Here is a 54912-nt window from a genome sequence, read left to right as displayed (position 1 = left end):
GCACAGCCGCCGCCGCTCGTCATCGCGGAGATCGTTGAGCGTCGTTCCGAACTCTGCCAGTCTCCGCTGGAACGTGCGCTCCGACAAGCCGAAGTAGGCTGCGATCAGATCAAGCGAGAGCGTCGCCTCGGCGATCCGTCGCCGGATGTAGCGGCGTACCTGCTCGACAAACTCCTCCTCGGTCACCTCATCCGCCTGCAGGGTCCGGATCTGGATATTCATCAGCTTGAAGAGGGTAGGGTCGCCACGGGGGTTGCGACGGTCGAGAAGGCTGGCCGGCACGTGCAAGCTGTTGACGGGCATGCCAAACGACAGATGGCGGGTCATGTACTGTCGAAAGAAGGCCGGATGACGCGGTCTCTGCCGTTGCAGCCCAACGCCAACGCGGTCGATATCCTTACCGACCAGACAGCCCAGATGGCGTAGATGCAGGCCGACGATCAGATCGACATACTGATCCCGTTTCGAAACCAATGGGGAGAAATTCCAGGAAAGGACCGAGCCGTTGTCTGACTTCTGGAGACTGCAGTCTCTAACCTGCGACGCAAATGCCAGATGATCGACGAGAAAATCCAGGAAATCGCGAACGGTGGGCGCGGTCATCATGCCGTAGCCGAACGGACCGCTCGAGCCGAGCGTAAAACCGGCGGCACATTTCAGTCCGAAGGCTTCGTCGTCAGCCATCAATGCGCAGGCTTCCAACAAACGGCACATGCGGTCGAGGCTGATCCGCGCTGTCAGGCTTTGCAGGTCGTCCGGATCAATATCGAGGGCATGGCAAATCGGTACAATGTCGAAGCCATAGCTCTGCGCGTGAAGAGCTATTGCAGAGCCCACACCGGCGACAGTGGTCAGTTCATCGTTGACCGTTTGCTTAGACATTGAGCTTCTGGCGTTGGATGTTAAATATCAGTCGCCAGAAGATAAGCCCTTCCACGTCGCCCTGTCGAGCTTATTCTTAATTAGTTTATTATGAATGCCGGATTGTCCGGTAGTGGACAAACCTATTTACTTGCCCACAAAACTTTAAACCGAGCATTGCGGCAAGTTTCACCGCTATTCTTGAACAGGCCCGCCAGCACCGGCTCATAGGGCAGGCCACGGTTTGCCACGAGCAACAGCCTGCCACCACTGCGGATCGCTCCGGCTGCCGTCTTGATGAGTGCCTGGCCCAGCAACGGATCGGCGGCATGCCCTTCGTGAAAAGGCGGGTTCATGATGACGAGATCGTATTTGTCGCGCACGGATTCGCCAGCCAGGTCGTGCCAGAAGAAGCGCGCTGCGATGTTCGGGATGTTGGAAGCGAGATTGTGCTTGGCGGCTTCCAGTGCGGCGTGATCTGCCTCGTAGAGGTCGATGCGCCCCAGTTTAGGCGAGCGCGTACCCATCTCGACGGCGAGGTAACCCCATCCGGCACCGAAGTCGGCGACGTCGCCGGTAAAGTCGGCCGGCAGGCGTGAGGCGAGCAGTTCGGAGCCGGCGTCGATGCGCTCGTGGGAGAACATGCCCGGTGCCGTCGTGAAACGGCCGTCAACGCGGATTGCCGGCTTCTGAAGCTTGGCCAGCATCGGCGCCGTGTCTTCGGGGCGTCCGAACCAGAAGGCCACGCCGTGATATTTCGGCATATGGTCGATGGTAAGACCAAGGCCTTCGACGCGCTTGCGCAACGAGGCGATGCCGTCTTCCTTGCCGCCGGCGACGACGATCAGGCCGCCGAGTTTCACCCGTGCGAGCGCCTCGGCGATGTTGGCCTCGTTCTCGCCCTTGTGCTTGGTGCAGAGAACCAGCGCGCCGTCATAGTCCGTTCCCTCGATCTCAGGCGTCGCCTCTATGCGGCTTGCCTGCAGCTGGCGATAGAGAGGGCGAAAACCCTGCACCGCGGTCAGGCTCGCCTTGAACTCGGGCGGCAGCGCGAAGCCGGCCTCGGCGCCGAGAAACAGGATGCGTTCACCTTCACTGGGTGCAGCCACGGTGGCGGAAGCAAAGGGATGGAACAGGGTCTTCAGGGCGTCGCGGCTCATGGCTTATCTCGTGTCAAAGGCGGATAGAAAAGGGGCGCGGAACTTGTCCCGCGCCCCGGAGATGCAAGCGAAGGCGCAGCTTATTCGGCTGCGGCATCCTTCTTTTCGCCGACGATTTCCTGGCCGGTGGCCTGGTCGACGACCTTCATGGAAAGGCGAACCTTGCCGCGTTCGTCGAAGCCGAGCAGCTTGACCCAGACCTTCTGGCCTTCCTTGACGACGTCAGTCGTCTTGGCAACGCGGTCGCCTGCGAGCTGGGAGATGTGCACCAGGCCGTCGCGTGCGCCGAAGAAGTTGACGAAAGCGCCGAAGTCGGCTGTCTTGACGACCGTGCCTTCGTAGATCTGGTTGATCTCAGGCTCGGCAACGATCGAGTGGATCCACTTGCGGGCTGCTTCGATTTCCTTGCCGGACGAGGATGCGATCTTGATCGTGCCATCGTCTTCGATGTTGATCTTGGCGCCTGTCTTTTCAACGATTTCGCGGATGACCTTGCCGCCGGAGCCGATGACTTCACGGATCTTGTCGACCGGGATGTTCATGATCTCGATGCGCGGAGCGAATTCGCCCAGCTGGCCACGGCCTTCGGAAATGGCGTTGGACATCTCGTTGAGGATGTGAAGACGACCGTCCTTCGCCTGGTTCAGCGCGACGTTCATGATCTCTTCAGTGATGCCTTCGATCTTGATGTCCATCTGAAGGGCGGTGATGCCGCCTTCCGTGCCGGCAACCTTGAAGTCCATGTCGCCGAGATGATCTTCGTCGCCGAGGATGTCGGAGAGAACTGCAAAGCGGTCCTCTTCCTTGATCAGGCCCATGGCGATACCGGCAACCGGGCGGCCGAGCGGAACGCCGGCATCCATCAGCGCGAGCGAGGTGCCGCAGACGGTAGCCATCGAGGACGAGCCGTTGGACTCGGTGATCTCGGAGACTACGCGCAGCGTGTAGGGGAACTGCTCAGGTGTTGGCAGCATCGGACGAATGGCGCGCCATGCGAGCTTGCCATGGCCGATTTCGCGGCGGCCCGGGGAGCCCATGCGGCCGGTTTCGCCAACCGAGTAGGGAGGGAAGTTGTAATGCAGAAGGAAGCGTTCCTTGTACATGCCGGTCAGACTATCGACATACTGCTCGTCTTCACCGGTGCCGAGCGTGGCAACGACGATCGCCTGGGTTTCGCCGCGGGTGAACAGGGCAGAACCGTGGGTACGCGGCAGCAGGCCGACTTCCGAGACGATCGGACGAACGGTCGACAGATCGCGGCCGTCGATGCGGCTCTTGGTGTCGAGGATGTTCCAGCGAACGATCTTCGCCTGCAGGTGCTTGAAGACGGCGCCGATGACTTCGGCGGAATACTTCGGCTCAACGCCCTCAGGGAAGTAGTGAGCCTTGACCTTGGCCTTGACGGCGTCGACGGCTGCGTAGCGGTCGGCCTTCTGGGTGATCTTGTAGCCGTCGCGAAGCTCGGCTTCGAAGTGCTTCAGCATTTCGGCTTCGAGTTCGGAATGATCTTCCGCCTGGAAGTCACGGGCTTCCTTGGCGGCAACTTCAGCGAGCTTGATGATCGCGTCGATGACCGGCTGGAAACCACGGTGGCCGAACATGACGGCGCCGAGCATGATTTCTTCGGAGAGTTCCTTGGCTTCCGATTCAACCATCAGGACGGCGTCCTGCGTGCCGGCAACGACGAGGTCGAGAACCGATTCGTCCATCTCGTCGAGATGCGGGTTGAGGACGTATTCGCCATTGATGTAGCCGACGCGCGCGCCGCCGATCGGGCCCATGAAGGGAACGCCGGAGAGGGTCAGGGCAGCCGAGGTAGCAACCATGGCGAGGATGTCGGGATCGTTTTCAAGGTCGTGCTGGACAACGGTCACGACGACCTGCGTGTCGTTTTTGTAGCCAGCCGGGAAAAGCGGGCGAATCGGGCGGTCGATGAGGCGGGAAACCAGCGTTTCCTTCTCGCTCGGACGGCCTTCGCGCTTGAAATAGCCGCCCGGGATCTTGCCGGCTGCGTAGGTCTTTTCCTGGTAGTTGACGGTCAGCGGGAAGAAATCCTGGCCCGGCTTCGGCGACTTGGCCGAAACGACGGTGGCCAGAACCACGGTCTCGCCGTAGGTGGCGAGAACCGCGCCGTCAGCCTGACGGGCGATCTTGCCGGTTTCGAGTTTCAGCGGGCGTCCTGCCCACTCGATTTCCACGGTGTGTACGTCGAACATATTCTATCCTTGCCTGATGCGGGAAAACGCGCCACCGCCGGTTCGGGCAAGGCGCATCGTCGACCGCATTGTGTGACAGGTCACGGGCAAGACAGCGGGAGGCTTTTTCCGGCGTTTCCGTTTCGCCTTCAGGCGGTGGACGGAGACGATCGTGTCCGGCATTGCGGCTTCAGGTCCTGGACCTCGAAGACGGCCTGGACCAAGGGTCCTGGCGAAAGCGTCCGGCAATCCTGCCCCATGACAGGTCAACGGTTTATGTCTTGGCGAAGCCGGCCCATCCGGTTCGCCGCCTCTTGCCTGTTGCGCGGATCATATCGTGGCGCGGTCAGGCATCGGGATGTGGGTCGGTGCGACCCGGTCATAAAAGTCCGGCGGGCGTCCCGTCAGGAACGCCCGCCGCAAAATTGTTACCGACGGATACCGAGGGCAGCAATCAGCTTGCTGTAGCGGGATGCGTCCTTCTTCTTCAGATAGTCGAGCAGCGAGCGGCGGCTCGAAACCATCGTCAGCAGACCACGGCGGGAATGGTTATCCTTCTTGTGGTCCTTGAAATGGCCGGTCAGATTGTTGATCCGTTCGGTCAGGATAGCAACCTGTACTTCAGGCGAACCTGTGTCGCCTTCGACAGTTGCGTATTCCTTGATGAGAGCGGCCTTGCGCTCAGCAGTAATCGACATCGGATGGTCCTTTCGATGAGGAGGAAGAAGTCGCCAAAAGCCGAGATGTCGTCCAGCTTTGGCCGCGAAAGCAAATGGGCGAGCCCAGTGCTGCCGGTGCCTATAGACTAATTGAGGCGGGAAGGGAAGAGGGGGAGGTGTGGGGTGGCTATGCCTAGAGTCTCTGTTCTGGCGTGCCGTCGTATAAAGGATCTCGCTTGAGCGTTGCTGAGGAATTTTAGGGACCATCGGTCAAGTGAGTAGCTAGAGACAAAATTTCTAGCGCTTCGGAGGAAGTTCTTCAAGCTTGGTAATTGGCTGCTCGATTTTTGTCAGTTCCGTCGCCTCCACCTCTCCAAGTTTATGAGCAAGAATTTGGGCAAGGCACAATGGGCCCACTACCATGCTTCTGTAAGGGGAAACGAAGTAAAAGACCCCGTCTTTGTATTCGTTTATTATGCTTTGATCGTATCCATCACAATTTTCTTCAATAACTATGCTCATATGATTTCGACGCGGCGAATGAATATGTACTGCAAGCTTTGCGTCGTGCCGCCATATGCATAGTGACCATGTTCCTCTTATGGACATAAATTGCTTAACTTCATCTGGGATGGTCAATTGCCCGCCGCCCAGAAATCCGGAGCCTTGGATTCGCAGACCTTTACGTTCGTCCGGAGTTTTCGACCAAAGCCCCTTTCGAAGTTCACCGGCGTATGCGCGATCTTTAAAAGGCTCGCCTAGAATATTAAATCCGATACCTAACGCAATTTTGCATAGGAAGCGGGTGTCGAAACCAAGTTTTATTGAAACGGTTGTGGACGCGCTACAGCCATGCAAGGAAGCGTCAAGGGCTTTCAGATCCAGCAGTTGCTGTTTATCGTTTGGGTCACGTTGCGGAAAGAATATCGACGCTATTCGCGCATCTATATCAGAAGCAGGCTTCCCGTTGAGGACGCATCGTTTTGCCTTTTCAAACTGCGCCCTAAAGCTTAGAGCAGCGCAGGTGAACCAATATTCGTTCGCCGAACCAAAAGCGATATATGCTCTACCTGGATCTAGCTTCTTACGTTTAATAATGTCGCCGCCAACTATGCCAAACCACTTTTCGTCATCGCGCTTATGAAAGTGGTAAACTCTATCCCCAGCTAACCCTCCCCAGCGGTCGCAAACCTCGTCATCCGAAATATGCATTCCAGGTTCTTCACCAAAATAAACAAATGGCGCTGGAGATGGCTTGCCGGGATCAAGGAATTCGTGAGCGTTGATTGATGCTTCTGCCTGAAGGAACCAACTTTTAACGAAGCCACCGTCAACGAACAGACCACAAGAATTATTGCATTTTACGCAAACTGATCTCGTCTTAAATATTGGGGGGAGTAAAGCTCCTCCCAACGCGCTGGGCCAAATGTGTTCGAGCGAAAACTCGCTATCGGTCTTTTCTTTATCGCAATATAAACATCTGGACACCGCAATTCCTTCCACGAGTTGCGCAGTCTAGCATACTCGCGAAAGGGTTCACGCAGGAGGCGCAAATGAATTTTATATCATTGTGCATAAAGTCGAATTTGTCTGACCAGTAACAAAATGCTTTATAAAGCGAAGACGGGGGCCCTCAGACAAACACCCGCTTCGGCCGAAACTCGCCTTCGCCGATCTCGCCGATGGCAATGAGCTTGCCTCGCGCCGTGGCATAGGCTTCGCTCTCGGCGACCGGTGCATCGCGACCGCGGACGAGGATGGGGTTGCCCATCTTGAGGCGGTGGGCCTGTTCGTCGGTGATGGCGAGATGCGGGAGGGACGACAGGGCTTCTGCGGTGTCGATGACCAGCGCGTCGAGGGCGGCGAGGCGCTCTTCCATATCCTCGATGGCTTCCAGCGCCACCAACTCCGCAAGAGGTACCATGGTCTCTTCGCCAAATGGCGCGACGAACGTGCGGCGCAGGCCGGAGACGTGGCCGTAGCAGCCTAGGTCGCGGCCGAAGTCGCGGGCGAGCGCCCGGACGTAGGTGCCCTTGCCGCATTCGACTTCGAAATGCGCCGTGGAGGCATCGGGGCAGGCGAGCAGCGTCAGGCGGAAGATCTCGACTTCGCGGGACGGGATGTCGACGGTTTCGCCTTCGCGAGCGAGATCGTAGGCGCGCTCGCCGGCGATCTTGATGGCCGAAAACTGCGGCGGGATCTGGTTGATGACGCCGGTGTAGTTCGGCAGAAGTGCGCGTATGTCCTCCTCGGAGGGGCGTTTGTCCGAGCTCTGCGTGACTTCGCCCTCGAGGTCGTCGGTGGCGCGCTCTTCACCCCATGTGACGGTGAATTCATAGATCTTGCGGCCGTCCATGACGTAGGGAACTGTCTTGGTCGCATCGCCGAGCGCGATCGGCAGCATGCCCGAGGCCAGCGGATCCAAGGTACCGGCGTGGCCGGCCTTCTGGGCGTTGAACAGCCATTTGATCTTCGAGACAGCCTCGGTCGAGCCGAAATCGATCGGCTTGTCGAGGATAAGCCAGCCGGAAACCGGGCGGCCCTTTGGTTTTCTGGGTCTGGACATCGGTCTCTACTATGATTGGGTGTCGTCGGTATCGGGGCCGAGATCGCGCTGGACTTCCGGCGACTTCAGGAGATCGTCGATCTTCTTGTAGTTATCAAAGCTAGTGTCGTCCTTGAAGCGGAGTTCCGGCATGTATTTCAGCTGGCGAAGCAGCGGGCCGACACGGCCGCGTATATATTTGGCGTGCTTGTTGAGCAGATCGATGATCGTATCGTGGTCGGCGACGCCGAGCGGCGAAACGTAAGCGGTGGCAACCTTCAGGTCCGGCGACATGCGCACTTCCGAGATGGCAAGCACGGTCTTTTCGAGGACCGGCTCGCGGACTTCGCCGCGCTGCAGCACCTGCGTTATGGCGCCTCGGACCTGTTCGCCAACGCGAAGCATGCGCTGCGAGGGCGCGGAGGTAGTGGGTCTGGTCATGGTGTTTCCATCAGCGGCGTCCAAAGGGACGCGATAAAGCGGCTCACATGCCCTGATATGCTGAAAAGGTCAAGGCTTTGCTGGGGCGGGCGGCTGCCAGAGGTTGCGAATGCGAGCCAGAACCGCGTCCTGTTCCTGCCGGTTATGGAAGGCATGGGCCGGGATGTAGTGGACCGTCGCCTCGCTGTCGAACTCGATACGGCCATGCCGTTCCTCGATGGCGGAAATCATTGTCCAGGCCAAGGTCGTCGTGGCGCCGGGCCGTTCCCAGGCGATACCCTCCGGCGAGACGCTGACCATCACGGTGGCATCCGGAAGGATGCGGCTCGCTCTTGCGCTCCGCTGAAGGTAGGCCTCGCGCCGGAGCGAAAGCATCATCAGCACGCAGACGGCAAGGCAGGGGACCGAGCAGATGAGCATCAGGTTGAACACATCGATCAGCGGCGTCGGCCCGAACGAGGGAAGCAGGATGAGGCTGCGGTAGATATTGAGAAAAAGGCTGAGCGCTGCCCCACCGAGGACGCCGACCATAAGGTACCAGCCGTTGATGCTGGCGCGCGGGGTCAGTGGATGGCCGAACCGCCCGATGGCCTCGCTGATGACATGGGCTTCCTCACCGGGCTGGCGGATGTAGGACAGGCTGAAACGGTCGTCCTGCGACAGCGGTGATGTAAGCATATGAGAAGCCTTGAGGATAACGTCGCGCAGCATTCGACTGTTCGTCAGCCGAATTCAACAAAAAACCGCCGGTTTGCACCGGCGGTTTGGATATCTTGGCAATAATGCGCGAGCGATCAGAGCGTACGCGTGATGTGTTCGACGCGGAAGCATTCGATGACGTCGCCGGCACGCATGTCTTCGTAGTTCTCGAAGGCCATGCCGCACTCCTGGCCCATCGGCACGTCGGAGACTTCGTCCTTGAAGCGCTTGAGTGTCTTGAGCTTGCCTTCGTGGACAACGACGTTGTCGCGGATAAGGCGGACGCCTGCTCCACGCTCGACCTTGCCTTCGGTAACGCGGCAACCGGCCACTTTGCCTGTCTTCGTGATGTTGAAGACTTCGAGGATCTCGGCGTTGCCGATGAAGGTTTCGCGGCGTTCCGGCGAAAGAAGACCGGACATCGCCTGCTTCACGTCGTCGACGAGATCGTAGATGATGCTGTAGTAGCGGATCTCGATGCCTTCGCGTTCGGCGAACGCACGGGCCTGTGCATTGGCGCGGACGTTGAAGCCGATGATCGCGGCGCCCGAGGCTTCCGCCAGCGAGACATCCGATTCGGTGATGGCACCGGCGCCCGAATGGACGATGCGAGCACGCACTTCGTCGGTGCCGAGCTTGTCGAGCGCGCCGTTGATGGCTTCGATCGAGCCCTGCACGTCGCCCTTGATGACCAGCGGGAATTCCTTGAGAACGTTGTTCTGAAGCAACGTCATCATCTGTTCCAGCGAGCCGCGCTGACCGGACTGACGGGCAGCGGCCTTGTCGCGGGTGAGGCGCTGGCGATATTCGGAAATCTCGCGGGCCCGGCTTTCGCTATCGACGATCGCGAAGCGATCACCGGCAGACGGCGTACCGGAGAGGCCGAGAACCTCGACCGGCGTGGCGGGACCGGCTTCCTTGACCTGCTCGCCCTTGTCGTTGACCAGCGCGCGAACGCGGCCCCACTGATCGCCGGCAACGATGATCTGGCCGGGACGCAGCGTGCCCTTCTGGACGAGAACAGTCGCAACCGGGCCACGACCGCGGTCGAGCTGGGCTTCGATGACCGTACCTTCGGCAGGACGCGACGGGTTGGACTTGAGGTCGAGAATTTCCGACTGCAGCAGCACGGCTTCGAGCAGCTTGTCGAGATTCAGGCCGGTCTTGGCCGAGACTTCGACGTCCAGCACTTCACCGCCCATGGTTTCCACGAACACATCATGCTGCAGCAGCTGGTTACGGACCTTCTGCGGATCGGCTTCGTGCTTGTCGACCTTGTTGATGGCGACGATGATCGGCACGCCGGCAGCCTTTGCATGGGCGATGGATTCGATCGTCTGCGGCATGACGCTGTCGTCGGCCGCGACCACAAGGATGGCGATGTCGGTAGCCTGCGCACCACGGGCACGCATGGCGGTGAACGCGGCGTGGCCCGGGGTGTCGATGAAGGTGATCTTCTGGCCGTTCTGCTCGACCTGATAGGCACCGATATGCTGGGTGATGCCGCCAGCTTCGCCGGAGACGACGCTGGTCTTGCGGATGGCATCGAGCAGCGAGGTCTTGCCGTGGTCGACGTGGCCCATGATGGTGACAACCGGAGGACGCGAGACCAGCTCTTCGTCTTCCTGCGAGCCATTGAACAGGCCCAGTTCGACGTCGGATTCCGATACGCGCTTGACCGTATGGCCGAATTCGACCGCAATCAGTTCAGCCAGATCGGCGTCGATGACGTCGCCCGGCTTCATCATCTGGCCTTCCTTCATCAGGAACTTGATAACATCGACGGCGCGCTCGGACATACGCTGTGCGAGTTCCTGGATTGTGATGGTTTCCGGCAGGATGACTTCGCGCAGGACCTTTTCACGGGTCTCCTGCATCTGGCCGCGGCGGAATTTCTCCTGGCGGCGACGCATGGCCGAAAGCGAACGACCGCGACCCGTGCCGTCGTCGTCGACATTGGCTGTCGTGACGGTCAGCTTGCCACGGCGGCGCTCTTCTTCGGTCTTCGGACGAGCCGGTGTCTTCGGCGGCTCGACGCGAACGACCTTGCCGCGAATGACGGCAGTGCGCGGCGGTCCACGGTTTTCTTCTTCCTCGCCAAGAGGCTTGCGGCGGCCGGCAACGTCGCCAACGGCGGGGCGTGCGGCCGGAGCGCCGGCATCTGCACGGCGAACGAGCGGAGCTGCGACCGGCTGAGGCTTTGCAGCCTCGATACGGGCTGCTTCCTCGGCCGCTGCTTCTGCGGCGGCTTCGGCAGCTGCGATTTCCGGACCGCGTGCAGCGAGATCTGCAGCGCGGCGAACGGCTTCAGCCTCTTCCTCGATGCGACGCTTTTCGTCTTCGATCTTGCGGCGGGCGTCTTCCTCGGCGCGGCGGATGGCGTCTGCAGCGTCACGGGCCTGCGCATCGGCAAGCGCGCGGCGGCGGGCATCCATCTCGTCTGGCGAAAGGTGGTTGAGCACGACCGGGCGCGACGGGCGATCCTGCTGCGGACGCGCCTGGTAGGCCGGCGCTGCCGGCTGGGCACGCGGAGCAATGCCGCTCGGCTGGTTGACGCGGGTCTGGATCTGCGGCTGAGCCGGACGGGCCGCAGGCTGCGGTGCAGCCTCGACGCGTGCAGCAGCGGCAGGCGCTGGGGCCGTGACCGGCGTGATCACCTGCTTGTCGTCTTCCGGGCGTAGAGGGCGGCGCTTGCGAGTCTCGACCACGACCGCTTTGGTGCGACCCCGACCCATATCCTGACGCACGGTGCCCTGGTTCACGCCTGAAGGTTTCAGTGTGAGGGTCTTCTTACCCGATGCGCTCAGCGTCTTTTCGTCGTTGTTGTCAGTCATTCCGGTCCTGTTCCTTCAAACAGGGCGGATGACTACCATCAGACCCTGTCTTTAATTCGATGTACCTTAACGATGCGTCCGGCGTTCACCGATGTCCGCGTCATTGTTTTAGCTGGCCAGCGGCGCCCGTTGCCCGGGACTGACCGCCGTTGCGGTACCGTTCGAGCAGGTTTGCGCGTTTCACTACACCTTCACCCGCCTGCCCTGCAAGCGCGCAGGCGTGGATAAAAGCGTTCTGGCCCATCAGTTCGTCCATTTCCGCCGTCGTGAACGGACGGGAAGATGGTATTTCCTGCTCGGTTTCCATTCCGAGATGCCAGGCCTTGCGGGCCTGGTCGATTTTCCGGACGCCGTCATCGGCTGCGTCCGCGGCGTGGTAGACGGCAATTGCGCCGCCTGATCTGATTGCCCCGTCGACCTTCGACGAGCCATTGATAAACTGGCTCGCCTTGCGGGCCATATGCATCATGCCGGCAAGCTGCATCTTCAGCAGCCGCTCGACAGTTTCGCCGAGATCCTCGGCGGCCTTCACATCCGCCTTCAGGGCGCGGGCAAAAAGCTTCTTTGCCACCGCCTTGTCGACTGTTGCCCGGTCGAGCTTGACCCAGCATCCGCGTCCCGGCAATTGCCGTTTCAGATCCGGTACCACCGTGCCGTCTGGCGCGGCGACGAACCGGATCAGGTCGTCCAAATCACCGCTCTCGCGGGTGACGATGCACATGCGACCGTTTTTTTCCTCGGTCGGTACATCGTCGTCGTCAAGCGCAACATCCTGTTGGAGTGCCGCGGTCATGCTCCCTGCTCGGCATCGGGCTCAGCCTCAGGTTCGGCTTCCGCCACCTCTGCAAGCTGCACAGTTGCTTCGTCTTCGGTGATCCAGCCGACGGCCAGACGTGCCTGGATGACCATCTGTTCGGCCTCGACGCGCGAAACCTCCAGCTTGGAGAACAGGCCCTCGAACTTCTTGGTCTCGCCGTTCTTGCGTTCGGTCCAACCGATCAGGTCGTCGGAGGCGCAGCCCGCAAAGTCTTCCAGCGTCTTGATGCCGTCTTCGCCGAGCGCCACCATCATCTGGGCGGTCATGCCGTTGATCTGCAGCAATTCGTCGGCAACGCCGAGCGCCTTACGCTTCTCGTCCATCTCGGCTTCGTTACGCTCGATGAATTCGCGTGCACGCTGCTGGATTTCCTGGGCGGTTTCCTCGTCGAAACCGTCGATCGAGGCAATTTCCTCGAGATCGACGAATGCGAGTTCCTCGACCTGGGCAAAGCCTTCGGAGGCAAGGACCTGGCCGACCATCTCGTCGACGTCGAGCGCATCCATGAACAGGGTGGTGCGTTCGTTGAATTCCTTCTGGCGGCGTTCCGATTCCTCGGCTTCCGTCATGATGTCGATGTCCCAGCCGGTCAGCTGCGAAGCGAGGCGGACGTTCTGGCCGCGACGGCCGATGGCCAGCGACAGCTGTTCGTCCGGCACGACGACTTCGATGCGCTCTGCATCTTCGTCGAGCACGACCTTGGTGACTTCTGCAGGCTGTAGGGCGTTGACGACGAAAGTCGCCGGCTCCTGGCTCCACGGAATGATGTCGATCTTCTCGCCCTGCAGTTCGGCGACAACAGCCTGGACGCGCGAACCGCGCATACCGACGCAGGCGCCGACAGGATCGATCGACGAATCGTTCGAGATGACGGCGATCTTGGCGCGCGAGCCCGGGTCGCGGGCAACCGACTTCACCTGGATGATGCCGTCGTAGATTTCAGGCACTTCCATGGTGAAGAGCTTCACCATGAACTGCGGATGGGTACGCGACAGGAAGATCTGCGGACCGCGCTGTTCGCGGCGGACGTCGTAGACAAAGGCGCGGACGCGGTCGCCGTAGCGGAAGTTTTCGCGCGGAATCATCTCGTCGCGACGGATGATGCCTTCGCCACGACCGAGGTCGACGATGACGTTGCCGTATTCGACGCGCTTGACGGTGCCGTTGATGATTTCGCCGACGCGTTCCTTGAACTCGTCGTACTGACGATCACGCTCGGCTTCGCGGACCTTCTGGACGATGACCTGCTTGGCAGACTGGGCGGCGATGCGGCCGAAATCCATCGGTGGCAGCGGATCGGCGATGAAGTCGCCAAGGGCAGCGTCGGGGTTGCGGTCGCGGGCCAGTTCCAACGGAATCTGGATCGCATAGTCTTCCGCTACTTCGACCACTTCGAGCAGACGCTGCAGACGGATTTCACCGGTCTTCGGGTTGATGTCCGCGCGGATGTTCGATTCCGAACCGTAACGGGAGCGCGCAGCCTTCTGGATCGCGTCTGCCATTGCGGCAAGAACGATCTCGCGATCGATGACCTTTTCGCGCGCCACGGCGTCTGCGATCTGCAGAAGTTCCAGGCGGTTCGCACTGACTGCCATTTTAATTTCTCCGTCTTCCTGCCCGGGTTCCCGTCCCGTGGGCGGTTAGTCTATCGGTGAAGTATCTTCGTCTTCTTCTTGTTCGTTCTGGTTCGCTGCCTTGGCCAGCTTGTCGGCCTTCAGCGCGTCACGAATGAGATCGTCAGTCAGAATAAGCTTCGCTTCGGCTAGCGTCGTGAACGGAATAACGACCTTCGGATCTTCGCCGTAGGCCGGCTGGTCACGTTCGATGGTAAATCCATCGGCATCCACGGCGATGATCTTGCCGCGGAAACGCTTGCGGTTATCGACCAGGATCGAGGTCTCGCACTTGACGAGGTTGCCCTGCCAGCGACTGAAATCCGACTTGCGCACCATCGGGCGATCGATGCCCGGCGACGACACTTCGAGATGATACGCCTTATCGATCGGATCATCCACATCCAAAGCCGGTGAAACGGCTTGCGATACCGCCTCGCAATCCTGGACGGTCATGGTGCCGTCAGGACGCTCGGCCATGATCTGCAGCGTCGCGCCGTTCTGGTTCATCAGCCGGACGCGCACGAGGCGGTAGCCGAGGTCAACAATCACCGGTTCGATGATGGCGGCGACGCGCTGGTCCAGACCGGTTTCGACGATCAGGCGGGGTTCGTTGGGGTCTTCGGCGTGTGTCAGGTCCGACAAGCATGCGCTCCTGGAAAATTTGGCATTCCATGCTCGAGCTAATAAAAAAGAGCGGGTCCTCGCGGCCCACCCTTCATCAGACGATCAAGAATTTGAATGCGATATAGCCAGGTTTTTACCAAATTGCAAGGTCTGCAATCGCCAGCGACTATTTAAGCACACCCATCATTCTTGCCTCCGGGTAGCAGGTGGGCCGCTCGCCGTTCTTTGCCTGCCACTGGCCGATCGAGCGCCGTGTCTTATAGCCCGGCAAGCCGTCCGTACCGCCGACATCGTAGCCCTTGTGCTGCAGCGCCTTCTGCATTGCGGCGACATCCGAGCGCAACATCTTGCCGACATCGCCCCATGGTCCCTTGAAGGCGCCGGTATTGTCGGCGATGCGGTCGGCGAGATTGCCGATATAGAGCGCATAGAGATCAGAGTTGTTATACTCTTTTATGACATAGAAATTGGGCGTGACGATAAAGGCCGGGCCGTCGCGGCCGGCCGGCACCAGCATCATGCCGGATGCTTTCAATTCACTGGCCGGAAAGCCGCTGCCATTGACGCGCGTGATGCCGTCCGCCGCCCATTTTCCAATCGGCTTGGCGAGATCCGGGCCTTCCTGGGCGCAGGAAACAGCGGCCGGTATCGTCGCCTCGTAACCCCAGCCACGGCCGCGCTGCCAGCCCTTCTGGACCAGGTAGTTGGCAATCGATGCCAGAGTGTCCGGCACTGACGTCCAGATGTTGCGATGACCGTCGCCGTCGAAATCGACTGCATATTTCAGATAGCTCGACGGCATGAACTGCGGCTGTCCGAGCGCACCGGCATAGGAGCCCTTGAACTGGTCTGGGCCGATGTCGCCATGCTCGAGAATGCCGAGGGCAGTGATCAGCTCGGTGCGGAACATCTCCTTGCGGGTCGACATGAAGGCGTCGGTCGCAAGGATGGCAATCGCCGAGTTCTTCATGGTAGCGGCGCCGAAGCCGGTCTCGCGGCCCCAGATGGCAAGCACGATCGAGCCGGGCACGCCATAGGTTTTCTCGATCCGCTTCAGCGTCGAAGAATACTGCGAGGCGAAGCCGCGACCGGTGACGGCCAATCGTTGCAGCCGGTCATTATTGAAATAGGGTGCCGGTGACGAGAATTCTGCCTGGCTCTGCGGCCGCTGCTTCACCGGCGGGAAGCCGGGCGGCGCAAGATCGGGCAGGTTCCAGTTCAACTGGACACCGGCAAAGGCGGCGTTCAGCGTCTTTTCCGAGACGCCGGCCTTGCGCGCTTCCGGATAGATCTCGGTTTTGACCCAGGCCTGGAACTGCGCTTCGACATCGGCCTTCGAGGGCGCTGCCAAGGCGGGTAGCGGGAGGAGTGTGAGGAGGACGAGAATGATGAGGGACCCGATTTCCCTCATTCCTGTGCTCGTCACAGGAATCCAGTCGCCCAAGTCCTTGGGCGAGAAACACTTTCCATGACGCAGAGTTTTCTCATGGCGCAGACGCGCCATGGCTGGATTCCTGTGACGAGCACAGGAATGAGGGAGGGTGGAGGGGGGCGATGTCATATCCATCATCCGCATCGTCGATCTCTCGTTCATATCAGCGTCCTCGCCCTCAATGCCGCCGTCAGGGTGCCTTCGTCGAGATAATCCAGTTCGCCGCCAACGGGGACGCCGTGGGCCAAACGGGTGATCCTGACGTCGAGGCCGGCGAGTTGGTCGGTAATGTAGTGTGCCGTCGTCTGGCCCTCGACGGTGGCGTTGACCGCAATGATGATCTCGCGGATGCCGCCTTCGGCGACGCGTGCGACAAGGCCACGGATGTTGAGGTCGTCCGGTCCGACGCCGTCGAGCGGCGACAGCGTGCCGCCGAGTACGTGGTATGCGGTGTTCATCGCTGCTGCCCGCTCCAGCGCCCAGAGGTCGGCGACATCCTCGACGACGATGATGACGGCCTGGTCCCGGCGGTCGTCTGTGCACACCGTGCAGGGGTCGACGGTGTCGACGTTGCCGCAGTGCGAGCAGATCTTGACCTTGTCGTGGGCCTCGCCCATGGCCACCGAGAGGGGGCCGAGCAACTGGTCTTTTTTCTTGATCAGATGCAGCGCCGCGCGGCGCGCTGAACGCGGCCCGAGGCCGGGCACCTTGGCCAGCAACTGGATCAGTTTTTCAATTTCGGGACCGGTGACTCGTTTTGCCATGGGGCGTTCTTAGACCATATGCTAGAGAAACGGAATCGCGTCAGGAGACAGCATCCCATGAAAATTCTCGCCGTCTGCACCGGCAATGCCGAAAAACTGCCCGGCAAGAGCTACAAGACCGGCATCAACAAGCATCCGGTTTCCGGCGCGGTCATGATCGATGAAAACGGACTGATCGGCGACGCCGTCTGCAATCGCAAGCATCATGGAGGTCCCTGCCAGGCGGTATACGTCGAGGGCTCGCTGACGCTCGACTGGTGGGCACGCGAACTTGGGCAACCGGTTCCGCCCGGCCTGTTCGGCGAGAATGTGGTCATCGACGGGCTCGACAATGCCAGTGTTGCCGTTGGCGACCGGTTCGTGGCGGGCGATCTCGTGCTCGAGGTGACATCGCCGCGCATCCCCTGCGCCACCTTCGCGGCCAAGATGGGCGACCCGAAGTTCGTCAAGCGCTACATGAATGCCGGTCTGCCGGGCATCTACTGCCGCGTACTGAAGCCGGCGTCGCTGTCTTCCGGTACCGGTGTCGAATACCGGCCGTTCGAAGGCGAGCGGGTGACGATGCCGGAGATGATGAAGACATTCGGCCGCAAGCTGTCGCCCAAGGACCGGGAGCGCTATCTGTCGACGCCGCTGCACAAGCAGTTTCGCGAGAAGATCGAAGCGCAGGCCTGAGGCTCGCCGTCGAAACGCTCGACGGCCGCGCATGGCGCGACCGTCCTCCGGTGAGATCCAGGCTGCGATCGATCTCAGGTCTCAGAAAGGCATCTTGAAGCCGGGAGGGATCGGCAGGCCGGCGGTCAGTTCCCTGGTCTTTTCGGCGACGATGGCTTCGGCCTTGCCCTTGGCATCGGTGTGGGCTGCGACGACGAGGTCTTCGAGGATTTCGACATCGTCTTCCTTGAACAGAGACGGGTCGATCTTCAGCGAGATCATCTCGCCCTTGCCGTTCAGGGTGACGGTGACGAGACCGCCGCCCGACTTGCCTTCTGCATGGATGTCAGACATTTCTGCCTGCATCTTTTCCATCTTGGACTGCATTTCCTTGACCTTGCCCATCATTCCCATGATGTCGCGCATCGCCTTCGTTCCTTCTCTGCTGTCTTTTGGTGTTCGATCAGAATTCTATGTCATCGCCCGGCAGGATATCGCCTTCGTCGGATTCGGCAACGGCTGGCGCGGCGAGCGGTTCATCGCCTGCATCGTCATCCGGATCGGCGCGGACGCGCACGTCGATGATCTTGGCGCCAGGAAACTGCAAGAGGATCGCGGCAACGTCCGGGTCCTGGCTGGCATCGACCATGCGCTGTGCTTGCGCCTTGGTCTCCGCCTCTGTCTCGCTCGGCGCTCCGCCATCGCGGCTGAGGCTGACGATCCAGTGGATGCCGGTCCATTCCTTGAGCTTCAGGGCCAGCTCATTGAGCAACGTGCCGGGAGCGCCGGGCGCGAGGCTGACATCGAGATGGCCGGGCTCGAGCTTCACCGGCCGCAGGAACGTGCGCACCATGGCCTTCAGCCGTGGATCGCGCTTGACGCCGCAGAGGTCGGCAATATCGCCGATCGACCGGATGGCGACGCTGGGCTTCGGAGCCTCGACGGGCTTTGCCTCGGTGCGGCCGGTGGCAACAGGCTGCGGTGCCGCATCTGGGACGGCGCGCAGCATCGTGGCTGCTCCGCTGTTTGCGCGCGGGGCCGCCTCGGGGGCGTTTCTGGATGTGGCTGGCTGGTAGGCAACGGAAGCGCCAGCGCCGTTGCCGTTACCGTTTCCCGATGGGGTGGGACGCGGACTGCCGCTGCTGTCGCTGCCGATCTCGGCCAGGCGCCTTGCGGCATCCTCCGGCGAGGGCAGGTGGGCGGCGTGGGCGAGGCGGATCAGCACCATTTCGGCGGCACCCGCCGTGCGCGAGGAGTTTTCTGTCTCCGGAATGCCCTTCAGCAACATTTGCCAGATGCGCGACAGTGTGGTGACTGCGAGCGTCCGGGAAAATTCGAGGCCGCTGACCCGTTCGATCTCGCTCAGCGAGGGGTCGTTGGCCGAGTCGGGCACATATTTCAGGCGTGTCACCAGATGCGTGAAATCGGCAAGATCGGTGAGCACGACCACGGGGTTGGCGCCGGCCTCGTACTGGCCGTTGAATTCGGCAAGGGCAGCGGCAACGTCGCCTTTGACGATATGCTGGAACAGGTCGACGATACGGGCGCGGTCGGCAAGGCCGAGCATCGAGCGCACGGTATCGGCCTGCACCGAGCCACCGCCATGGGCGATTGCCTGGTCGAGCAGCGACAGGCCGTCGCGGGCGGAGCCTTCGGCGGCGCGGGCGATCATCGCCAGGGCCTCAGCCTCGGCTTCGATGCCTTCCTTGGCAGCTATGGTGGAGAACAGGCCAACGAGATCGGAGGCGCTGATGCGGCGCAGGTCGAAGCGCTGGCAGCGCGACAGCACCGTGATCGGCACCTTGCGGATTTCCGTCGTCGCGAAGATGAATTTGACATGCTCGGGCGGCTCTTCCAGCGTCTTCAACAGGCCGTTGAAGGCGGCAGTCGACAGCATGTGCACTTCGTCGATGATGTAGACTTTATAGCGTGCCGACACCGGGCGATAGCGAACTTGCTCGATGATTTCCCGGATGTCGTCGATGCCGGTGTGCGAGGCGGCGTCCATCTCGATGACATCGACGTGGCGGCCGTCCATGATTGCCTGGCAGTTCTCGCCGAGCATGCGCAGGTCGATGGTGGGCGTGTCGATTTCGGCGGTCTTGTAGTTCAAGGCACGGGCCAGGATGCGGGCGGTCGTGGTCTTTCCGACGCCGCGCACGCCGGTCAGCATGTAGGCCTGGGCGATACGGCCGGTCTCGAAAGCATTGGTCAGGGTGCGGACCATCGGCTCCTGGCCGACCATCAGGTCCGAAAAATCCTTGGGGCGATATTTGCGGGCCAGCACCCTGTAGCCGGTGCCGGTCGACGCGGCTGAATTTGCTGGTCGCTCGATTTCGCTCATCGCCCTGCTTGTCGCCGGGCAAGCCGGACATCGCTATGAGAAAAGGGTGGGAGGCTGGCACGATGACCCGTGCCTGGCTCGTTGGGGCTGCTTCCTTCCGGACCTGACCCGGTTGGCGAGTGGCTCGTCCACCACCAACCTCCCGGAGCGACATATCGGCAATCTCGCCATCAAATGCAAGCACGCCCACAAAAAAACTGCTAAACATTTGAAAAAATACTGGAGGAGACACCATGAGCCCATTCGTGCTCGATGATCGCCTGGCGAAGGACACAGTGTCTATTGCGATCACAGGTCTTTGCGACCTGCGCCTGATGAAGGATCGCCGCTGGCCATGGCTTGTGCTGGTGCCGCGCCGGCAGGCAATCTCTGAAATTTTCGAGCTCACGCCTCTCGACCAAGCCTTGCTCACCTTCGAGACGAATATGGTGTCGAGCGCGTTGAAGAGCGTCACTGGGGCTGTGAAAATCAATGTCGGCGCCCTTGGAAATATTGTCCGACAGCTGCATGTTCATGTCATTGCGCGGTCCGAAGGGGATGCGAACTGGCCGGGCCCCGTCTGGGGTCATGGCCATCAGGAGCCCTATGAGGACGACGAGATGCGCGCCTTCATGACCCGAATGCAGAAAGCCCTGTCCCCATGAGCCATTCCCTCTTCACCTCCGACGCGCCACACCCCGAGCCCAGCAGCCTTACCGCCTTTGCCGAGAACGCACTGAACCGCGACTCTGAGCATCGCGATGAAAGCTCGGTGGAAAAAGCGCTGTCCATCGATGGGACCCATATCCTGGCCTTTGCCGGCGAAAAGCTGGTGCTGAAGCATGACGGCCAGATCCTCGATCCGCTGTTTGCCAAATACGAACTGGCCGAGCTCGATCCGGATTGGGATAATGCGGTGCTGCTTGGCTACAAGAAAAGCGGCGAGCCGCGGCTCGCGGTGCCGGTGGGTGTCGGTGCCGACGATCTTGCCAGCCAGTACAAGGCGACAGACATGCGGGCGCTGTGGCGCGAGCATCTGTTCGAAGGCGAAATTCTGGGCGAGGCGGCACAGGCTGCCAGCCTCCTCCGCTGGAATAGCGACAACCGTTTTTGCGGCCGTTGCGGATCTGCAAGCGAAGGCCATATTGGCGGCTACAAGCGCATCTGCACGGCCTGCCAGCATACGATTTTTCCGCGCACCGACCCCGTTGTCATCATGCTCGTCGTCGATGAGGCCCGAGGGCTCTGTCTGCTCGGTCGAAGCCACCACTTCCCGCCGGGAATGTATTCGTGCCTTGCCGGTTTCGTCGAGCCGGGCGAGACGATCGAAAGCGCGGTGCGCCGCGAGACGCACGAGGAATCCGGCATCGCCACCGGCCGCATCCGCTATCACGCCTCGCAGCCGTGGCCGATGCCGCATTCGCTGATGATCGGCTGCTATGCCGAAGCGAAATCCACCGAAATCCACATCGACTCCACCGAGCTCGACGATTGTCGCTGGTTTACGCCGGAGGAGACGCTGGCAATGCTGGAGCGGGTGGATGCATCCGGCCATACCTCGCCACCGAAGGGTGCCATAGCCCACCGGCTGATGCGCGACTGGATCGAGTGGAAGCGCTAGGCGGATATTGCCATGGCCCGTTCCGAGCGGCTGCTGACTCTCCTGCAGGCCCTGCGTCGCCATCGCCGTCCAGTGACCGGGGCGGCGCTGGCGGAGGAGACGGGCGTGAGCCTGCGGACGCTCTACCGTGATATTGCCAGCCTGCAAGCGCAAGGGGCGCATATCGAAGGCGAGGCCGGCGTCGGCTATGTGCTGAAGCCGGGCTTCATGTTGCCGCCGATGATGTTTTCGCAAGACGAGATCGAGGCTCTGGTGCTCGGTTCGCGGTGGGTGGCGCGGGCTGCCGAGCCGCGACTGGCCGCGGCCGGCGCCGATGCGATGGCCAAGATCGCTGCCGTCCTGCCTGAAGAAATGCGCGACGAGATCGATTCGGCGACGTTGCTGGTCGGTCCGCGCCGCATAAGCGAAGACAAGGCGGATCTTTCGGTCATCCGCCGGGCGATCCGAATGGAGCGCATTCTCGAGCTCAACTATACCGACGAGAGCGGTGCCGTTTCCGTCCGGAAGGTCTGGCCCTTCGCGCTCGGCTATCTCGAACATATCCGCATCATGGCCGCGTGGTGCGAGCTTCGCCGCGACTACCGACATTTCCGCACAGACCGGATCGGCGACATGACCGTTCAGGACGGTCGTTATCCCCGCCGTCGGGCGGTGCTGATGAAAGAGTGGCGCGAGATCGACGACTATGCCCGGAATGCCTGATGCAGGGCGACCGGACCCTGCGCGGGTTAGGCGCATGATCTGGTTCGTCAGGTTGCTGGCGTTTACGCAGGCGCGTCGAAGGTGCCGGGGCTGCGTGGGGTTGCCTTCCACTGGTCCGTCCGCTGGGGGCTGGCCTCCGTCAGCGCCTGGCGTACGCCGGCTGCGTCATGATCCTTCACATAGACAGGCGAGCCCGGTTGCTGGCGCCAGGAGTCGTCCAGGCTTCCGGCATCCACGGCGTCGAAACCGATCTCATCGATCAGGCCGATGACGACGGCTTTAGAGGCCTGATCGTTGCCGGCCACTGCAATTGCTATGCGACCCGGCTGGCCTGCCGGCTTGCCAAGCTCGGCGAGGCTCGTGGCGTAGATCATGTTGAATGCCTTCACCACGTCGCGGCCGAGTTGCTTTGCCACCCAGGCGCTTTCCGTCATGCCGTTTTCGATGTCGGCCACCGCGCCGTCGCGTTCGCGGGGATAATAGTTGTTGGTGTCGATGACGATGGTCTTCGCGGGCACTTTGGCGAAGAGGTCGCGAGGCAGCGACGGGATGGCGTTGAGGGGGATAGTCACGACGACAACGTCCTTGTCGAGCACAGCTGCTTCGACGGTCGCGGCGCGTGCGCCTGTTTTCGTGGCCAACTCCGAAAGCGTGGCCGGACCGCGCGAGTTGGCGATATCGATCTGGTGTCCCGCCTTGGCAAGCAGGGTTGCGAGCGCGCCGCCAATATTGCCGGCACCGATAATTCCGATTTTCATATCAAATACTCCGAATTGCCCGTCTCCTTCGTGGAGAGACAAATGGACCATAATTCCTGTTCACATCGCGATAAATCGCAATAGGATGCTAACAATCACTACCAGGAGTAGGGAATGGATCGTCTCGTCAGCATGAATGCCTATGTCACCTCGGTAGAGATGGGCTCCTTTGCGTCTGCTGCCACTGTGCTTGGCATCTCGCAGCAGATGGTGGCCAAGCATGTCAATTATCTCGAGGCGCGCCTCGGCGCACGCTTGCTCTATCGCACCACCCGGCGGCAAAGCGTCACCGAGATCGGCCGGACCTACTATGACCGGTGCAAGCTGGTGCTGGCCGATGCCGACTGGGCCGATGCGGTTGCGGAGCAGGCCAAGGGCACACCGCAGGGGCGCCTGCGCATAAACGCTCCTGTTTCGTTCGGCTCACAGAGCCTGATCGGTCTCGTGACTCGCTATCTGCGTCGATATCCCGACGTGGAAATCGATCTGGTTCTCGACGACAAGTATGTCGATCCGGTCAAGGAGTCCTTCGAGGCAGTGTTCCGCATCGGGCATGTCGGGGACACGACCCTCACCAAGTATAGGCTTGCGCCGTTTCGCGTCGTGCTCTGTGCCTCGCCGGACTACCTGCGGGAACGCGGAACTCCGACCCATCCTGCCGATCTCGAATACCACGAATGCCTGGGGCAGGCTCTGTGGTCGCAGCCGGAGAACTATCACTGGCGTTTCGAGATGGGCGACAGCGTTTATGAACCGAAGGTGCAGGGGCGCTTGCGGGTGAACGATGCAAAGGGGTTGCTCTCGGCTGCGGTGGGCGGTTTCGGCATCGCGCTGATTGCCTACGACCACGCGCGGGACATGCTGGCCGATGGTCGTCTCGTCAGGGTGCTGACGGACTACCGGACGGAGACGCGACCGATGCATCTTCTCTTCCACCCCGACCGCCGCCAGACCCCGAAACTCAAAAGCTTCATCGAGGCCGTCATGGAGGAGTTCGGCGAGGCGAAAGCCGGTGGCGCAACATAGAAGAACAACTCAGATGCCTTGCCCACACTGCTGCCATAAACTGTCAGTGGTTGCTGCTATCGTTGCTCCATCGACAACAAGGAGCAACGAAAATGACCAACCCCAATCTCATCATTCTCTACGTCAAGGACCCGGCCGAGAGCGTCGTTTCTATCGCGGCCTTCTTGGTCGCGAGCCCGTGGCGGATTCGCCGAATTATGCCGCCTTTGCGCTCGATAACGGTTTCATGCTCGGGCTCTGGCGTCGTAGTTCTGTGGAACCTCAGCCTTCAGCGCTTGGAAATCGCGGAGAAATCGGCTTTGCCCTGCCGGGCAAGGGCAGCATTGCCGCCCATTACCGGGAGTGGTGCAGCCAGGGAATGCCGATTGCGCAGGAGTTGACGACGATGGATTTCGGAGAGACCTTCGTGGCGCTCGATCCCGATGGCCATCGCCTGCGTGTTTGCGAACCGGATCAGTAGGCTGCACCGCAGTTCCGCATCAGTTCAGGGTGAGGTCGCTTTCACATTCATCGCGGGCTTCATCGAATTCATCGATATGCGCGACTGCCATGCTGCGAAAGTCCGGATCGGTGATCTCATCCAGGGACCGCGGCATGCCGTGGTCTCTGATCATGGTCTTGAGAACGGATACCAGATGTGTGCTCTTATCTTCCGACATGCTTTTCAACCTTCATCGTAGTGGATAGGTAGTAAGCTAACTACTTAGCACATTGCACTGCAACATGCCCATTCACATATTGATGATCTGCCGTGAGCTTGGTGCATGGAACCGTGGTGCATTACGGGTAAACCAGGCGACGGATACCAACGCGGTGCAGGGGTAGACGGTTAGTGGGGCTAATGGCATTCGACTGGCATAGCAGTGAAATCACGCGCGCGACGCCGTTGACGGCATCCTATCGCAATAGGCGGAACGTCCGTCGATTTTTCCAGGCGGAATGTGGCGAAGGGTTCAGGTTCGACCGCCCCTTCATGGGCTGGCTTAAGACGGCTGTCGGCCAGACTATGGGCAGTGCTGCCGACGAGTGGTGCCGGCGCGAGGCTGCAAAGCGTCAGCCGGCATCACCTGCAGCGACCGATGCGTGATCCTATCAGCCCTCGTACTGCTCATCGGTGACGTGCTCGAGCCAATCGACGACCTTGCCGTCAAGCGCTTCGGCGATGGCGACATGGCTCATGGCTGTTGAAGGTGCAGCGCCGTGCCAGTGTTTCTCACCCGGTGCGAACCAGACGATGTCGCCGGGGCGGATCTCTTCGATCGGGCCACCCTCTCGCTGCGCACGGCCGAGGCCGGACAGCACGAGCAGGGTCTGGCCGAGCGGGTGCGTGTGCCAGGCGGTGCGTGCGCCGGGTTCGAATGTGACGGTGGCGCCGCCGATCCGGGCCGGATCCTCGCCCTTGAACGGCGCATCGATGCGCACCGTGCCGGTGAAGTAGTCGGATGGGCCCTTGGCCGAGGGAAGCGAACCGCTGCGGGTGATCTTCATGAGAACTCTCCTGTTGCGCGGCATTCTCCTGCCGCCGGTAATCGTTACTTAGCGCGCGGAATGCACCGGATCAGGTGTGTGCACCCTCAATTCGGAAAGTCAGATGATGGGCTCGTTGGCGAGGGCTTTTTCCGGCACCGCTTCAGCGCCGATGCGTTTGGACATATTGAGCCCAGTGACGCGAAAGCCGCCGACGGCGTATAGGTGTTGAGCGCGAGCGTTATCGGCAGCCACACGCAGCTTGATCTCCGTGTATCCCTGTTGCCGCATCATCGCTTCCAGGGCAGCCAGAGCAGAGTGACCGCGACCTTGTCCCCGGTACTCCGGGAGTATGCAGAAGTCGCAGACAAAAGCCGAATGGTGGTCTTTGTCGGAGCGATACCAGAGATAGCCAATGGGTTGCGCTGGGTTCTGCTCGCTGAATATGCAGAGCAATTCCTGGCCTGCGGTTTGCGGGCCGGCCGGAAGCTCCGCCGCGACCTCGCGCTCAGCCAGTATCCGCGCAGCGGCCGAAGACATGGCATAGTTCTCAGCAATTTCATCTGCGTAGTCAGCGATGAAGTAATCCAGGTATGCGGGGAACTCTGCGGGAAGCATAGGCTGGAAGGTGATCATGAGGGTCCATTCAATTGCCGGTCTGCTGCAGGAGCCATGCGTTCTGCGCGTTATCCCGGCATGGAGTGTGGCCGGATGCTAATCCTTGGCCAGCATGGCTGCACGCAGCGTGTCGTTGATGCGGTCCTGCCAGCCGGGACCGTCTTCCTGGAAGTGGGCGAGCACGTCGCTGTCGAGCCTGATCGACACCATCTCCTTCGTGTTGGGCACGGCAGGGCGCTCGACTGCAGGGGCGACGGGCTTCTTTGTCGGTTTGAATAGCGCCTCTGCGGCGTCCATCGGGCTGACCGGGCGGCGGGGTGGCGTGGCCATGGCGTTTTCCTTCTGTGTGACGGTCGGCAGTTGCAATGCCTACATCGAGCCGCGCGTCGGGTGGCCTTTGTAGACGCCGAGGATGCGGACCTTTTCGGAGAAGAACCGCAGTTCCTCCAGCGCCTGGCGGACGTTCGGGTCCGACGGATGGCCTTCGATGTCGGCGTAAAACTGGGTGGCCACGAACTTTCCGCCGAGCTGGTAGCTCTCCAGCTTGGTCATGTTGATGCCGTTTGTGGCGAAACCGCCAAGCGCCTTGTAGAGGGCGGCCGGGATGTTGCGGACATTATAGACGAAAGTCGTGACGATCTTTTCGTCCTTCGATGTGCGCTCGGCCCATGCCTCGTCGCGGGCCAGCACGACGAAGCGTGTCGTGTTGCTTTCGACATCCTCGACATTCTCGGCGATGATGTCGAGATGGTAGAGGTCGGCGGCCAGCCGGGGGGCCAGCGCCGCCATCGAGCGGTCGCCTGTTTCCTGCACCAGCTTTGCAGCGCCCGCAGTGTCGCCGGCGATGACCGGTTTCCAGCCGTTGGCTCGAACGATCTTGCGGCATTGTCCGAGCGCATGGATGTGGCTGTGGACGGTGCGGATCTCGTCATGGGTGACACCCGGGAGCACCATCAGCTGGAAGCGGATCGGCATGAAATATTCGCCGATGATGTGCAGGTTGGATTCCGGCAGCAGGTGGTGGATATCGGCAACACGGCCGGCGATTGTGTTTTCGATCGGGATCATCGCGAGATCGGCATCGCCATTGTCGACTGCGGTGAACGCATCCTCGAAGGTCTGGCATGGCAGCGGCTCCATGCCGGGAAACATGTCGCGGCATGCCATGTCGGAATTGGCGCCGTATTCGCCCTGGAAGGCAATCTTGTTGGTCTTGGCTGTCATGAAAAATCCGTCAGAGAGAGGCGCCGGAGAGCATTCGGCGGGCCTTTTCGAGGTCGGCCCGAGTATCGACACCCAGCGGAACCGTGTCAACGATCTCGGCGTCGATGCGCATGCCGGCTTCGAGGGCACGCAGCTGCTCGAGCGATTCACGTTTTTCCAGCGTCGATGGGGCAAGCGTCACGAAACGCTCGAGTGCCGCGCGGCGATAGGCGTAGAGGCCGATATGATGGTAGAGCGGCCCTTTGCCATGGGGGGCGGTGGCGCGGGTAAAATAGAGTGCCCTCAGCCGGCTGTCCGACAGCGGCGAGCCGACGATCTTGACGACGTTGGGATTGGTCTTTTCCTCCTCGTCGCGGATTTCCACCGTCAGCGTCGCAATATCGACGGCGGTATCTTCGAGCGGCTTCAGGGCAGCGCGGATTGTGGCGGGGTCGATGGTCGGCAGGTCGCCCTGGACATTGACGATTGTCTCGATGCGACCGTCCGGATCGACAGCGCGCAGCGCCTCGTGAATGCGATCGGAGCCGGATTGATGGTCCTCGCGGGTCATCACCACCTCGAAGCCGGCGTCTCTGACGACATCGAACGTGTCGGAATGGTCGACGGCGACGACGATGCGACCGATAGCCGCTTCGCGCGCGCGCATGGCAACCTGTACGATCATGGGCAAGCCGGCAATGTCGGCCAACGGTTTGCCTGGCAGTCGGGTAGACGCCAGACGGGCGGGGATGAGGACCAGCGTCTTGCCGATATCGAGGTACGTCATTGTTGGCCTTTTATTCCCGTCGGAAAAATGTCAAAAAGTGTGATGTTCCGAGCTGGGTGGAGAGTTTTGTAAGGGACAGTCAGAAGACACAGGTTTCGGCCGAATTCAAGATGGGGCCGGCGGGTTTGCCGGGGAGGGGAACATAGCAGATGAATTCATCCTACGTGAACATGGGACTCGGTGCGCTTTTGGCGACGTTGTTCGTGTTGAAGTCGGTGTCGCTGGTGTCCGGCGCGCTGTTTGCTTCGGAGCCGCCGGAGAAGCCAGGCTTTATCATTGTCGCCGACGAGACGGCACCGGCCGGTGGCGCCAGTGGTAAAACTGCTGCGGCAGCGCCGGAAACGCCGATCGCCCAGCTGTTGCAGAAGGCCGACGCCAAGGTTGGCGAAACAATCTTCAAGAAGTGTCAGGCCTGTCATGACGGCAGCAAGGGCGGGCCGAACAAGGTCGGGCCAAACCTCTACGGCATCGTCGACCGGCCGATCGCCTCGCATGAGGGCTTCGGCTATTCCGCAGCGATCAAGGATTTTTCCAAGGGTAGCTCGGAGAAGTGGACCTACGACCATCTCACGCATTTTCTGGCGGCGCCGAAGAAATACATTCCCGGCACGGCAATGGGCTTTGCAGGCCTGCCGAAGGAAACCGACCGGGCCAATGTCATCGCCTATCTCCGGACGCTGGCCGATACGCCTGCACCGCTGCCGGATGCTGCCGCCGCGCCGGCGCCCGCTACCAACTGAGCCTGATCCGACGACAAAGCCCGGCCATCCGTGGCCGGGTCCTCACGTCCGCCTGCCCTGCCGCTGGATCGTGCGGCGGCCCTGGTCGGCAAGCGCGTCGGCGCGCTCGTTGCCGTCTATGCCGAAGTGGCCTTTGCACCATTCGATCCTGACAAGCGGATTTTGCGACAGCTTTAGATCGAGCATCTTCCAAAGCTCTGCATGGGCGATCGTCCTCCGCCGGACGTTGGGGTTGGCGTCGATCTTTTTCCAGCCGTTTCCTTTCCATATCTGCCGGAAGGCGTTGCAGCCCCTGACGGCGTACAGCGAATCGGACCAGATCACGACATCTTCACCGGCGGCATTGCTCGCGATCCATTCTGCTGCCTCCAGCACGGCCATGATTTCCATGGCATTGTTGGCGGTCTTTGCGACGCCGCCGCAGCCCGAGGATATCTCGAGTCCATTGCGATACACGACATAGGCCCAGCCTCCATCGCCGGAACCGGGCTCGACGCAGCCGTCGGTGAAGACATGAAGTCCGTGCGGCACAGCCGCTGGATTGGCTTGCAAGGGTTGAGTAGGCTTGGCGGTCAATAGGTTGGCCTATCGGAGACGTCGCTGGAGAACTGGAACATCCTAACCCGGATACATTGGCCGTTGCCAACCTCGAATGCTGTGGCCGCCGCTTACCTCGGTCACGAGCGGGATGCTGCATTGCATAATCGGCACACCCTGTGACCTCGACAAGATAGCCGAAGCGTGACGTTCTGCGCGCTTATGCCAATGTGAGTCTTTTGATGCCCAATTCGCAGTCGTTGCCTGAAATCCATCGCGGCACCATACCCTTGATGGCCGCCGCCTGTGGCGTAATGGTCGGCAATATCTATCTCTGCCAACCGCTGCTCGGCCAGATCGCCGTTAGCTTTGGCGTTCCCGAGCATGTGTCGTCGCTGGTTGCGGTAGCGACCCAGGTCGGCTACGCGTTCGGCATTCTCCTGCTGGTGCCGCTTGCCGATATTGCCGAGCCACGCAGGTTGCTGCGCTGGCTGATGGCGCTGACGGCGATCGGCCTTCTCGGAGCGGCGCTTGCGCCAGGTATTGGCGTGCTTATCGGTGCCAGCGCCTGTCTTGCGCTGGTCACCGTCGTGCCACAGGTGCTGATACCGCTCGCCACCTCGCTGGTGCCGGCAGAAAAGCGGGGCCGGGTCGTCGGTACGATGACCACCGGCCTGGTCATGGGCATCCTGTTGTCGCGCACAGTCTCCGGTCTTGTGGCGGGATATACCGACAGCTGGCGTGCGTCGTACGGCTTGGCTGCGGTTCTCACGCTGATCCTTTTCTTCTTCGTTCCGGCCTTCATGCCGCAGCGACCGCAGATGATGCAGAAAATGAGCTACGGCAAGCTGCTGGCCTCGCTCGTGCCGCTGTTGAAGCACCGGCCGCTGCTGTTGTCGATGGGAATGAATTTCCTGGCTTTCGGCGCTTTTTCGGCTTTCTGGGCGACGCTGGCATTCCATCTCGCCAGCCCTGCCTTCGGACTCGGAGCCGCCGCTGCCGGCCTTTTCGGGCTGTGGGGTGCCCCCGGTGCGTTGATGGCGCCGATTGGAGGGCGACTTGCCGACCGCTGGGGTTCCTCGCGGGTGAATGCTCTTGCCTTCTGCGCCCTGCTCGCCAGCTTCGCGATTGCCGCCACCCTGGGGACGACGCATCTTCTGGCATTGGTCGTTGCCGTCAACCTGCTCGATTTCGGCTTGCAGAGCGGCCAGATCGCCAACCAGACGCGGATATTTGCCATCGGTCATGAAATCCGCGGCCGGCTGAACACGATGTATATGGTTTCGACGTTTTCCGGTGGTGCACTCGGTGCATTCGCCGGCGGCATGGCCTGGACGCTTGCCGGCTGGATCGGCGTTTGCATCGTCTGCGTCTGCCTGATCTGTCTCGCAGCAACGCTGCTGGGTGTTTCGCTCTTCTTCGAGGGACGTCGATCCTGAAAAAAGGCACAAAAAAAGCGGGCACTGCCCGCTTTTCCGCAGCCGGTCATCCCGGCGGTCTGCTTCCATCGCCGTCTGCCAGTACATCCGTGGTCAGCGCGTTCAATGGAAGCCAGGGGTCACACCCCAAGCGATAAAGGCTCTAACGATCTGTCGACCGTCCATGCCTCTCGCCTGATGGTTAATTACACGGCGAAAGTGACGGCTCTGTGACCAGTTGGCATTTCTTGGGCGGGCGGTGGCGATTCCGCCTTCCAAACTTTTCAAAACCCGATATGACCGGACACCGGCGAAGACAGTGACCGGGGTTCCATTTTGATGACACGTTTCGATGTACTCACCGTTGGCAATGCCATCGTCGATATTATTGCCCGGTGCGACGACCAGTTCCTGATCGACAACGCCATCACCAAGGCCGCGATGAACCTGATCGACGCCGAGCGTGCCGAATTGCTCTATTCCCGCATGGGACCGGCCATCGAAGCCTCTGGCGGCAGCGCCGGCAACACGGCGGCAGGCATTGCCAATTTCGGCGGCAAGGCTGCCTATTTCGGCAAGGTAGCCAAGGACCAGCTCGGCGAAATCTTTACCCACGATATTCGCGCGCTCGGCGTCCACTATGAGACCGCGCCGAAAGAGACGTTGCCGCCCACGGCCCGCTCGATGATTTTCGTCACCGAGGACGGCGAGCGATCGATGAACACCTATCTCGGTGCCTGCGTCGAGCTCGGACCCGAGGACGTCGAAGCCGATGTCGTTGCCGATTCCAAGGTCATTTATTTCGAGGGCTATCTCTGGGATCCGCCGCGCGCCAAGGATGCGATCCGCGAATGCGCCCGTATTGCCCATGAAAACGGCCGCGAGGTGTCGATGACCCTCTCCGACAGCTTCTGCGTCGGCCGTTACCGGGACGAATTTCTCGAGCTGATGCGCTCTGGCACCGTCGATATCGTTTTTGCCAACCGTCAGGAAGCACTCAGCCTCTACGAGACAGAGGATTTCGAGGAAGCGCTGACGCTGATCGCCCGCGATTGCAAGATTGCCGCTGTGACAATGAGCGAAGACGGGGCTGTCATCCTGCGCGGCAGCGAGCGCTACGAAGTCGACGCCATCGAGCTGGACGAGCTTGTCGACACGACAGGGGCTGGCGATCTGTTCGCCTCCGGCTTCCTCTACGGCTACACGCAGGGACGGGAACTCCGCGATTGCGGCAAACTTGGCTGCCTGGCGGCAGGTACTGTGATCCAGCAGATCGGCCCCCGGCCTGACAAGTCTCTGTCGAAGCTGGCCAAGGAAGCCGGGCTTATTTGAAGGCCTCTCCGGGATAGGCGCCCCAGATTTCCGATTGCGCCACCCAGCCCTCGGTTCCATCGGTCGTCGTCTTGCACCAGGTGCCGTTGCATTCGCGCACATCGAGGACGACGCCGGGCTCGAGCTTGGCAATGACGGAACTCGACGGCTGCGGATCCCGGCGCATGTTGACGTAGACTTCCTTGCCTTTGCCCTTCATCCACGGGGCGGCGATCGCGGCGCGCGAGCCTGACAGCAGCGACTGGTTGACCCAGCCCTCCGTGCCGTCGGCATCCCGTACCTGGCGCCAGTTGTCGTATTCCTGGATGATTTCGACTGGCAGGCCTGCGCGGGTATAGAGCCATGAGACCGCGTAATCGCTGCTCGGGCCAATGCGCAGGTTGACGCGCTTCGATTTCAGCGTCACGAAGCGTGGCAGCGGCAAGCCGCTGGCACCCTTGGCTGCCTGAGCGTTGGCAATCTGGATCGAGCCGGCCACCATCATCAGGCCGAGTGCCAATGCCGTACAGGATTTGAACATGGTGCTCCGCATCAGAATTCCGTTCGATTGTCGTGGCGCGCTGCCCGGGCGCGCTTCGTTCCGGCCATCCGCAAATGCGTGGACGCCGAAAGCGACTTCTGTTTGTCTTCGACTGCGGGTCTGGTAGAACTGCCCGCAACGTTAAAATTATGTCTGGTCTTGGTTAAGGACCTCTGAACAAGGCATCGCAGGGCGTCATGACAACGAAGAAAAAACCAAAAGTCTATCTGACGCGCAAACTGCCCGACGCGGTCGAGACGCGGATGCGCGAGTTGTTCGACGCCGAGCTCAACATAGACGACAGGCCGCGCACCGCCAGCGAACTGGTTGCGGCGATGCAGACGGCCGATGTGCTCGTACCGACGGTGACCGACAGGATCGATGCGGCCCTTATCGAACAGGCGGGCCCGCAGCTGAAACTTATTGCCGGCTTCTCGAACGGCACCGATCACATCGACGTGGACGCTGCGGCGCGAAAAGGTATCACCGTAACCAACACGCCGGGCGTGCTGACCGAAGATACTGCCGACATGACGATGGCGCTTATCCTCGCCGTGCCGCGGCGATTGGCCGAGGGCGCGCGGGTGCTGACTGACAAGCCCGGCGAATGGGCCGGCTGGTCGCCGACGTGGATGCTCGGCCGCAGGCTTTCCGGCAAGCGTATCGGCATCGTCGGCATGGGCCGCATCGGCACCGCCGTCGCTCGCCGTGCCAAGGCCTTCGGCCTTTCGATCCACTATCACAACCGCAGCAAAGTCAGCCCGGAGACCGAGGACGAGCTGGAGGCGACCTACTGGGACAGCCTCGACCAGATGCTCGCCCGCGTCGATATCATCTCGATCAACTGCCCCTCGACACCAGGCACCTATCATCTGATCTCGGCAAGACGGCTGGCGCTGCTGCAACCAACCGCCTTCATCGTCAACACCGCGCGGGGCGACATCATCGACGAGCCGGCCCTGATCAACATCCTGCGCGACGGCAAGATCGCCGGCGCCGGCCTCGACGTCTTCTCCAACGAGCCGGCCGTCAACCCGAAGCTGATCAAGCTCGCCAACGAAGGCAAGGTCGTGCTCCTGCCGCATATGAGCTCTGCCACCATCGAGGGCCGCATCGAGATGGGCGACAAAGTGATCATCAACATCCGCGCCTTCATGGATAGCCACAGGCCACCCAACCGGGTGTTGCCGGGGCGCTGAGTTTCCTCGGGTCAGGCCCGAGGATCCGCGGGCAAGCGCTCGTCTTTAGCGATGGCTAACCTGCCGGCAGCAAGGACTTCCGCATTTCGATCGAGGTGGTCCGGTCGAAGCCGGGATGGGCGTTTTCGGCGGTCTTGCAAAAACCCAAGGCGGCAAATGTTGCGTGATTTTCGACGAGTTCGATACGTGTTTCGAGCCGCAGCGCCGGAAGTTTTTTGCGCCGCTCGAGCTGTTCCGCAGCCTCGATGAGCCTTCGACCTATACCTCGGCCCTGCAGTGTCGGCAGAACCGCCAGCTTGCCTATGTAGAGGCAATCGGGTTCCAATCGACAAAATATACAGCCGGCTAAGATCTTCTCCTGCATGGCTATAAAACTGATTTCGGCTCCGGCCTTTTGTCGCAATGACTGGGCTGTCAGGGCTTTTGCCGACGAGGGTGGGTCGATGCGGCCTTCCATGCCGGCAAATGAGATCTGGATGAGCGTCAGCAAGGCGTCCCAACCGGTAAAGTCTTCGTCCAGTCGGTGCAGTTCCAGGCCGCTCATGATCCAGCGGTGCCACCCACCTTAGCCGGCTTGGTGCGCCTTGCATAACGGATGGTGTCGAACCTTGCAGCAAGCGCGTCGTAGAGCAGCAGCCGGCCGATCAGCGGTTCTCCGATGCCAGTAACGAGCTTGATGGCTTCCGTCGCCATCAGCGTGCCGATGACGCCGGTGAGCGCGCCTATGATGCCGGCCTCGGCGCAGGAGGGGATCAGGCCCTCCGGTGGCGGGGCTGGAAACAAATCGCGGTAGGTCGGGTTGAGACGGCCGTCAGGGCCGGTTTCATAGGGCTTCAACACGGTCAGCGATCCGTCGAAGCGGCCGACGGCACCGGAAACGAGCGGCTTGCCGGCGGTATGTGCGGCGTCAGCAGCCGCATAGCGGGTATCGAAATTGTCGGAGCCGTCGACCACGAGGTCGAAGCCGGCGAGTTGCCGCATTGCCGTCTCGGCTGCAAACCGCTCCTCGAAGCGGATGGTGCGGATATGGGGGTTCAGCCGCGCGATGGCGTCAGCGGCACTTTGCGTCTTCAGTTCGCCGATGGTACCGGTGTCGTGGATCACCTGGCGCTGCAGGTTCGACAGCGATACGCGGTCGTCGTCGGCGATGCCGAGCGTGCCGATGCCGGCGGCGGCCAGATATTGCAGCACCGGCGCCCCGAGGCCACCGGCGCCGATGACCAGGATACGGGCTGCCTTCAGCTTCTGCTGGCCGGCGCCGCCGATCTCGGGCAGCAGGATATGGCGGCGGTAGCGCTCGATTTCATCGGGGTTCAAGGGTTCCATGTCATCATCCTATCATTCGCATCCGGCTCGCGCAAAAGCGGTGCGTCATGGCTGGACGGCACCGTGATCGACGCCCAGGAACTGGGCGCGCTCACCGAGCGCCGAAAACATGCCCCGGTCGGTGCCGGTCATGAAGGCCTGGCCGCCGAGACCGTCGATCAGGTCGAACAGCGCCGCCCGGCGGTTTTCATCGAGATGGGCGGCAATCTCGTCGAGCAGCAACACGGGCGCGTGGCCTGTCAAATTGCCGACCAGTCGGGCATGCGCCAGCACGAGACCGACCAGCAGAGCCTTCTGTTCACCGGTCGAGCAGCGCCCGGCGTCCATGTCTTTTTCGAGATGGCGAACCTTGAGGTCGGCGCGGTGCGGCCCATCCAATGTTCGTCCTGCGCCGGCGTCGCGGCAGCGGCTGTCGCGCAGCATGTCGGCATAGCGGTCCTCGAGATCGACGGCGGGGCCATCAAGCCCGCCATCGAGAAAACCGGAGAGGGTGAGGGAGGCCGAGGGAAAGGGGGTCGCCTCGCGGCTGGCGTCGATCAGGCCCGACAGCAGTCCGAGCATCTCCTCGCGGGCAATCGCCATCGCAATCCCGAGGCTTGCCATCTGCTGCTCGATGCCGGAAAGCCAGGCAGGGTCGAAACGACCTTCGGAGAGCAGGCGGTTGCGGCTGCGCATGGCGCGCTCGAAATCGGTGGCCCTGCGGCCATGTGCCGGATCGAGCGACAGGACCAGCCGGTCGAGAAAACGCCGGCGATCGGAGGAGCCGCCGGTAAAAAGTCCATCCATGGCAGGCGTCAGCCAGGCGACGCGCAGGTGGTCGGTCAATTCGTCGACGGTTCTGGCCGTGGTGCCGTTGATACGCAGGCGGCGGACTGCTGTCTCGTCCGTGGTATCGACGCCGGTGCCGATCTCGACACCGCCGTCCATACCCTCAATTTCCGCAAAGATGGAGAAGCCATTGGCCGCCCCGACCCGGGTGATATCCCCATAGGAGGCGCGCCTGAGGCCGCGGCCCGGCGACAGCAGCGATACTGCTTCCATCAGGTTCGTCTTGCCGGCCCCGTTATTGCCGGTCAGCACGACGTGCCGCCCGTCCAGATCCAGCGCCGCTGCCGCATAGTTGCGGAAGTCGGTCAGTTTCAGGCGCGAGAGAGAGACCTTATGCGGCATCGGGATCCGGGATTCGTGTGTCCGGTGAGAGCTATGCCGATCAGTGCGGAATGGCAAGGTATGGCGGGGAAGCTTGTCGTGGGACAGGCGTTTTGGTGGGAAGGGGAGTTATCCAAGAAGGGATGTTGGCAATCGAATATTCGCGTCTATGATGGCAATCTAGCAGGCCTGAGGGGGGATGATCATGCCGAATAGTGTAAATCTGCACCGTGTGCTGGCGACCAGCCCGGACAAAGTCTATCGCGCCTTTCTCGAAGCGGACGCGCTGGCAAAGTGGCTCCCGCCCAATGGCTTTGCTTGCACGGTGCATCACCTTGAGCCGCGCGTTGGCGGTAGCTTCAGGCTATCCTTTCGCAATTTCTCAAGCGGCAAAAGCATCAGCTTCGGTGGCGAATACAGAGAACTGGTTGAAAATCAGCGGCTTCGTTACACGGACAGTTTCGAAGATCCAAGCCGGCCCGGCGAGATGGAGGTCACTGTCGTCTTGAAGACTGTGTCCGTCGGCACCGAACTGGTGATCGTTCAGGCAGGCATTCCCGACGTCATTCCGGTCGAGATGTGCTATCTCGGCTGGCAGGAATCCCTTCGTAATCTGGCAAAGCTCGTTGAACCCGATATCGCCGATTAGTGATTGAGGTCTCAAGGGATGTAAGGCATCGGGCCACGACAGAGGCCTCGGCTCAACCTTGCGGCCACGCGCCAAATAGGGTACCCCCCTATTCTACCAATCAGGAATTTTCCAACATGACCCTGTCGCACGATCACTGCCGCACGTTGGGCGCTGCCCATGACCATTTGTTTCTCGGTGAAAACCATGCTCGCAACGAGCGTCGCACCTGGCTCGTCATTGCCATCACGGCATCGATGATGGTGATCGAGATCGTTGCCGGGAATATGTTCGGCTCGATGGCGCTGGTGGCGGATGGCTGGCATATGTCCACGCATGCTGCAGCCATGCTGATCGCCGCGCTGGCCTACCTTTACGCCCGCAGGCACGCCAATAACCGGCGGTTTTCCTTCGGCACCGGCAAGCTCGGCGACCTCGCAGGCTTTGCCAGCGCGGTTGTGCTGGCGCTGATTGCGTTGATGATTGCGTGGGAAAGTTTCTTGCGGCTGCGATCGCCGGTTTCCATCAACTTCCAGGAGGCGATCTTCGTTGCCGTGGTCGGCCTGCTCGTCAATATCGTCTGCGCGTGGCTTCTTAGGGACGATCACCATCATGCCCATGGTCACCACCATGCCCATGATCATGGCGCACATCACGACGATCATCACGGACATGGGGGCAAGGACCAGAACCTGCGCGCCGCCTATGTCCATGTGCTGGCGGATGCGCTGACATCCGTTCTGGCGATAGGCGCGCTCGTGCTTGGCAGCATTTATGGCTGGCTCTGGCTCGACCCGGCCATCGGCATCGTCGGCGGTATCGTTATTGCGCGCTGGTCCTGGGTGCTTGTTCGCGACAGCGGACGTGTTCTGCTCGATTACCAGAGCGATGACGAGGACCTGCCGGAGGAGATCAAGGACATCATGACCCGCGAGGGGGTGGAGATCCTCGATCTACACGTCTGGCAGCTCGGGCCCGGCCACCACGGCGCCATCGTTTCGATCGTCGCCGATCACCCGCACGCGCCGTCTTACTACCGTGAAAAACTGGCTGCGATCCACGATCTTTCGCATGTGACGGTTGAGGTCGAAGCCCGTGCGGCCTGAGCACCGGAGCGCTGCCGGGAGGGCATCCAGATGAGCCATACGATCCGTGAAAAGCAGAAACTCATCAACCGGGTTCGGCGTATCCGCGGCCAGATGGAAGGCGTCGAACGGATGCTGGAGGACGAAAAGGGCTGCGAAGAGGTGATGCAGCTGATCGCGGGCGTGCGCGGTGCGATCAATGGTCTGATGGGCGAGGTGATGGAAGATCACATCCGCATGCATCTTGCGGCAGCGGACCTCCGCCAAGCGGAGCGCGAGGAAGGCGCGGCGGAACTCATCGATGTCGTGCGCACCTATCTGAAATAGCAACGCGAGGTGAGGGGCTTTCTCCCCCCGATACTTGCCGTCATTCTGCCGGCCGCGTCACCCTCCTGCAGACCTCAATGCGCAAGCGGTGACCGCGAGGATTGAGCGTCTTCCTGCCGGCCCTTTGTCCGGGCGCTCGCCGCGTCTTCCAGGAGCTTCGCGAAGTCGCCCAGCGGCACGCGGTCGGCGCGCAGCATCAGGCGGATCATCGGGTCTCTCAACATCTCGGACATGGTCAATTCGGTGGCGTGCATGGCGATCTCCTCGTTTGCCGAAGAGATAAACGGGGAGCATTACAACCGGGTGTCAGCCAATTGACATTACGGTGGTGAAATCGTGGCCGGAATGTTTCCGTCCGGGAACTGCCTCAGCCGACTGGCAGCGTGGACATGCACCTCGCCCGGCCGAAACTCGCAGGAGAGCGCCTAAACGGTCATATCGAGCGTCTTCTCCTTCTCGATGTAGGCTCGCTGCTGGTCGGTGATATAGTCGCGGACGATCGGGGCGGCATCGCGGGAGCGGGATAGCTGCATGTGAAACACGAGCTGGCTTCCCGTGCGGAACATCATCTCGGCGCTGATCAGATAGAATTCCCACATCCGGGCGAAACGCTCGTCATAGAGGGCCACCACCTTGTCGCGGTTGGTCTCGAAGCGGGATGCCCAATGCTGCAGCGTCGTCGCGTAATGCACGCGCAGGAATTCGAGGTCGGTCACCCACAGGCTGTTGCGCTCGACGACCTCGAACACTTCCGACAGCGCCGGCGAATAGGCGCCGGGGAAGATGTATTTGCGCAGCCAGGCGCTGGCCATGCCGGGTGGGCTCATATGGCCGATGGAGTGCAGCACGGCGACACCGTCATCCGGCATCAGCGAATTCAGCTTGGCAAAGAACTCGTCGTAATGATGGACGCCGACGTGCTCGAACATGCCGACCGAGACGATGCGATCGAAAGACCCGATGACATCGCGGTAGTCGCGAAGCTCGAACGTGACGCGGTCGCCAAGGCCTGCCTTGCGTGCCCGCTCGGTGGCAAGTGCCTGCTGTTCGCGGGAAAGGGTGACGCCGAGAACCTCGATGTCTTCCAGCTTGGCGAGATAAAGCGCCAGATCGCCCCAGCCGCAGCCGATATCGAGGACTTTCATGCCTGGTTTCAGACCGAGCTTGCTGGCCAGCAGCCTGAGCTTGTTGCGCTGCGCCTGCTCCAGCGTTTCGCCAGGCTCGCGGAAATAGGCGCAGGAATAGAGCATGTTTTCGTCGAGGAAGAGTTTGTAAAACTCGTTTCCGATATCGTAGTGGTGGGCGACGTTCTGTTGCGCCTGGCCCTTCCTGTTCGACTGCTGGCGCTTGCGGAACCTCATCTTGATAGCACGCAGCACCTTCTGGATCGGATAGGAGCCCAGCGACAGGCGGTTGATCGAGAACAGCGTGAGGAAGTCGCGCAATGTCGATCCTTCCTCGAAGCGCATGGTACCGTCCATATAGGCCTCGCCGGCAGCCAGCTCGGCATTAAAGACCAGTGTCCTGTAGAGTTTTCTGTCCGTCAGCCTCATCGTGACGTGGGGGCCTTCGGTGCCGGAAAATACGTGGCGCTTGCCGTCTGCGTCGATGACCGTCAGCCGGCCCTTGCGAATGAAAGCCTTCATCATATGCGAAAGCGGAAACATGCAGTTTCTCTCGTCAAATCACCGCCTCGGCTGAGTTGCCGGGCTCAATTAGTATATCCTATCATTGGGTTGACGAAAAAGGCGAGAGGTATTGTGACGCAAAACCAACCTGTCGCCCGCAATGCATCTTCAGCTCAACGAACAAAGCCGGCTGCGTTTCCGCAACCGGCTTCAAGTCTCAAAATCCGGCCGAGATGCCTACTCGCTGAGGGTGTCGAAGAAATCCTTCATGCGGGCGAAGAAGCCTGTCGATTCGGGATTGTTATCCTGTGAAGAGATCTGTTCGAATTCCTGCAGCAGCTCGCGCTGACGCTTGGTGAGCTTCTGCGGAGTTTCGATCTGCACCTGGATGTAGAGGTCGCCCACCTGGGCCGAGCGAAGAACGGGCATGCCCTTGGCCTTAAGCCGGAATTGCTTGCCGGCCTGCGTGCCCTCTGGAACGGTGACCCGCGACTTGGTACCATCGAGGGTCGCAACGTCGATCGTGCCGCCGAGTGCTGCGGTCGTCATGGAAATCGGCACGGCGCAATAGAGGTCAGCCCCGTCGCGCTGGAAGAATTCGTGCGGCTTGACCGACAGGAACATGTAGAGGTCGCCGGCCGGGCCGCCACGGGTGCCGGCTTCCCCTTCGCCCTGCAGGCGGATGCGGGTGCCGTCCTCGATACCGGCCGGAATGTTGACCGACAGCGAGCGCTCTTCGGTAACGCGACCCTGGCCCTGGCACTTGGTGCAGGGGTCGGGAATGATCTGGCCGCGCCCGTGGCAGGTCGGGCAGGTACGTTCGATCGAGAAGAAGCCCTGGGCTGCGCGCACGCGACCGGATCCCTGGCAGGTCGAGCAGGTTTTTGGCTGGGTGCCGGGCTTGGCGCCCGAGCCCGAACAGACGTCGCAGGTAATGGAGGTCGGAACACGGATCTGCGCGGTCTTGCCGGCAAAGGCTTCCTCAAGCGAGATTTCCATGTTGTAGCGAAGATCGGCCCCGCGTTCGCGTCCGCCGGACGAGCGCTGGCGCTGGCGCCCGCCACCCATCATTTCGCCGAAGATGTCTTCGAAGATATCGGAGAAACCGCCGCCGCCGCCCATGCCGCCGCCAGCATTGCCCATGCCGCCATGTTCAAAGGCCGCGTGGCCGTATCGATCATAGGCTGCCCGCTTCTGCGGGTCCTTCAGCATCTCGTAGGCTTCGTTCAATTCCTTGAACTTGCGCTCGGCTTCGTGATCACCCGGGTTCTTGTCGGGGTGATGCACCATTGCCAATTTGCGAAACGCAGATTTGAGCTCTTTGTCGTCCGCAGAGCGCGAGACACCGAGAATTTCGTAATAGTCTGCTTTAGCCATGCAGGATTAGACCCCGGAAATGGATTTCCGGCTGCCAAAAGGCAGCCGGACTTAAGTTTCCGCAAAACCGTTTCGGCTTGCGCTTGTGACTTATGCGGACTTCTTGTCGTCCTTGATTTCCTCGTAGTCGGCGTCGACGACGTGGTCGTCAGCGGCAGAGTGCCTAGCGGCATCGGCTGCTGCTGCGGCCTCATCGCCACCCTGCTGAGCTTCGTAGATCGCCTGGCCGAGCTTCATGGACGCTTCCATCAAAGTCTGGGTCTTCGCCTTGATGTCCTCGGCGTCCGGCTCGGAGGCTTCGGTTGCACTCTTCAGCGCCGCAATCGCGTCGGCAATCGCCGTGCGGTCGGCTTCCGAAACCTTGTCGCCAAAGTCCTTCAGCGACTTCTCGCTGGAGTGGATCAGGCTTTCGGCCTGGTTCTTGGCTTCTACGCCGTCACGACGCTTCTTGTCGGTCTCGGCGTTGGCTTCGGCGTCCTTGACCATCTTCTCGATCTCGGCGTCGGACAGACCGCCCGAGGCCTGGATGCGGATCTGCTGTTCCTTGCCGGTGCCCTTGTCCTTGGCCGAAACCTGGACGATGCCGTTGGCGTCGATATCGAAGGTGACTTCGATCTGCGGGACGCCGCGCGGAGCTGGCGGCAGGCCGACGAGGTCGAACTGGCCGAGCAGCTTGTTGTCCTGCGCCATTTCGCGTTCGCCCTGGGAAACGCGGATCGTCACGGCCGACTGGTTGTCGTCTGCGGTCGAGAAGGTCTGGCTCTTCTTCGTCGGGATAGTCGTGTTACGCTCGATGAGGCGCGTGAACACGCCGCCGAGAGTTTCGATGCCGAGCGACAGCGGCGTCACGTCGAGCAGCAGGACGTCCTTGACGTCGCCCTGCAGAACGCCGCCCTGGATGGCCGCGCCCATGGCAACGACTTCGTCTGGGTTGACGCCCTTGTGAGGCTCCTTGCCGAACAGCTGCTTGACGATTTCCTGAACCTTCGGCATGCGGCTCATGCCGCCGACCAGAACGACTTCGTCGATCTCGGCTGCGGTTACGCCGGCATCCTTAAGGGCTGCCTTGCATGGCGCAACTGTACGCTGGACCAGATCGTCGACCAGGCTTTCAAGTTTGGCGCGGGTCAGCTTCAGCGTCAGGTGCTTCGGGCCGGTTGCGTCGGCGGTGATGAAGGGCAGGTTGATTTCAGTCTGCTGCGACGACGACAACTCGATCTTGGCTTTTTCAGCGGCTTCCTTCAGGCGCTGCAGTGCAAGCTTGTCGCCCTTCAGGTCGATGCCGTTGTCCTTCTTGAACTCGGCTGCCAGATATTCAACCAGGCGCATGTCGAAGTCTTCGCCGCCGAGGAAGGTGTCGCCGTTGGTCGACTTCACTTCGAAGACGCCATCACCGATTTCGAGGATCGAGATATCGAAGGTACCACCACCCAAGTCGTAGACGGCAATGGTCTTGCCTTCCTTCTTGTCGAGACCGTAGGCAAGTGCTGCTGCCGTCGGCTCGTTGATGATGCGCAGCACTTCGAGACCGGCGATGCGGCCTGCATCCTTGGTGGCCTGACGCTGCGCGTCGTTGAAGTAGGCTGGTACGGTGATGACGGCCTGGGTGACCTTCTCGCCGAGATAGGCTTCAGCCGTTTCCTTCATCTTCTGAAGGATCATCGCGGAAATCTGTGCAGGGGAATAGCCCTTGCCGTTGGCTTCGACCCATGCGTCGCCATTATCGCCCTTGACGATATTGAAAGGGACGAGGTCCTTGTCCTTGCCAACAGTCGGATCTTCGAAGCGGCGGCCGATCAGGCGCTTGACAGCGAAGAGTGTGTTCGTTGGGTTGGTCACCGCCTGGCGCTTGGCCGGCTGACCGACGAGGCGTTCGCCGTCTTCGGAGAAAGCCACCATCGATGGGGTCGTACGCGCGCCTTCTGCGTTCTCGATGACCTTGGCGTCCTTCCCGTCCATGACGGATACGCAGGAATTCGTCGTTCCAAGGTCGATACCAATTACTTTTGCCATGTCATTCTCTCCATTGAAGCAGACTGTCGAAACCCCTGTCAGGCATTTCTGGGACAGCCCCTTACGGGATAGTCTTGCGGTTTGCGCAGTCTTAGCTGCGGTGATGTCGGCTATATAAGTAGCGATTTTGCGGACTGCAAGGCAGGAAATGAAGCGGAATCCGGCAAAGCCCATGCTTTATTTCAAGGTGTTGCAGCTTCTGACTGCAACCCTGGAAAGAGGCGTGAACCCGCATCAGACCAGCCCTTAGTCCATCCTGCAAGTGGCAACGGTCAAATCAAACGTCAAGGGGTGTTATCGGCCCATGAGATAGTCGAGCAACGTGGTTCGGCGAGGTCGCGCATCGGACGGCGATTCGCCGATATCGGCAGGCGGTGTCGGGCTTTGCGAGGCATAGGGGTTGCTGTCCGCGCCGGGTCCGACCGGCGGCATGTCGACAGGCTCGTCGTTGTTGGCGATAGCAGCCGGTGCCTGCTGGGGCACAGCAGCGGGTCTTGCCGACACTGCCGGATTGACCGGCGCCGGAGGATAGGTGCCGGCTGGAGAATTCGCTGGCGTCTTCGGAGGAATGTTGCCGGTTGTGGGGCCGCCGAGCACCCCGGAGATGATGCCCGAGATCGTAGACTGGTCGCCGGCATCGCCGCCGGACTGCGCCATCGGCATGCTGCCGTCGATCACCTGGCCGCCGCCGAACAGCGGTGCTGGCGTCAGGCCCTTGTGGGCAGCGATCATGAATTCCTTCCACGCCTTTGCCGGCAGGCTGCCGCCGGTGACCTTTTTCATCGACTTGCCGTCGTCGTTGCCAAACCAGACGCCTGTCGTAAAGTCGTTGGTGAAGCCTACGAACAGCGCGTCGCGGAAGGATTGCGTCGTGCCGGACTTGCCGGCCGTCTGCCAGCCTGGAATCCGGGCCGCCTTGCCGGTGCCCGATGCCATGACGCCTTCCATCATGTAGTTCATGTTGGTAACGACGCTCGGGCTGAGGACGCGGGGCGGATCGCTGAAGTTCGCGGTATAAAGCACCTTGCCGGAGGCAGACGTCACCTTGGTGATGACGTGCGGCGTGGCCTTGTAACCACCGTTCATGAAGGCGGCGTAGGACGATGTCAGCTCCAGCAGCGACACTTCGGATGTTCCAAGCGCGATCGAGGCATTGTCCTGCAGTTCTGAATCGATGCCGAGGCGATGGGCGAGCTTGATCACGTTCGGCGGGCCGACCTCCATCACCAGCTGCGCTGCGATGGTGTTGAGAGAATGGGCGAGGGCAGTCGCCAGCGTCACGACGCCGGAATATTTCTGCTCGTAGTTTTCCGGCGTCCAGTTGCCGATCTTGATGGGCGCATCATTGCGCACGGATGTCGGCGTCAGGCCCATTTCCATCGCCGCAGCGTATACGAATGGCTTGAAGGCCGACCCCGGCTGGCGCTTGGCGGTGACGGCTCGGTTGTACTGGCTTTCAGCATAGTCGCGACCGCCGACCATGGCGCGGATAGCGCCTGTTCCTTCCACAGAGATCAACGCTGCCTGCGAGGCATCGAGCTTCTTGCCATCGTGATCGAGCACATCGCCCAGCGCCTGCTCGGCCTTGGCCTCCATCGCCATGTCGATCGTGGTCTCGACGACGACATCTTCCTTGATCGGGCCGATCAGGCCCGGCAGCTGGTCCATCACCATGTCGGCCGCATAATTCTGGGCGCCGTTCCAGAAACTCTTGGCCCGGGTCGGAGGGGCTGCCAGTGCCGTCTTGATATCGGCGTCCGTGACATAGCCCTGGTCGCGCATCGCTTGCAGCACGACTTGCTGGCGAGCATGGGCTGCTGCTGGATCGCGGATCGGCGACAGTTTCGAGGGCGCCTTGACGAGGCCGGCCAGCATCGCGGCTTCGCCAAGGTTCACATCACGGGCAGATTTATTGAAATAGCGCCGCGAGGCGGCCTCGACGCCAAAGGCATTCGAGCCGAAGAACACGCGGTTGAGGTACATCGCAAGGATCTGGTCCTTGGTGTAGGTGTGCTCCAGCCAGAGGGCGAGCAACACCTCCTGGACCTTGCGCTCCATCGTCCGGTCGGGCGACAGGAATAGGTTCTTGGCGAGTTGCTGCGTGAGGGTCGACCCACCCTGGACCGTGTGGCCGGTCAACAGGTTGGTCGTGAACGCGCGGGCAAGGCCGATGGGGTCGACGCCGAAATGCGAATAGAACCGCCGGTCCTCGATGGCGACGATGGCCTCGGGGATGAAGGGCGACATGTCCTCGAGGGCAAGGGCTTCGCCGCCGGTGGCGCCGCGGTTGGCGAGCGACGTCCCGTCCATGGCGTTTATCTTGACGTTGGGCGGGCGGGCCGGAATCTGCCACGTGCTGGCGCTCGGCATGCGCGACCCATAGTAGAGGACGATGCCGGCAACGCCGATGCCGCCCCACAAGGCGAGCACCAGACACCAGTATATAAGCCGACGGATAAGGCCGATGAAGCCAAGGCCTTCGCGGCGCTGCGGTCTGTTGCGGACTCCGCCACGCCCGCTCCGGGCAGTCTTTCGACCCTTGGGATATTTTTCGCGCGCCTTGCCGGAGCCCTTAGCGGGAGAGCCACCGACTATGCGATCGTCGGCGTCGATCGTCAGCTCGTCGTCATCGCGGTCGGGCTTGCCGGCGAAGGACGGTTCGATGCGCTGACCTGATCTGCCTTTTCCTGCCATTGCGGACCGGTCAACCCTTCGGTGATGATGCTGCACGCGGGCCGACAGGCAAAGTCCCTGCAAAAAGGTGCCCCACGACCCAGCTGTCGGTTGAACTTTAAATGCGGCGATTTAAGGGGATGTTAAAGGCGGCACGGGTTTTCCATATCCCGATCAACAGTTTGTGGTCGGATGTGTGCTATTTGATAGGCAAGCCGAAATCCTCTCTTCATTTGGGCCTCTACCTCTCCGCGCAATGAACGCTCCCGTTCTGTGTCGGAGAGTCAATATCTTTGAGCGTGGCCCCACTCGACTTCCTGCATGTTCGATGTTTCATTTGCATTCTATGGAGCCGAGGGGGCGGTCGATGAGTATCGAGTGGGACGAGCGTAAGGCGAGGCGGGCGCAACTGCACAAGTTTGCTGCGGCTCTGGCAATAACCTGCATGATCGCGGCACTCCCCATTCTCGTCGTCGGGATGCGGATCGGTTTGTAGTTTTCACTGGCGCTGCAGGGTGCAGACATCTTTGCGGTACCTTATAGCTTCCACCCGTGCATGCATTCGTATCTCCGAAACCTGATACTTCATCTCTTCCTTGTGGAACACAAATGCTGCTCGCGCATTTGGTAAGCGACTGCATATTTTTTGTTCAATGAGGGATCGATTATGAAGATTTTTGCCACAGCGTTTCTGACTGCGTCCATGGCGATAGGTTCGCTGTTTGCCGTATCCGCTCCGGTAGCTGCCGCTCCGCTGGCCCCAGTCCAGATCACACAGTCGTCCGACGTGGTGCAGGTCCGCGACGAACGCTGGCGCCACAATCGCCATGAGCGCCGGAGCTGGCGTCACGATCGTCGTGAATTCCGCCATGGTCGCGGAGAGTGGCGTCGTGATCGCGGCTACCACAACCGTCGCGAATGGCATCGCCATCATCGCCGCAACGGCGTCATCATCCGCCTGTAACAAGTCTGAAAAGAGCCCTTCGGGGCTCTTTTCTCGTTATGCGCAGGCTCATTCCAGATTCCTTATACAAGGCGGAACGAATGGCGGGCGGTGTCGTTAGTCCAGGTGCCGCTAATTGATGAAGGAGAAATCCATGCCTAATCGCGATCCTCTTCCGCAGCCAGACGCCGAGACGCCACGGGGTCCTACGTTTACGCCGGGTATCCCCGACCGGACGCAGGAAAAGCCGGCCGTGCCACCGATTATCCAGCCGGAAGACGACCTGAACCCGAACGATCCCGTCGCTGCAACAATCCGGCCCACGCCGGATGCCGCGATCTGACTGTCGATCGATAAAATTAGCCTATTCGTCGGGCGGCGCACGCGCCGCCCGACCCACGTCTGGACAGCAATCGTGCTGGCCCCAAGGGCCCGGAAACAATTGTTGCACTGCAAAAATCAACAACTGCATTGCACATCTCACGCCCCTCTGTATTTTCGGCATGAGTTGGCGTCCTGTTTGGACTACCGCCGTTGCAGCACCGTCCTGCTCCCCAAGAGGTCTATGTCACCATGATCGTGAAAATTGCCAACCTGTTCGTCGCAGGTTCCTTGTCCCTGTGCGCCCTCTCAGCACCGGCATATTCCGCCGAGCTTCGTTCGGCAACCAAAGCTGAAATCGTCAAGCACCTCGGTCCTAACGCTGCAGGCAAGACAAATGCCAACGGCTTCACCTACAAGGAAGGCAGCAGCAAGGGCTACAAGGTGTCGAACGGTAGCATTTGCATCCGGTCGCCAAATGGCAGCACCGGTTGCGCCAAGATCCTGACAGATGGAACCAACTTCAAGATGCTGACCGCCGATGGCGCAAGAGGCAATTTCTAAGGCCAGCATTTCAGCCGCACATCTTTGCCATCTGGTCCTTCGGATGACCAAGCGTTGCTGCCCGGCTCCCCCGTATTTCACCGGTTGTGTTTTTATCGGGACTAATGGACAATGTCATTTGCGCGTCATCGAGGAGGATGACGCTCAAGCATAGGTCAGGAGGAGACAGGCTCATGCGACACGTTAAATGGAGCAATCCGGTAGAGGTGGGTTTCAGCCAGGATGACGCCCGGGTGATCAGTGGTCCATCCGATGCGTTGCACTGCCTGATGGACATGTGGCCTGATCGGCGCGGGCCTCTTTATGTGGCTGCGCGCAGCGTCTGCCGTGCTGCGATAGCAGGCCGGCGGTCAGCCGAGGAAGCTCGTGAGATCTTCATGTCGGCAACGCGCGAAGCAGACCTGACAACTCACTAAAACGGTCGCAAGCTGACGCGCCCTGCGGGTCAGGTAGGACAGGAGGACTCAGAGAGACCTCCTGCATCTTCAATGCTCAATTGTGCGACGAGTGCGGCTCGTTGCAGGCAGGGCCGGCGTCCGGGCACACTATGACCTGACCATCATTACGACGAATGACGCGCGGCGGCTCGCTCCTGCCCGGCTGCTGAGCCTGCGGCTGTGGTTGCGGACGAGGGGCCTCGGGCTGAGCACGCGGCGGCGGCGGAGCAGGCTGCTGCGGAGGCTGAGGCTGCGGCGGCTGTGGCTGGGCCTGTGGAGGCTGCTGACGCGGCGGCTGGCCCTGGGGAGGCTGGTCGCGCTGCGGCCGTTGCTGCTGCTGGGGTTGCTGCTGATCTTGCTGATCCTGCTGCTGGCGCCTGCGCGGCGGCTGGTTGTTGTCGCCGTCGAAGTTGCCCTGGTCGGGGTCGCCATAGCGCTGACCAGCGTCGCCGTCGCCGTCGCCATAACGCGGACGGTGGCGGGGTGGCGGGTTGTCATCGCTCTGGTAATTGTCGCCGTAGTCCGGCTGGCGCTGGTGGCGCCTCTGCCAGTTACCCTGGTCTTCGTCCTGCGGATCGTAAACCGGCGGCGGTGGTGGCCGGCGATAGATCGGCTGGCCGCCATTGCGCTGCCAGTCCGGACCCTGCGCCCAGCGATCACGGTCGCGGTAGAAATCCCGGCCGCGATAGTTGCGGTCCCAGTAGTTGTCGAGATCGAAGGTGATTGTCGGGATGCCGAGCGGACGGTAATACTGCGGACCGACATAGATACGCCGCTGCTGGTATACCGCCTGAACGTAACGACCTGCGACCCAACCGCGACCGCCGTCAAACGAGACGTCGCACCAGGGAAGGTCTGCAAGGCAGCCGTTTATCCTGAGTGGAGCGCCGATCGGGATGAGCGTGACAGCCGGATAGGCAGTACTCGGTCCGGAACGCATGTTGACGTTCGCCGTCGAGAAGCCCGAGGCAGCCTCGGCGATCGCCGGCAAGGCCAACACGCTGCCCAGGGCTGCGGTGGCCAGAAGTAGTTTCCTCATGTGTCTCCTCCGTGGGACGTCTTGCAGCAATGATTCGAGGGGCTGCTTTCTCTCGTCTTGTAAGAATAGATGCATGAACGTAACTTGAACGCTGAATGGCACTACCATCTTGAAATGCGCCCCCTGCCAAACCATTTATTCTGAAGCCACATAGCGACGAAAAAGCCCGGGGAGCAACGCTCCTAGCGGCAGCGGCGGGACAGCGTTAACCTTTTGTTAACCTATCGCGCCCAGACTGTGTGCAAATCTGCTTTCGCTTTGACCACGGATGTACTGGCATTGTTTCGAAGCAGGTGACGAAAGGCCGGATCGTTCCGGCCTTTTTGTCGTTTTGGTGCATGTCGTATCCCGCTATATTGTCCCGACAATCCAACCCCTGAATTGCCTCCCCCAAAACGAAACCGCCGCAGGCGGTGCTGCGGCGGGTTCAATGTGTATAAAAGGGTTAGGCGGCGACGCCCTGGTAGAAGCTTACATCTTCTTCGAGGCCAGGGTTACCGGGGTGACCTTGTCCGGGCTGGCTGGGACATAGCCTGCACCGATCGCAACGTTCAGCGACACATAGTCGGCTGCACTGGTCTGCACGGCAGCTGCAAGGCTTTCCTGTGCGGATGTGACCTGAAGCTGCGCAGTGATGACGTCGAGCAGCGACGATGCGCCATCCTTGTAGCTGGCAGTCGAAAGCTGCAGCGCTTCGCGGTAGGATTTGACCTGCGCACGGAGCGCCGAGATCGTCTGTGCATCGCGGGTAACGGCCGAAAGCGCGTTCTCGACATCCTCGACAGCCGACAAGACCGTGGACTTCCAGGAGAGGTAGGCTGCACGGGCGTTCGATTCGGCGATCTTGACATTGGCGCGCAACAGGCCGCCGTCGAAGATCGGCAGGTTGAGCGTCGGGCCGAATGACCAGGTGGTGAGGCCACCCTTCGTGCCGCCGGATTTGATGTAGGAAGGCGAGATCGAACCGCTCAGCGAAATGCTCGGATAGAGCTGCGCTTCGGCAACGCCGATTTGGGCTGTAGCTGCTGCCAGCTGACGTTCGGCCTTGCGGATATCGGGACGGTTGCGGACGAGATCGGCCGGAACGCCTGTTGTAACATTGCCACGGAAGACAGGCTGTCCGGTCGACGACTGCATTTCGGCAATGACGGTGGCCGAAGGGACGTTCAGCAGGGTAGCAATGTGATGCACCTGCTTGCGGAAGGCGATTTCGTTCGGCGGCAGCTCCGCGAGCGACGAGTTGACGAGGCCCTCGGCTTGAACGACGTCCAGACGTGATGCGGCGCCGGCCTGCAGCTGGAACTTCGTCAGTTCGAGCGTTTCGCGGCGGGACTTGAGGTTCTCGTTGGCGACGCCGATCAGCGCCTGATAGTAGCGGGCCGTGATGTAGCTGGTCACCAGATCCTGCAGATAGGCCAGACGGGTCACATCGACGGTGGCATAGGCTGCATCGAGCGTATCGAGTGCGCCTTCGCGGGCACGACGATATTGTCCGAACAGGTCGAGAAGCCAGGAGGCCGTCAATTCGCCGCTGCTGGTGTGCTGCGTCGCCTGCTCGGTACGGAGCTTGCCCTTCTGGCCGCTCACCGTCTGCGCCGCAGTGCCTGTCAAGCTGGGGAGACCCCCTGCGCCGGCAACCGTGACGTCGCCTTCATAAGCGACCGTGGCTTCGAGCGACGACAGGATGGAAACGTTCTGGGCGAGGCCTATGTTGACGAGGCCGTTGAGCTTGGTGTCATGGTAGTCCATCCACCACTTGCGGCTCGAAACGTCATCGTTCGACTTCGTGCCGCCTTCCGAGAATTTCGCCGGAAGAGGCATCACCGGCGGCTTATGATCTGGGCCGCTGACGCAACCTGCCAGGATAAGCAGCAGGGCAGGAGCAGCTGTACGAATGGAAACCATCACTTTATTTCCCACAATTCTAATTACTATCAGTGCGTTAACGAAGTTTTCATAACTCCGTGTCAATATCGTACACATTCACGGTCCGCAAACGGGTAGTCGAAAGTCGCGACAATCTAGCAACGGCGATTGCAAGATCACAGCCCCTCTGCCAGATTCTGAGGCGTGATTGATCACACAGAGGTGTGAAACCGCGTCTTGCAGGGACGAATTTTTTCAAGTGTTGCAAAAAGCATACCCTGTCCGTCGGTCGCCGCGACCGTTTCGGGTCGACTCGCGTTGCCATTTGGCTCGGACAATAACGGTCGCAAAATTGCAAGACCGTTCATGCTGATTTCGGAAAATAGCTGGCCAAGCTTGCGCGAACCCGTGCCAGCGGGCTCTCGCCACGATTGTCGGGGACAAAGCGTGTAGCCGTTATTGCCTCGTAGGCGGCGATGTAGACTTTTGAGGTCTGTTCCACCAATTCCAGAGGAATTTGAGGTATTTCGTCCCGATACGGGTCGCAGCGCTCGGCGACCCAGCTGCGGACGAAGTCCTTGTCGAAGCTTGCCGGGCGGCTGCCCTTCTCGAAGCTTTCCTGATAGCTGTCGGCAATCCAGTAGCGGCTGCTGTCCGGGGTGTGGATCTCGTCGGCAAGAATGATGGTGCCGGCCTCGTCTACCCCGAACTCGTATTTCGTATCGACCAGGATAAGACCGCGTTCCAGCGCCATCTGCTGGCCGCGTGCAAAGAGCGCAAAGGCATACTCTGACAGCGTCTTCCACTGCAGTTCGGTCAGCAATCCGCCCCCGATAATTTCGGTGGGCGTCAGCGGCGCGTCGTGACCGCCGTCGAATTCCTTGCTGGTGGGTGTGATGATCGGCTGCGGCAGGATCTGGTTGTCACGCATGCCGTCGGGCAGCGTCGTGCCATACATGGTTCGCTCGCCTTTCTTGTAGAGCGTCAGAATGGATGTGCCCGTGGTGCCTGCCAAGTAACCGCGAACAACAATCTCGACGGGGAGGATGTCCAGCCGCTTGCCGACGACGACGTTCGGATCGGGATAGGCAACAACGTGGTTGGGGCAGATGTCCTTGGTCGCCTCGAACCAGTAGCGCGCTGTCTCGGTCAGTACCTGACCTTTGTAGGGAATGCAGGTGAGGATACGGTCGAATGCACTCAGCCGGTCCGTGCTGATGATGATGCGGTTGCCGTCGGGCAAGTCGTAGTTTTCCCGCACCTTGCCGCGATAATAGTTCGGCAGTTCAGGAAAATGGGCTTCTGAAAGGATGCGCAAGGGGACCACCAATCGGCTGGGCATCCGGTTTCAGGATGCGCGTTGTCCGCCGATCCATAAATTGCCAGTCGCCGATGTCAACCGCGATCGCTGCGTTGCGGGCAGAACGACAGCCTCAGGACGAGGCCGGCCGCTGCCAGCCGCCGCCGTCTGCCGGCTCGAGGAGAGGCGTCGCCAGGACGCCGACAACCCGCTCTGTCCATTTCCGATCGAGCGCGCCGAGACGCTGCCGCCAGCGCTCCGACTGCAGCATCGCCGCGCCAATCACAACCGGTTCGACGCCGCATAAGGTCATCAGCTCGAGGCCGGCGGCGATCGAGGTTCCGCTGGAGATGACGTCGTCGACCAGGGCCACGCGCTTGCCTTCGATCAACGGCAGAAGGCGAGGGTCTATGAACAGGCGCTTCCGATCAGACGTGGTGATAGAAGACATATCCACCGAAAATTCGTCGCGGTACCAGAATTTTCGCGACGTCCCGAGCGGGACATACCTGCTGTGGCCGAGTTGGCGGGCGACGGCGGAGGCGAGCGTCAGTCCGAGGGTCGGCAGGCCGACGACGACATCGATGGCAAAGCCGGAAATCCGCTCGGCGAGCACCCTTGCCAACGCATCCTGCACGGCAAAGCTTGCCTGATTGATGATCAACGAGGCCAGTGCGTGGCGCCCGTCGGCAAGCACGCGGATCGGAAGGCTGATCCGGCCGCCATCGAAAGCGGCGCTGTAGCTGTCGTGGAAAGGCCCGGCGATCTCGGGGCCGGGCGGATCGATCTGCTGCCAGAAGTCTTCGGGCTGCATCATGGTCTAGCGTCTCCGGCCGGGTTCGCTGCGCTTTTCCATGCCGCTTGCCTGCCTCAGCCCTCTGACCTCCGTCTCCGTCAGCGCCCGCACATTGCCCTTGGAAAGATCTCCGAGTTGCAGATCCCCGAAACTGACGCGCACCAGCCGCAGGCAGGCAACGCCGAGAACATCGAGCATCCGGCGGATCTGGCGGTTGCGCCCCTGCCGCAGTTCGACCTCTATCCATGCATTGCGATCTCCATGGCGCAGCACCGTTGCCGAGCTCGCCGTCAGCCATTCACCGTCCGAGGTGACGCCGGAGATCATCCTCGCCAGCCGCGTTTCGTCCATCTGCTGGTCGATCTGCACATGGTAGGTTTTTGCGACATGGGTGATGGGGTCGAGCAGCGCCTGTGCCAGCACAGTATCGTTGGTAAAGAGCAGCAGCCCTTCGCTGGCCTTGTCGAGCCGGCCGACCGGTGAAAGATGCGGGACGTCGAAGGTCTTCAGGCAATCATAGACGGTCGGTCTGCCCTCGGGATCGTGGCGCGTGGTCACCAGGCCGCGCGGCTTGTTGAGCATGAGATAGACTTTCGTCTCTGCCACCACGGCGATTCCATCGACGGCAATCTGTGTGTGGTCGAGATCGACCCAGGCGGCGGTGTCTGTGACGGTGCCGCCGTCGACACTGACACGGCCTTCGGAAATCAGTGCTTCTGCCTGGGTTCGCGAACAATAGCCGAGCTTCGAAAGTGCCCGGGGTAGCGTCACCCTTTTGCCGTCCGTTGTCTCGCGATTTTTGCCGCCACGGTCATGTCGTTGCGGAGATTGCCTTTGGCTCACCGGTCCGTCCTGCACTTGGTATCTCTGCAGCCGGTTTGGCATGTCAGGCGGTTACATGCAAACGGTGCGGGCGGGCGGGGGCAGGGAAGCAACCACTCACATGGATCCCGTCCGCATCAGTGATGAATGAGAAAGCCTTCGAGGTCCTCGCGGCTTACCTCTACGCCGGCGGCGGCCAATGCCGGGTCCGGGTGGGAATAGATGAGGTTCGGAATGTCGGGAAGTTCGAGTGCCTGCCGCATGCTCATGATGCCGACTGCCCGGCTGATGCCCGCCTTCACGACGCTGACTTCGACGATACTTTCCGGTCTGGCAGTCTGCATGATTTCCTCCCGCACTTTTTTCTTATCGTTAGGCCCCGAATTGCGTTGTATAAGCCATCAGTAAATCATGTATTGCACTCAATACAAAGGCCTGCCGCATGGGCAGGCCTCGTTTTGGTCATTTATACCTTCCATTTACACCAAAGTCGGTTAGCGCCACCAGGTGCGCTGCGGTTCCGGCTGGGAAGCGCCCGCCAGCAGGTAGCCTGCGGCAAGACCGAGAAGGCCGACCACAACGAGCGCGGTGGTCGTCGCGGCTGCATGCTCCTTGGCGGCCTCTGCTGCGGCGGCGCTTTCAGCTTTAATCTGAGCTACGGCGTTTTTGGCCTTGGGTGCCGCGTCGTCGTACAGTTTCCCGGCCTTGTCGCGCAGGTCGCTATAGGCTTCCGAGCCCTGCGCTGCCACCAGCTTCTGAAGGCGGGTGATTTCCTGCTGCAGAGCGCTGATGTCCTTGCTCATGCCATTCTTGATGTCGTCAGTCGTGGTCGCCATGTTGGCCTCCGTTTATCCATAGGCCCCCTTAACAGCACGACGAGCGTTTTGGTTCCGTCTCTAGCCCGGTCCCATTTGGATTAAGAGACTGGATTTGGATCTTGCGCCGGATTTCAAGGTCGGTGATTTTTGACCATTTGGACAAGATTTGGTGTTTTGTGGTTTGCGTCTGGCAGTCCGAGGTGGCGTTGATTTTGGTGTGTTGATAAAAATGTTCTGAATAGTTGTTT

At 60.9% G+C, this 54912-nt stretch carries 59 protein-coding genes, 1 other RNA gene and 1 pseudogene (1 of these 61 only partly in view); 19 read left to right on the top strand and 42 right to left on the bottom strand.

Going from position 1 to position 54912, the window contains the following annotated elements; genetic code table 11:
* From EQW76_RS23090 to recR, 14 genes are all read right to left on the bottom strand, one after another.
* Positions 1–882, bottom strand: partial view of an AraC family transcriptional regulator gene (locus EQW76_RS23090; RefSeq protein WP_142831516.1) — the 5' portion only. The gene continues 213 nt to the left of window position 1, outside the view; the window shows 882 of its 1095 coding nt (coding positions 1–882); its start codon is at positions 880–882; its stop codon lies off the left edge, out of view.
* A 122-nt stretch (positions 883–1004) separates the two neighbouring features.
* Complete coding sequence (locus EQW76_RS23085) at positions 1005–2021, bottom strand: class I SAM-dependent methyltransferase (RefSeq protein ID WP_142831515.1); 1017 nt, start codon at positions 2019–2021, stop codon at positions 1005–1007.
* An 80-nt stretch (positions 2022–2101) separates the two neighbouring features.
* Positions 2102–4237, bottom strand: coding sequence for a polyribonucleotide nucleotidyltransferase (gene pnp, locus EQW76_RS23080; RefSeq protein ID WP_142831514.1), 2136 nt, complete (start codon positions 4235–4237; stop codon positions 2102–2104).
* A gap of 407 nt (positions 4238–4644) precedes the next feature.
* Positions 4645–4914, bottom strand: a complete 270-nt coding sequence (gene rpsO, locus EQW76_RS23075; protein WP_142831513.1) for a 30S ribosomal protein S15 — start codon at positions 4912–4914, stop codon at positions 4645–4647.
* Between the two features lie 258 nt (positions 4915–5172).
* Positions 5173–6363, bottom strand: coding sequence for an HNH endonuclease (locus EQW76_RS23070; RefSeq protein WP_161990995.1), 1191 nt, complete (start codon positions 6361–6363; stop codon positions 5173–5175).
* Between the two features lie 145 nt (positions 6364–6508).
* Positions 6509–7441: a tRNA pseudouridine(55) synthase TruB gene (gene truB / locus EQW76_RS23065; protein ID WP_142831511.1), complete on the bottom strand. Its 933-nt coding sequence runs from the start codon at positions 7439–7441 to the stop codon at positions 6509–6511.
* 9 nt (positions 7442–7450) lie between these two features.
* Positions 7451–7861, bottom strand: coding sequence for a 30S ribosome-binding factor RbfA (gene rbfA / locus EQW76_RS23060; RefSeq protein ID WP_142831510.1), 411 nt, complete (start codon positions 7859–7861; stop codon positions 7451–7453).
* A gap of 69 nt (positions 7862–7930) precedes the next feature.
* Complete coding sequence (locus tag EQW76_RS23055; protein WP_142831509.1) at positions 7931–8572, bottom strand: YcxB family protein; 642 nt, start codon at positions 8570–8572, stop codon at positions 7931–7933.
* Positions 8573–8655: 83 nt separating this feature from the next.
* Positions 8656–11394 carry a translation initiation factor IF-2 gene (gene infB, locus EQW76_RS23050; RefSeq protein WP_142831508.1) on the bottom strand — a complete coding sequence of 913 codons (2739 nt, stop codon included), beginning with the start codon at positions 11392–11394 and terminating at the stop codon, positions 8656–8658.
* 100 nt (positions 11395–11494) lie between these two features.
* Complete coding sequence (locus EQW76_RS23045; protein ID WP_142831507.1) at positions 11495–12187, bottom strand: RNA-binding protein; 693 nt, start codon at positions 12185–12187, stop codon at positions 11495–11497.
* Entirely contained in the window at positions 12184–13806 is a 1623-nt protein-coding gene (gene nusA, locus EQW76_RS23040) for a transcription termination factor NusA (protein ID WP_142831506.1), read from the bottom strand. Before nusA ends, EQW76_RS23045 begins: the two co-directional genes overlap by 4 nt.
* A gap of 45 nt (positions 13807–13851) precedes the next feature.
* Positions 13852–14469, bottom strand: a complete 618-nt coding sequence (gene rimP, locus EQW76_RS23035; protein WP_143123263.1) for a ribosome maturation factor RimP — start codon at positions 14467–14469, stop codon at positions 13852–13854.
* Between the two features lie 148 nt (positions 14470–14617).
* On the bottom strand, positions 14618–15862 hold the full coding sequence (locus EQW76_RS23030) for a lytic murein transglycosylase (RefSeq protein ID WP_142831504.1): 1245 nt from the start codon (positions 15860–15862) through the stop codon (positions 14618–14620).
* Positions 15863–16041: 179 nt separating this feature from the next.
* Complete coding sequence (gene recR / locus EQW76_RS23025) at positions 16042–16647, bottom strand: recombination mediator RecR (protein ID WP_111220871.1); 606 nt, start codon at positions 16645–16647, stop codon at positions 16042–16044.
* A 57-nt stretch (positions 16648–16704) separates the two neighbouring features.
* On the opposite strand from recR, the gene EQW76_RS23020 reads away from it, so the two are divergent.
* Complete coding sequence (locus tag EQW76_RS23020; RefSeq protein WP_142831503.1) at positions 16705–17322, top strand: MOSC domain-containing protein; 618 nt, start codon at positions 16705–16707, stop codon at positions 17320–17322.
* Positions 17323–17403: 81 nt separating this feature from the next.
* On the opposite strand, the gene EQW76_RS23015 is transcribed toward EQW76_RS23020, so the two are convergent.
* The 3 genes from EQW76_RS23015 to ffs form a co-directional block, all read right to left on the bottom strand.
* Positions 17404–17727: a YbaB/EbfC family nucleoid-associated protein gene (locus tag EQW76_RS23015; protein WP_111220873.1), complete on the bottom strand. Its 324-nt coding sequence runs from the start codon at positions 17725–17727 to the stop codon at positions 17404–17406.
* Between the two features lie 37 nt (positions 17728–17764).
* Complete coding sequence (locus EQW76_RS23010) at positions 17765–19645, bottom strand: DNA polymerase III subunit gamma/tau (RefSeq protein ID WP_142831501.1); 1881 nt, start codon at positions 19643–19645, stop codon at positions 17765–17767.
* Positions 19646–19691: 46 nt separating this feature from the next.
* Positions 19692–19788: signal recognition particle sRNA small type (gene ffs / locus EQW76_RS23005), an RNA gene on the bottom strand.
* A 90-nt stretch (positions 19789–19878) separates the two neighbouring features.
* Here ffs and EQW76_RS23000 point away from each other — a divergent pair.
* Genes EQW76_RS23000 through EQW76_RS22990 form a run of 3 tightly spaced genes read left to right on the top strand, consistent with a single transcriptional unit; the run spans position 19879 to position 21947 of the window.
* On the top strand, positions 19879–20289 hold the full coding sequence (locus EQW76_RS23000) for an HIT family protein (protein ID WP_142831500.1): 411 nt from the start codon (positions 19879–19881) through the stop codon (positions 20287–20289).
* On the top strand, positions 20286–21245 hold the full coding sequence (nudC, locus tag EQW76_RS22995; protein WP_142831499.1) for an NAD(+) diphosphatase: 960 nt from the start codon (positions 20286–20288) through the stop codon (positions 21243–21245). Before EQW76_RS23000 ends, nudC begins: the two co-directional genes overlap by 4 nt.
* Before the next feature lie 6 nt (positions 21246–21251).
* Positions 21252–21947: a YafY family protein gene (locus EQW76_RS22990; protein ID WP_142831498.1), complete on the top strand. Its 696-nt coding sequence runs from the start codon at positions 21252–21254 to the stop codon at positions 21945–21947.
* A 62-nt stretch (positions 21948–22009) separates the two neighbouring features.
* Here the strand turns inward: EQW76_RS22990 and EQW76_RS22985 are convergent, their stop codons facing one another.
* The gene (locus tag EQW76_RS22985) at positions 22010–22705 is read right to left on the bottom strand and encodes an NAD(P)-binding domain-containing protein (RefSeq protein WP_142831497.1); all 696 of its coding nucleotides are present in this window, start codon (positions 22703–22705) and stop codon (positions 22010–22012) included.
* A gap of 114 nt (positions 22706–22819) precedes the next feature.
* Here EQW76_RS22985 and EQW76_RS22980 point away from each other — a divergent pair, with 114 nt between their 5' ends.
* Both EQW76_RS22980 and EQW76_RS22975 read left to right on the top strand, forming a co-directional pair.
* Positions 22820–23731 (top strand): LysR family transcriptional regulator, encoded by a 912-nt coding sequence (locus EQW76_RS22980; RefSeq protein ID WP_142831496.1) that lies wholly within the window; start codon positions 22820–22822, stop codon positions 23729–23731.
* A 92-nt stretch (positions 23732–23823) separates the two neighbouring features.
* Positions 23824–24191 (top strand): annotated as a pseudogene (locus tag EQW76_RS22975) (VOC family protein).
* Between the two features lie 19 nt (positions 24192–24210).
* Here EQW76_RS22975 and EQW76_RS22970 read toward each other — a convergent pair.
* Entirely contained in the window at positions 24211–24390 is a 180-nt protein-coding gene (locus EQW76_RS22970; protein ID WP_111220881.1) for a hypothetical protein, read from the bottom strand.
* A gap of 182 nt (positions 24391–24572) precedes the next feature.
* Here EQW76_RS22970 and EQW76_RS29915 point away from each other — a divergent pair, with 182 nt between their 5' ends.
* Positions 24573–24818, top strand: a complete 246-nt coding sequence (locus EQW76_RS29915; protein WP_142831495.1) for a DUF6434 domain-containing protein — start codon at positions 24573–24575, stop codon at positions 24816–24818.
* A 5-nt stretch (positions 24819–24823) separates the two neighbouring features.
* On the opposite strand, the gene EQW76_RS22960 is transcribed toward EQW76_RS29915, so the two are convergent.
* The 5 genes from EQW76_RS22960 to EQW76_RS22940 form a co-directional block, all read right to left on the bottom strand.
* Positions 24824–25219, bottom strand: coding sequence for a cupin domain-containing protein (locus EQW76_RS22960; RefSeq protein WP_142831565.1), 396 nt, complete (start codon positions 25217–25219; stop codon positions 24824–24826).
* A 99-nt stretch (positions 25220–25318) separates the two neighbouring features.
* Positions 25319–25834: a GNAT family N-acetyltransferase gene (locus EQW76_RS22955; protein WP_142831494.1), complete on the bottom strand. Its 516-nt coding sequence runs from the start codon at positions 25832–25834 to the stop codon at positions 25319–25321.
* A gap of 78 nt (positions 25835–25912) precedes the next feature.
* Entirely contained in the window at positions 25913–26146 is a 234-nt protein-coding gene (locus tag EQW76_RS22950) for a BrnA antitoxin family protein (RefSeq protein ID WP_142831493.1), read from the bottom strand.
* 39 nt (positions 26147–26185) lie between these two features.
* Positions 26186–27040 carry a prephenate dehydratase gene (locus EQW76_RS22945; protein ID WP_142831492.1) on the bottom strand — a complete coding sequence of 285 codons (855 nt, stop codon included), beginning with the start codon at positions 27038–27040 and terminating at the stop codon, positions 26186–26188.
* Between the two features lie 10 nt (positions 27041–27050).
* Complete coding sequence (locus EQW76_RS22940; RefSeq protein ID WP_142831491.1) at positions 27051–27806, bottom strand: 3-deoxy-manno-octulosonate cytidylyltransferase; 756 nt, start codon at positions 27804–27806, stop codon at positions 27051–27053.
* A gap of 149 nt (positions 27807–27955) precedes the next feature.
* Here EQW76_RS22940 and EQW76_RS22935 point away from each other — a divergent pair, with 149 nt between their 5' ends.
* Positions 27956–28546, top strand: a complete 591-nt coding sequence (locus EQW76_RS22935; RefSeq protein ID WP_142831490.1) for a cytochrome c family protein — start codon at positions 27956–27958, stop codon at positions 28544–28546.
* 42 nt (positions 28547–28588) lie between these two features.
* On the opposite strand, the gene EQW76_RS22930 is transcribed toward EQW76_RS22935, so the two are convergent.
* Positions 28589–29122: a ribonuclease H gene (locus EQW76_RS22930; protein ID WP_142831489.1), complete on the bottom strand. Its 534-nt coding sequence runs from the start codon at positions 29120–29122 to the stop codon at positions 28589–28591.
* Positions 29123–29325: 203 nt separating this feature from the next.
* Here EQW76_RS22930 and EQW76_RS22925 point away from each other — a divergent pair, with 203 nt between their 5' ends.
* The gene (locus tag EQW76_RS22925; protein ID WP_142831488.1) at positions 29326–30522 is read left to right on the top strand and encodes an MFS transporter; all 1197 of its coding nucleotides are present in this window, start codon (positions 29326–29328) and stop codon (positions 30520–30522) included.
* 318 nt (positions 30523–30840) lie between these two features.
* On the top strand, positions 30841–31833 hold the full coding sequence (locus tag EQW76_RS22920) for an adenosine kinase (protein WP_142831487.1): 993 nt from the start codon (positions 30841–30843) through the stop codon (positions 31831–31833).
* On the opposite strand, the gene EQW76_RS22915 is transcribed toward EQW76_RS22920, so the two are convergent.
* Positions 31826–32365: an SH3 domain-containing protein gene (locus tag EQW76_RS22915; protein ID WP_142831486.1), complete on the bottom strand. Its 540-nt coding sequence runs from the start codon at positions 32363–32365 to the stop codon at positions 31826–31828. The genes EQW76_RS22920 and EQW76_RS22915 overlap by 8 nt on opposite strands.
* 185 nt (positions 32366–32550) lie before the next feature.
* Here EQW76_RS22915 and EQW76_RS22910 point away from each other — a divergent pair, with 185 nt between their 5' ends.
* Complete coding sequence (locus tag EQW76_RS22910; protein ID WP_142831485.1) at positions 32551–33552, top strand: D-glycerate dehydrogenase; 1002 nt, start codon at positions 32551–32553, stop codon at positions 33550–33552.
* Positions 33553–33607: 55 nt separating this feature from the next.
* Here EQW76_RS22910 and EQW76_RS22905 read toward each other — a convergent pair whose 3' ends face one another.
* Genes EQW76_RS22905 through recF form a run of 3 tightly spaced genes read right to left on the bottom strand, consistent with a single transcriptional unit; the run spans position 33608 to position 36048 of the window.
* Positions 33608–34087 (bottom strand): GNAT family N-acetyltransferase, encoded by a 480-nt coding sequence (locus EQW76_RS22905; RefSeq protein WP_202617203.1) that lies wholly within the window; start codon positions 34085–34087, stop codon positions 33608–33610.
* A 5-nt stretch (positions 34088–34092) separates the two neighbouring features.
* Positions 34093–34878 carry a molybdopterin-synthase adenylyltransferase MoeB gene (locus EQW76_RS22900; RefSeq protein WP_142831483.1) on the bottom strand — a complete coding sequence of 262 codons (786 nt, stop codon included), beginning with the start codon at positions 34876–34878 and terminating at the stop codon, positions 34093–34095.
* Between the two features lie 45 nt (positions 34879–34923).
* Entirely contained in the window at positions 34924–36048 is a 1125-nt protein-coding gene (recF, locus tag EQW76_RS22895) for a DNA replication/repair protein RecF (protein ID WP_142831482.1), read from the bottom strand.
* A 184-nt stretch (positions 36049–36232) separates the two neighbouring features.
* Between recF and EQW76_RS22890 the strand changes: the two genes are divergently transcribed.
* From EQW76_RS22890 to EQW76_RS22880, 3 genes are all read left to right on the top strand, one after another.
* Complete coding sequence (locus EQW76_RS22890; protein WP_142831481.1) at positions 36233–36676, top strand: SRPBCC family protein; 444 nt, start codon at positions 36233–36235, stop codon at positions 36674–36676.
* A gap of 116 nt (positions 36677–36792) precedes the next feature.
* Entirely contained in the window at positions 36793–37761 is a 969-nt protein-coding gene (gene dmeF, locus EQW76_RS22885) for a CDF family Co(II)/Ni(II) efflux transporter DmeF (RefSeq protein WP_143123262.1), read from the top strand.
* A gap of 30 nt (positions 37762–37791) precedes the next feature.
* Positions 37792–38067 carry a metal/formaldehyde-sensitive transcriptional repressor gene (locus EQW76_RS22880; RefSeq protein WP_111220898.1) on the top strand — a complete coding sequence of 92 codons (276 nt, stop codon included), beginning with the start codon at positions 37792–37794 and terminating at the stop codon, positions 38065–38067.
* 74 nt (positions 38068–38141) lie between these two features.
* Here EQW76_RS22880 and EQW76_RS22875 read toward each other — a convergent pair whose 3' ends face one another.
* The 5 genes from EQW76_RS22875 to EQW76_RS22855 all read right to left on the bottom strand — a co-directional run bounded on the left by EQW76_RS22875 (position 38142) and on the right by EQW76_RS22855 (position 45779).
* Entirely contained in the window at positions 38142–38321 is a 180-nt protein-coding gene (locus tag EQW76_RS22875; RefSeq protein WP_142831479.1) for a hypothetical protein, read from the bottom strand.
* A gap of 171 nt (positions 38322–38492) precedes the next feature.
* Positions 38493–39734 (bottom strand): cyclopropane-fatty-acyl-phospholipid synthase family protein, encoded by a 1242-nt coding sequence (locus EQW76_RS22870; protein WP_142831478.1) that lies wholly within the window; start codon positions 39732–39734, stop codon positions 38493–38495.
* Positions 39735–39932: 198 nt separating this feature from the next.
* A complete protein-coding gene (gene dnaJ / locus EQW76_RS22865) occupies positions 39933–41072 on the bottom strand; it encodes a molecular chaperone DnaJ (RefSeq protein WP_111220901.1) in 1140 nt (379 codons plus the stop codon).
* A 90-nt stretch (positions 41073–41162) separates the two neighbouring features.
* A complete protein-coding gene (gene dnaK, locus EQW76_RS22860) occupies positions 41163–43085 on the bottom strand; it encodes a molecular chaperone DnaK (RefSeq protein ID WP_142831477.1) in 1923 nt (640 codons plus the stop codon).
* 294 nt (positions 43086–43379) lie between these two features.
* Positions 43380–45779: a transglycosylase domain-containing protein gene (locus EQW76_RS22855; RefSeq protein ID WP_142831476.1), complete on the bottom strand. Its 2400-nt coding sequence runs from the start codon at positions 45777–45779 to the stop codon at positions 43380–43382.
* Positions 45780–46125: 346 nt separating this feature from the next.
* On the opposite strand from EQW76_RS22855, the gene EQW76_RS30170 reads away from it, so the two are divergent.
* From EQW76_RS30170 to EQW76_RS22835, 5 genes are all read left to right on the top strand, one after another.
* Positions 46126–46254 carry a hypothetical protein gene (locus EQW76_RS30170; protein WP_257623386.1) on the top strand — a complete coding sequence of 43 codons (129 nt, stop codon included), beginning with the start codon at positions 46126–46128 and terminating at the stop codon, positions 46252–46254.
* A 171-nt stretch (positions 46255–46425) separates the two neighbouring features.
* Positions 46426–46722, top strand: coding sequence for a hypothetical protein (locus tag EQW76_RS22850; protein WP_142831475.1), 297 nt, complete (start codon positions 46426–46428; stop codon positions 46720–46722).
* A gap of 133 nt (positions 46723–46855) precedes the next feature.
* Entirely contained in the window at positions 46856–47044 is a 189-nt protein-coding gene (locus EQW76_RS22845; protein ID WP_224129845.1) for a hypothetical protein, read from the top strand.
* 230 nt (positions 47045–47274) lie between these two features.
* A complete protein-coding gene (locus EQW76_RS22840; RefSeq protein WP_142831473.1) occupies positions 47275–47586 on the top strand; it encodes a hypothetical protein in 312 nt (103 codons plus the stop codon).
* A gap of 173 nt (positions 47587–47759) precedes the next feature.
* The gene (locus EQW76_RS22835) at positions 47760–48002 is read left to right on the top strand and encodes a DUF982 domain-containing protein (protein ID WP_142831472.1); all 243 of its coding nucleotides are present in this window, start codon (positions 47760–47762) and stop codon (positions 48000–48002) included.
* Positions 48003–48078: 76 nt separating this feature from the next.
* Here EQW76_RS22835 and EQW76_RS22830 read toward each other — a convergent pair whose 3' ends face one another.
* The 8 genes from EQW76_RS22830 to EQW76_RS29465 form a co-directional block, all read right to left on the bottom strand.
* Entirely contained in the window at positions 48079–49062 is a 984-nt protein-coding gene (locus EQW76_RS22830) for an SH3 domain-containing protein (protein ID WP_142831471.1), read from the bottom strand.
* A 471-nt stretch (positions 49063–49533) separates the two neighbouring features.
* Positions 49534–50967 carry an efflux transporter outer membrane subunit gene (locus tag EQW76_RS22825; RefSeq protein ID WP_142831470.1) on the bottom strand — a complete coding sequence of 478 codons (1434 nt, stop codon included), beginning with the start codon at positions 50965–50967 and terminating at the stop codon, positions 49534–49536.
* A gap of 325 nt (positions 50968–51292) precedes the next feature.
* Positions 51293–52246 (bottom strand): phosphoribosylaminoimidazolesuccinocarboxamide synthase, encoded by a 954-nt coding sequence (locus EQW76_RS22820; RefSeq protein WP_143123260.1) that lies wholly within the window; start codon positions 52244–52246, stop codon positions 51293–51295.
* Between the two features lie 115 nt (positions 52247–52361).
* A complete protein-coding gene (locus EQW76_RS22815; RefSeq protein ID WP_142831564.1) occupies positions 52362–53042 on the bottom strand; it encodes a phosphoribosyltransferase in 681 nt (226 codons plus the stop codon).
* A 6-nt stretch (positions 53043–53048) separates the two neighbouring features.
* Positions 53049–53795: a pseudouridine synthase gene (locus tag EQW76_RS22810; protein ID WP_224128602.1), complete on the bottom strand. Its 747-nt coding sequence runs from the start codon at positions 53793–53795 to the stop codon at positions 53049–53051.
* A gap of 188 nt (positions 53796–53983) precedes the next feature.
* Positions 53984–54190, bottom strand: coding sequence for a hypothetical protein (locus tag EQW76_RS22805; protein WP_142831467.1), 207 nt, complete (start codon positions 54188–54190; stop codon positions 53984–53986).
* Between the two features lie 150 nt (positions 54191–54340).
* Positions 54341–54682, bottom strand: a complete 342-nt coding sequence (locus EQW76_RS22800; protein WP_142831466.1) for a hypothetical protein — start codon at positions 54680–54682, stop codon at positions 54341–54343.
* A gap of 28 nt (positions 54683–54710) precedes the next feature.
* Positions 54711–54912 (bottom strand): hypothetical protein (locus tag EQW76_RS29465; RefSeq protein ID WP_203452800.1); only part of this gene is annotated, 202 nt, incomplete at its 5' end.

It is taken from the genome of Rhizobium sp. rho-13.1, assembly GCF_007000305.1.
Taxonomy (GTDB): Bacteria; Pseudomonadota; Alphaproteobacteria; order Rhizobiales; family Rhizobiaceae; genus Rhizobium; species Rhizobium rhododendri.
The sequence above is the reverse complement of the archived record's forward strand: the minus strand, read 5'-3'. Positions and strand labels throughout refer to the sequence as shown.

Coding starts and splice junctions, on each gene's coding strand:
- EQW76_RS23085 (WP_142831515.1), bottom strand. CDS start 2,021: ATGAGCCGCGACGCCCTGAAGACCCTGTTCCATCCCTTTGCTTCCGCC.
- pnp (WP_142831514.1), bottom strand. CDS start 4,237: ATGTTCGACGTACACACCGTGGAAATCGAGTGGGCAGGACGCCCGCTG.
- rpsO (WP_142831513.1), bottom strand. CDS start 4,914: ATGTCGATTACTGCTGAGCGCAAGGCCGCTCTCATCAAGGAATACGCA.
- truB (WP_142831511.1), bottom strand. CDS start 7,441: ATGTCCAGACCCAGAAAACCAAAGGGCCGCCCGGTTTCCGGCTGGCTT.
- rbfA (WP_142831510.1), bottom strand. CDS start 7,861: ATGACCAGACCCACTACCTCCGCGCCCTCGCAGCGCATGCTTCGCGTT.
- EQW76_RS23055 (WP_142831509.1), bottom strand. CDS start 8,572: ATGCTGCGCGACGTTATCCTCAAGGCTTCTCATATGCTTACATCACCG.
- infB (WP_142831508.1), bottom strand. CDS start 11,394: ATGACTGACAACAACGACGAAAAGACGCTGAGCGCATCGGGTAAGAAG.
- EQW76_RS23045 (WP_142831507.1), bottom strand. CDS start 12,187: ATGACCGCGGCACTCCAACAGGATGTTGCGCTTGACGACGACGATGTA.
- nusA (WP_142831506.1), bottom strand. CDS start 13,806: ATGGCAGTCAGTGCGAACCGCCTGGAACTTCTGCAGATCGCAGACGCC.
- EQW76_RS23030 (WP_142831504.1), bottom strand. CDS start 15,862: ATGAGGGAAATCGGGTCCCTCATCATTCTCGTCCTCCTCACACTCCTC.
- recR (WP_111220871.1), bottom strand. CDS start 16,647: ATGGCAAAACGAGTCACCGGTCCCGAAATTGAAAAACTGATCCAGTTG.
- EQW76_RS23020 (WP_142831503.1), top strand. CDS start 16,705: ATGAAAATTCTCGCCGTCTGCACCGGCAATGCCGAAAAACTGCCCGGC.
- EQW76_RS23015 (WP_111220873.1), bottom strand. CDS start 17,727: ATGCGCGACATCATGGGAATGATGGGCAAGGTCAAGGAAATGCAGTCC.
- EQW76_RS23010 (WP_142831501.1), bottom strand. CDS start 19,645: ATGAGCGAAATCGAGCGACCAGCAAATTCAGCCGCGTCGACCGGCACC.
- EQW76_RS23000 (WP_142831500.1), top strand. CDS start 19,879: ATGAGCCCATTCGTGCTCGATGATCGCCTGGCGAAGGACACAGTGTCT.
- nudC (WP_142831499.1), top strand. CDS start 20,286: ATGAGCCATTCCCTCTTCACCTCCGACGCGCCACACCCCGAGCCCAGC.
- EQW76_RS22985 (WP_142831497.1), bottom strand. CDS start 22,705: ATGAAAATCGGAATTATCGGTGCCGGCAATATTGGCGGCGCGCTCGCA.
- EQW76_RS22980 (WP_142831496.1), top strand. CDS start 22,820: ATGGATCGTCTCGTCAGCATGAATGCCTATGTCACCTCGGTAGAGATG.
- EQW76_RS22970 (WP_111220881.1), bottom strand. CDS start 24,390: ATGTCGGAAGATAAGAGCACACATCTGGTATCCGTTCTCAAGACCATG.
- EQW76_RS29915 (WP_142831495.1), top strand. CDS start 24,573: ATGGCATTCGACTGGCATAGCAGTGAAATCACGCGCGCGACGCCGTTG.
- EQW76_RS22960 (WP_142831565.1), bottom strand. CDS start 25,219: ATGAAGATCACCCGCAGCGGTTCGCTTCCCTCGGCCAAGGGCCCATCC.
- EQW76_RS22955 (WP_142831494.1), bottom strand. CDS start 25,834: ATGATCACCTTCCAGCCTATGCTTCCCGCAGAGTTCCCCGCATACCTG.
- EQW76_RS22950 (WP_142831493.1), bottom strand. CDS start 26,146: ATGGCCACGCCACCCCGCCGCCCGGTCAGCCCGATGGACGCCGCAGAG.
- EQW76_RS22945 (WP_142831492.1), bottom strand. CDS start 27,040: ATGACAGCCAAGACCAACAAGATTGCCTTCCAGGGCGAATACGGCGCC.
- EQW76_RS22940 (WP_142831491.1), bottom strand. CDS start 27,806: ATGACGTACCTCGATATCGGCAAGACGCTGGTCCTCATCCCCGCCCGT.
- EQW76_RS22935 (WP_142831490.1), top strand. CDS start 27,956: ATGAATTCATCCTACGTGAACATGGGACTCGGTGCGCTTTTGGCGACG.
- EQW76_RS22925 (WP_142831488.1), top strand. CDS start 29,326: ATGCCCAATTCGCAGTCGTTGCCTGAAATCCATCGCGGCACCATACCC.
- EQW76_RS22920 (WP_142831487.1), top strand. CDS start 30,841: ATGACACGTTTCGATGTACTCACCGTTGGCAATGCCATCGTCGATATT.
- EQW76_RS22915 (WP_142831486.1), bottom strand. CDS start 32,365: ATGCGGAGCACCATGTTCAAATCCTGTACGGCATTGGCACTCGGCCTG.
- EQW76_RS22910 (WP_142831485.1), top strand. CDS start 32,551: ATGACAACGAAGAAAAAACCAAAAGTCTATCTGACGCGCAAACTGCCC.
- EQW76_RS22900 (WP_142831483.1), bottom strand. CDS start 34,878: ATGGAACCCTTGAACCCCGATGAAATCGAGCGCTACCGCCGCCATATC.
- recF (WP_142831482.1), bottom strand. CDS start 36,048: ATGCCGCATAAGGTCTCTCTCTCGCGCCTGAAACTGACCGACTTCCGC.
- EQW76_RS22890 (WP_142831481.1), top strand. CDS start 36,233: ATGCCGAATAGTGTAAATCTGCACCGTGTGCTGGCGACCAGCCCGGAC.
- dmeF (WP_143123262.1), top strand. CDS start 36,793: ATGACCCTGTCGCACGATCACTGCCGCACGTTGGGCGCTGCCCATGAC.
- EQW76_RS22880 (WP_111220898.1), top strand. CDS start 37,792: ATGAGCCATACGATCCGTGAAAAGCAGAAACTCATCAACCGGGTTCGG.
- EQW76_RS22875 (WP_142831479.1), bottom strand. CDS start 38,321: ATGCACGCCACCGAATTGACCATGTCCGAGATGTTGAGAGACCCGATG.
- EQW76_RS22870 (WP_142831478.1), bottom strand. CDS start 39,734: ATGTTTCCGCTTTCGCATATGATGAAGGCTTTCATTCGCAAGGGCCGG.
- dnaJ (WP_111220901.1), bottom strand. CDS start 41,072: ATGGCTAAAGCAGACTATTACGAAATTCTCGGTGTCTCGCGCTCTGCG.
- dnaK (WP_142831477.1), bottom strand. CDS start 43,085: ATGGCAAAAGTAATTGGTATCGACCTTGGAACGACGAATTCCTGCGTA.
- EQW76_RS22855 (WP_142831476.1), bottom strand. CDS start 45,779: ATGGCAGGAAAAGGCAGATCAGGTCAGCGCATCGAACCGTCCTTCGCC.
- EQW76_RS30170 (WP_257623386.1), top strand. CDS start 46,126: ATGAGTATCGAGTGGGACGAGCGTAAGGCGAGGCGGGCGCAACTGCAC.
- EQW76_RS22850 (WP_142831475.1), top strand. CDS start 46,426: ATGAAGATTTTTGCCACAGCGTTTCTGACTGCGTCCATGGCGATAGGT.
- EQW76_RS22845 (WP_224129845.1), top strand. CDS start 46,856: ATGCCTAATCGCGATCCTCTTCCGCAGCCAGACGCCGAGACGCCACGG.
- EQW76_RS22840 (WP_142831473.1), top strand. CDS start 47,275: ATGATCGTGAAAATTGCCAACCTGTTCGTCGCAGGTTCCTTGTCCCTG.
- EQW76_RS22835 (WP_142831472.1), top strand. CDS start 47,760: ATGCGACACGTTAAATGGAGCAATCCGGTAGAGGTGGGTTTCAGCCAG.
- EQW76_RS22830 (WP_142831471.1), bottom strand. CDS start 49,062: ATGAGGAAACTACTTCTGGCCACCGCAGCCCTGGGCAGCGTGTTGGCC.
- EQW76_RS22825 (WP_142831470.1), bottom strand. CDS start 50,967: ATGGTTTCCATTCGTACAGCTGCTCCTGCCCTGCTGCTTATCCTGGCA.
- EQW76_RS22815 (WP_142831564.1), bottom strand. CDS start 53,042: ATGCAGCCCGAAGACTTCTGGCAGCAGATCGATCCGCCCGGCCCCGAG.
- EQW76_RS22805 (WP_142831467.1), bottom strand. CDS start 54,190: ATGCAGACTGCCAGACCGGAAAGTATCGTCGAAGTCAGCGTCGTGAAG.
- EQW76_RS22800 (WP_142831466.1), bottom strand. CDS start 54,682: ATGGCGACCACGACTGACGACATCAAGAATGGCATGAGCAAGGACATC.